Source organism: Flavobacterium sp. CG_9.1, assembly GCF_015751645.1.
Taxonomy (GTDB): domain Bacteria; phylum Bacteroidota; class Bacteroidia; order Flavobacteriales; family Flavobacteriaceae; genus Flavobacterium; species Flavobacterium xanthum.
In genome coordinates this window covers 1-54,233 of record NZ_JADOVC010000027.1, presented here as the reverse complement: position 1 = coordinate 54,233, position 54,233 = coordinate 1, and the positions used below count along the sequence as shown (strand labels likewise).

42 protein-coding genes are annotated in these 54,233 nt (G+C 34.8%); 6 read left to right on the top strand and 36 right to left on the bottom strand.

What is annotated here, in order from left to right; all coding sequences use genetic code 11:
- Nucleotides 1-1,936: 1,936 nt before the first annotated feature.
- Together IWX83_RS13550 and IWX83_RS13545 are read right to left on the bottom strand one after the other, a co-directional pair.
- The gene (locus tag IWX83_RS13550) at nt 1,937-3,058 is read right to left on the bottom strand and encodes a glycosyltransferase (RefSeq protein WP_196830381.1); all 1,122 of its coding nucleotides are present in this window, start codon (nt 3,056-3,058) and stop codon (nt 1,937-1,939) included.
- Between the two features lie 168 nt (nt 3,059-3,226).
- Entirely contained in the window at nt 3,227-3,439 is a 213-nt protein-coding gene (locus tag IWX83_RS13545) for a hypothetical protein (RefSeq protein WP_196830379.1), read from the bottom strand.
- A gap of 914 nt (nt 3,440-4,353) precedes the next feature.
- On the opposite strand from IWX83_RS13545, the gene IWX83_RS13540 reads away from it, so the two are divergent.
- Nucleotides 4,354-5,103: a hypothetical protein gene (locus tag IWX83_RS13540; protein ID WP_196830377.1), complete on the top strand. Its 750-nt coding sequence runs from the start codon at nt 4,354-4,356 to the stop codon at nt 5,101-5,103.
- Nucleotides 5,104-5,301: 198 nt separating this feature from the next.
- On the opposite strand, the gene IWX83_RS13535 is transcribed toward IWX83_RS13540, so the two are convergent.
- The 31 genes from IWX83_RS13535 to IWX83_RS13385 all read right to left on the bottom strand — a co-directional run bounded on the left by IWX83_RS13535 (nt 5,302) and on the right by IWX83_RS13385 (nt 45,747).
- Complete coding sequence (locus IWX83_RS13535; RefSeq protein WP_196830375.1) at nt 5,302-6,399, bottom strand: glycosyltransferase family 4 protein; 1,098 nt, start codon at nt 6,397-6,399, stop codon at nt 5,302-5,304.
- A gap of 415 nt (nt 6,400-6,814) precedes the next feature.
- On the bottom strand, nt 6,815-7,813 hold the full coding sequence (locus tag IWX83_RS13530; protein WP_196830373.1) for a glycosyltransferase family 2 protein: 999 nt from the start codon (nt 7,811-7,813) through the stop codon (nt 6,815-6,817).
- Nucleotides 7,814-7,816: 3 nt separating this feature from the next.
- Nucleotides 7,817-9,361, bottom strand: coding sequence for a glycosyltransferase family 2 protein (locus IWX83_RS13525; protein WP_196830371.1), 1,545 nt, complete (start codon nt 9,359-9,361; stop codon nt 7,817-7,819).
- A gap of 62 nt (nt 9,362-9,423) precedes the next feature.
- Entirely contained in the window at nt 9,424-10,653 is a 1,230-nt protein-coding gene (locus IWX83_RS13520) for a glycosyltransferase family 4 protein (protein WP_196830369.1), read from the bottom strand.
- Between the two features lie 172 nt (nt 10,654-10,825).
- Nucleotides 10,826-11,695, bottom strand: coding sequence for a hypothetical protein (locus tag IWX83_RS13515; RefSeq protein WP_196830368.1), 870 nt, complete (start codon nt 11,693-11,695; stop codon nt 10,826-10,828).
- Nucleotides 11,696-13,213: 1,518 nt separating this feature from the next.
- Nucleotides 13,214-14,647 (bottom strand): MBOAT family protein, encoded by a 1,434-nt coding sequence (locus IWX83_RS13510; protein WP_196830366.1) that lies wholly within the window; start codon nt 14,645-14,647, stop codon nt 13,214-13,216.
- A 16-nt stretch (nt 14,648-14,663) separates the two neighbouring features.
- Nucleotides 14,664-15,746 (bottom strand): glycosyltransferase family 4 protein, encoded by a 1,083-nt coding sequence (locus IWX83_RS13505; RefSeq protein ID WP_231380025.1) that lies wholly within the window; start codon nt 15,744-15,746, stop codon nt 14,664-14,666.
- On the bottom strand, nt 15,737-17,128 hold the full coding sequence (locus IWX83_RS13500; protein WP_196830364.1) for a hypothetical protein: 1,392 nt from the start codon (nt 17,126-17,128) through the stop codon (nt 15,737-15,739). The genes IWX83_RS13505 and IWX83_RS13500 overlap by 10 nt, the downstream gene beginning before the upstream one ends.
- A 196-nt stretch (nt 17,129-17,324) precedes the next feature.
- Nucleotides 17,325-18,764: a glycosyltransferase family 39 protein gene (locus IWX83_RS13495; RefSeq protein ID WP_231380024.1), complete on the bottom strand. Its 1,440-nt coding sequence runs from the start codon at nt 18,762-18,764 to the stop codon at nt 17,325-17,327.
- Between the two features lie 382 nt (nt 18,765-19,146).
- Nucleotides 19,147-20,856 carry an asparagine synthase (glutamine-hydrolyzing) gene (gene asnB, locus IWX83_RS13490; RefSeq protein ID WP_196830360.1) on the bottom strand — a complete coding sequence of 570 codons (1,710 nt, stop codon included), beginning with the start codon at nt 20,854-20,856 and terminating at the stop codon, nt 19,147-19,149.
- Nucleotides 20,856-21,557, bottom strand: a complete 702-nt coding sequence (locus IWX83_RS13485; protein ID WP_196830357.1) for a cytidylyltransferase domain-containing protein — start codon at nt 21,555-21,557, stop codon at nt 20,856-20,858. The genes asnB and IWX83_RS13485 overlap by 1 nt, the downstream gene beginning before the upstream one ends.
- Entirely contained in the window at nt 21,557-22,714 is a 1,158-nt protein-coding gene (gene neuC, locus IWX83_RS13480) for a UDP-N-acetylglucosamine 2-epimerase (protein WP_196830355.1), read from the bottom strand. The genes IWX83_RS13485 and neuC overlap by 1 nt, the downstream gene beginning before the upstream one ends.
- 795 nt (nt 22,715-23,509) lie before the next feature.
- On the bottom strand, nt 23,510-24,541 hold the full coding sequence (locus IWX83_RS13475) for an N-acetylneuraminate synthase family protein (protein WP_196830353.1): 1,032 nt from the start codon (nt 24,539-24,541) through the stop codon (nt 23,510-23,512).
- 105 nt (nt 24,542-24,646) lie between these two features.
- The gene (locus IWX83_RS13470; protein WP_196830351.1) at nt 24,647-25,531 is read right to left on the bottom strand and encodes a glycosyltransferase family 2 protein; all 885 of its coding nucleotides are present in this window, start codon (nt 25,529-25,531) and stop codon (nt 24,647-24,649) included.
- A 53-nt stretch (nt 25,532-25,584) separates the two neighbouring features.
- Complete coding sequence (locus IWX83_RS13465) at nt 25,585-26,817, bottom strand: UDP-glycosyltransferase (protein WP_231380023.1); 1,233 nt, start codon at nt 26,815-26,817, stop codon at nt 25,585-25,587.
- Between the two features lie 99 nt (nt 26,818-26,916).
- On the bottom strand, nt 26,917-27,975 hold the full coding sequence (locus IWX83_RS13460) for an acyltransferase (RefSeq protein ID WP_196830349.1): 1,059 nt from the start codon (nt 27,973-27,975) through the stop codon (nt 26,917-26,919).
- Nucleotides 27,976-28,037: 62 nt separating this feature from the next.
- On the bottom strand, nt 28,038-29,144 hold the full coding sequence (gene wecB, locus IWX83_RS13455; protein ID WP_196830347.1) for a non-hydrolyzing UDP-N-acetylglucosamine 2-epimerase: 1,107 nt from the start codon (nt 29,142-29,144) through the stop codon (nt 28,038-28,040).
- On the bottom strand, nt 29,144-30,082 hold the full coding sequence (locus IWX83_RS13450) for a glycosyltransferase family 2 protein (RefSeq protein ID WP_196830345.1): 939 nt from the start codon (nt 30,080-30,082) through the stop codon (nt 29,144-29,146). The genes wecB and IWX83_RS13450 overlap by 1 nt, the downstream gene beginning before the upstream one ends.
- Complete coding sequence (locus tag IWX83_RS13445) at nt 30,082-30,819, bottom strand: methyltransferase domain-containing protein (RefSeq protein WP_196830343.1); 738 nt, start codon at nt 30,817-30,819, stop codon at nt 30,082-30,084. Before IWX83_RS13445 ends, IWX83_RS13450 begins: the two co-directional genes overlap by 1 nt.
- 116 nt (nt 30,820-30,935) lie before the next feature.
- A complete protein-coding gene (locus IWX83_RS13440) occupies nt 30,936-31,769 on the bottom strand; it encodes a glycosyltransferase (RefSeq protein ID WP_196830341.1) in 834 nt (277 codons plus the stop codon).
- 85 nt (nt 31,770-31,854) lie between these two features.
- Complete coding sequence (locus tag IWX83_RS13435) at nt 31,855-32,928, bottom strand: hypothetical protein (protein ID WP_196830339.1); 1,074 nt, start codon at nt 32,926-32,928, stop codon at nt 31,855-31,857.
- The gene (locus tag IWX83_RS13430) at nt 32,929-33,771 is read right to left on the bottom strand and encodes a hypothetical protein (protein WP_196830337.1); all 843 of its coding nucleotides are present in this window, start codon (nt 33,769-33,771) and stop codon (nt 32,929-32,931) included.
- Between the two features lie 11 nt (nt 33,772-33,782).
- Nucleotides 33,783-34,634 carry a glycosyltransferase family 2 protein gene (locus IWX83_RS13425; RefSeq protein WP_196830336.1) on the bottom strand — a complete coding sequence of 284 codons (852 nt, stop codon included), beginning with the start codon at nt 34,632-34,634 and terminating at the stop codon, nt 33,783-33,785.
- Between the two features lie 5 nt (nt 34,635-34,639).
- The gene (locus tag IWX83_RS13420) at nt 34,640-35,374 is read right to left on the bottom strand and encodes a DUF5672 family protein (RefSeq protein ID WP_231380022.1); all 735 of its coding nucleotides are present in this window, start codon (nt 35,372-35,374) and stop codon (nt 34,640-34,642) included.
- Nucleotides 35,375-35,466: 92 nt separating this feature from the next.
- Nucleotides 35,467-36,432, bottom strand: coding sequence for a glycosyltransferase (locus IWX83_RS13415; protein WP_196830332.1), 966 nt, complete (start codon nt 36,430-36,432; stop codon nt 35,467-35,469).
- A 1-nt stretch (nt 36,433) separates the two neighbouring features.
- Entirely contained in the window at nt 36,434-37,081 is a 648-nt protein-coding gene (locus IWX83_RS13410) for an acetyltransferase (protein ID WP_196830331.1), read from the bottom strand.
- Nucleotides 37,075-38,157 carry a DegT/DnrJ/EryC1/StrS aminotransferase family protein gene (locus IWX83_RS13405; RefSeq protein ID WP_196830329.1) on the bottom strand — a complete coding sequence of 361 codons (1,083 nt, stop codon included), beginning with the start codon at nt 38,155-38,157 and terminating at the stop codon, nt 37,075-37,077. Before IWX83_RS13405 ends, IWX83_RS13410 begins: the two co-directional genes overlap by 7 nt.
- Nucleotides 38,154-39,422: an ABC transporter ATP-binding protein gene (locus IWX83_RS13400; RefSeq protein WP_196830327.1), complete on the bottom strand. Its 1,269-nt coding sequence runs from the start codon at nt 39,420-39,422 to the stop codon at nt 38,154-38,156. Before IWX83_RS13400 ends, IWX83_RS13405 begins: the two co-directional genes overlap by 4 nt.
- Before the next feature lie 220 nt (nt 39,423-39,642).
- Nucleotides 39,643-40,512, bottom strand: coding sequence for an ABC transporter permease (locus tag IWX83_RS13395; RefSeq protein WP_196830325.1), 870 nt, complete (start codon nt 40,510-40,512; stop codon nt 39,643-39,645).
- A gap of 644 nt (nt 40,513-41,156) precedes the next feature.
- Entirely contained in the window at nt 41,157-42,596 is a 1,440-nt protein-coding gene (locus IWX83_RS13390; protein ID WP_196830323.1) for a RagB/SusD family nutrient uptake outer membrane protein, read from the bottom strand.
- Nucleotides 42,597-42,612: 16 nt separating this feature from the next.
- On the bottom strand, nt 42,613-45,747 hold the full coding sequence (locus IWX83_RS13385) for a TonB-dependent receptor (protein WP_196830322.1): 3,135 nt from the start codon (nt 45,745-45,747) through the stop codon (nt 42,613-42,615).
- A gap of 274 nt (nt 45,748-46,021) precedes the next feature.
- Here IWX83_RS13385 and IWX83_RS13380 point away from each other — a divergent pair, with 274 nt between their 5' ends.
- Nucleotides 46,022-46,678 (top strand): ribonuclease HII, encoded by a 657-nt coding sequence (locus IWX83_RS13380; protein WP_196830320.1) that lies wholly within the window; start codon nt 46,022-46,024, stop codon nt 46,676-46,678.
- A gap of 513 nt (nt 46,679-47,191) precedes the next feature.
- Here IWX83_RS13380 and lipB read toward each other — a convergent pair.
- The 3 genes from lipB to IWX83_RS13365 all read right to left on the bottom strand — a co-directional run bounded on the left by lipB (nt 47,192) and on the right by IWX83_RS13365 (nt 50,189).
- Nucleotides 47,192-47,890, bottom strand: a complete 699-nt coding sequence (gene lipB, locus IWX83_RS13375; protein WP_196830318.1) for a lipoyl(octanoyl) transferase LipB — start codon at nt 47,888-47,890, stop codon at nt 47,192-47,194.
- 214 nt (nt 47,891-48,104) lie between these two features.
- A complete protein-coding gene (locus IWX83_RS13370; RefSeq protein ID WP_196830316.1) occupies nt 48,105-49,223 on the bottom strand; it encodes a glutathione-independent formaldehyde dehydrogenase in 1,119 nt (372 codons plus the stop codon).
- A gap of 234 nt (nt 49,224-49,457) precedes the next feature.
- On the bottom strand, nt 49,458-50,189 hold the full coding sequence (locus tag IWX83_RS13365; RefSeq protein ID WP_231380020.1) for a hypothetical protein: 732 nt from the start codon (nt 50,187-50,189) through the stop codon (nt 49,458-49,460).
- A 205-nt stretch (nt 50,190-50,394) separates the two neighbouring features.
- Here IWX83_RS13365 and lysS point away from each other — a divergent pair, with 205 nt between their 5' ends.
- From lysS to IWX83_RS13345, 4 genes are all read left to right on the top strand, one after another.
- Nucleotides 50,395-52,104, top strand: coding sequence for a lysine--tRNA ligase (gene lysS / locus IWX83_RS13360; protein ID WP_196830314.1), 1,710 nt, complete (start codon nt 50,395-50,397; stop codon nt 52,102-52,104).
- A 95-nt stretch (nt 52,105-52,199) separates the two neighbouring features.
- Nucleotides 52,200-52,430, top strand: coding sequence for a DUF433 domain-containing protein (locus IWX83_RS13355; RefSeq protein WP_196830312.1), 231 nt, complete (start codon nt 52,200-52,202; stop codon nt 52,428-52,430).
- Complete coding sequence (locus IWX83_RS13350; RefSeq protein ID WP_066079713.1) at nt 52,430-52,795, top strand: DUF5615 family PIN-like protein; 366 nt, start codon at nt 52,430-52,432, stop codon at nt 52,793-52,795. The genes IWX83_RS13355 and IWX83_RS13350 overlap by 1 nt, the downstream gene beginning before the upstream one ends.
- 18 nt (nt 52,796-52,813) lie before the next feature.
- Complete coding sequence (locus IWX83_RS13345; protein ID WP_370568427.1) at nt 52,814-53,191, top strand: amino acid--tRNA ligase-related protein; 378 nt, start codon at nt 52,814-52,816, stop codon at nt 53,189-53,191.
- Nucleotides 53,192-54,233 lie beyond the last annotated feature (1,042 nt).

Genomic DNA, 54,233 nt, shown 5'->3' with positions numbered 1-54,233 from the left:
CGCCTATTATACACGTCTGTTCGAGTGGTTTTTAAAGCTGAACTAAGCTTTCTTTTTAAAGTAAATGGCCTGCTTTAAAAATTGTATCGAGAACTTTTGTGACTAAACAAACTTCTCGATACATTTTTTGCTTGACGGGTTTAAGGTTATTGTGGAAAACCCATTACAAGCCAAAAACACTCGAAGAGACGTGTTTGGTGATGATTACGCACGTCTGTTTGAGAACCTTTATAACTAAACTAACTTCTCGATACATTTTTGGCTTGGTGAGTTTTCGTTTGAAATGCAAAATCCATTGCAAGCCAAAAACACTCGAAGAGACGCAGAGGAAAGTAGTAAGTAGTTGATGATGAGATAGCTTTATTAAATCAAATCGCACTCTGGCACGTCTGTTCGAGTGGTTTTTAAAGCTAAGCTAGACTTTATTTTTAAACTAAATGAATTGCTTTAAAAATTGTATCGAGAACCTTTGTAACTAAACGAACTTCTCGATACATTTTTGGCTTGAAGGGCCTACGTTTAATTTGCAAAATCCAGTACAAGCCAAAAACACTCGAAGAGACGTACTTGGTGACGAGGACGCACGTCTGTTCGAGTGGTTTTTAAAGCTAAACTAAGCTTTCTTTTTAAATTAAATGCCCTGCTTTAAAAATTGTATCGAGAACCTTTGTAACTAAACGAACTTCTCGATACATTTTTGGCTTGACGGGTTTAAGGTTATTGTGGAAAACCCATTACAAGCCAAAAACACTCGAAGAGACGTACTTGGTGACGAGGACGCACGTCTGTTCGAGTGGTTTTTAAAGCTAAACTAGACTTGCTTTTTAAATAAAATGCCCTGCTTTAAAAATTGTATCGAGAACTTTTGTGACTAAACAAACTTCTCGATACATTTTTTGCTTGACGGGTTTAAGGTTATTGTGGAAAACCCATTACAAGCCAAAAACACTCGAAGAGACGTGTTTGGTGATGATTACGCACGTCTGTTTGAGAACCTTTATAACTAAACTAACTTCTCGATACATTTTTGGCTTGGTGAGTTTTCGTTTGAAATGCAAAATCCATTGCAAGCCAAAAACACTCGAAGAGACGCAGAGGAAAGTAGTAAGTAGTTGATGATGAGATAGCTTTATTAAATCAAATCGCACTCTGGCACGTCTGTTCGAGTGGTTTTTAAAGCGGAACTAGACTTGCTTTTTAAATTAAATGCCCTGCTTTAAAAATTGTATCGAGAACCTTTGTAACTAAACGAACTTCTCGATACATTTTTGGCTTGAAGGGCCTACGTTTAATTTGCAAAATCCAGTACAAGCCAAAAACACTCGAAGAGACGTACTTGGTGACGAGGACGCACGTCTGTTCGAGTGGTTTTTAAAGCTGAACTAAACTTTCTTTTTAAAGTAAATGGCCTGCTTTAAAAATTGTATCGAGAACTGATATCGAAAAGCACTTCTCGATACATTTTTTGCTTGACGGGTTTAAGGTTATTGTGGAAAACCCATTACAAGCCAAAAACACTCGAAGAGACGTGTTTGGTGATGATTACGCACGTCTGTTTGAGAACCTTTATAACTAAACGAACTTCTCGATACATTTTTGGCTTGGTGAGTTTTCGTTTGAAATGCAAAATCCATTGCAAGCCAAAAACACTCGAAGAGACGCAGAGGAAAGTAGTAAGTAGGTGATGATGAGATAGCTTTATTAAATCAAATCGCACTCTGGCACGTCTGTTCGAGTGGTTTTTAAAGCTGAACTAAACTTTCTTTTTAAAGTAAATGGCCTGCTTTAAAAATTGTATCGAGAACTGATATCGAAAAGCACTTCTCAATGCATTTTTGGCTTGACGAGTTTGTATTTTACATGGAAAATTCATTACAAGCCAAAAACACTCGAAGAGACGTATTTGGTGATGACTATTTAAACGGGTTGGAAAACTTTAGGAATCCAATAGCAGTTTTTTAATTTCTGATTCAAAAACATCCATGGTGTAGCCTCTAGACCATGCTGCCCCTTTCATTTGCTTGCTATCAAATAGGGCTTGATCATTTAAGACACTTTCGATTACTGCACTATCCTTTTCCAGATTCATGTTCAATACGAGTCCCCGGTTTCCAAAATCCAGCATGAAAGGAACACACGATACTTTTGTTGCGATGGGAACGCAACCCCAAAACATGCCCTCGGCAATCACTTTCGGCCAGCCCTCGCTCTGGGAAGGCAAAATAACAAAATGACTGTCTTGATACGCTTTTTGAATGGTGTCTTTGGTTTGATTTCCTTTCAGTACTACACAATTTTCCAACTTGTTTACTGAACAGTAGTACTCTAATTGCTGCCGTTCTTTTCCTTCCCCAAAGAGCGTCAATCGAACGTGATGTCCTTTTTCAACCAATCGTTCTATTAGTTGAATGGCATACAACGGATTCTTTCCAGCCACTAAAGCTCCCACGAAAACAAAATGAATGGGGTCTTTTAAGTTTCTGGTGATAATAGGTACTTTATCCGCTTCCGTGTAGGTAGCGGTAAAAAAAGGTTTTATATTTTTAGTGCTTCCCTCCCATTCTCCATAAACCAAAACCTGCATGTTCCGTGTTAAAAAAGTATTAGACAAAATCCATTGCTGCAGTTTGTAGGTCCACGGCTGTTTCGATTTCGGATCCCAATTCCCGGCATACTTAGCAGTCTTCGATTTGGACGGAAAAGCGATTTGGATTACACATCCCAACAAACCTATATTTCCTGGGCACCGCAAATGAATGTGATCTGCAGAACGCATGGCTTTGTAGATTTGCCAACTAATAGTTGGAATTTTTAGGAGGGTTTTTAACAGTCCACTTGCACTCAATACGTCAAAAGAATCAACGGGTAAAAATTTAATTTTTGGACTATGGTACGCAGTATCAACTGCCGTTCTCTCCGACTTTACTAGGGGTGCAACAACAATCAATTCTGTAACGTGCTTTGCCCAGATATTCATTTCGCGAACATAAGGCGCATAAGCAAAATAGTGCGCTCCCGCTGCAGTATGGGGAACATGGGTAATGATTGCAAATGTCATTTTTAAATTTTAGTTTAAAGGATCAATTCAGCCTTCTTATAGTCCCTTTTGTATCATTCTAAAAAGAACTGTTCGTACTCCTAAAACAAATATAGTACTAAATGATCCCATCGTCAACAACATCTGAAGCTGATGTTGCTATTAATTCCCCTTTTTGCGCTAGCAATTTCAAGAAGCGTGCTTTATTTCAAATTTGGACAAAACCTCCGTCACTTCTTTGAGGTCAAAACCATAGTACTCACAATATTCTTTTATGGTCACTTTTTGACATGGTTTTTTGTCCAACTCTTTTTTAAGATTTTGAATTTCCTTACGAGCATAACTCTCACTTTTCCCAGTAAGGATCACAATGTCGCTTGGATAAATAACAATTCTATACATAAATTGTGCTGGTTAGACGCTGTTGCATTGTTTATAAATACAAATTTAGCAAACACTAGCGTACCACTAGAAGTAACTTATTAACAACCACAAGATTGTACGGTTCAATTGGTACCGAAACATCCCGATTGTACGAGGTGAAATGTCAAAAAGCACGTTAAACCACTACAATTGAACCTAAATCAACACAAAAAAAAGTAAAAAATTAATTACATTTGTTAATAAGTATTTAATTAAATCTTACAATATATACGTTTTATCTTATAAAAGAGGTGTTTCAAAATAATTATTTTTAATAGGTTGGTAGTTTACATAAGGTTGCGCAAGCACTCTTTTGTCCATCACAGGTGCTAATCAAATATTCACAGTACTATTTTTAAATATAAAGCTGCAAACTAACTAAAAAGAGCTGTTTCCGCATTTTACTGTTTGCACCGTAGCGCTTTGTTTCCTTGTATTAACTGTTTCGTATTATCTATTGTTAGCGGACTATTTTTCGATCCCTAGTAACAAGATAGCCAACGTGTGAAGAACGCCGACATTAGTAGTACAATTGGTTCCTTTCTTCCTATTATTTGGACTGCGAATTGTTGCGAGTATCTATGGGGTATCTATAGGATATCCTAGCAGCAACAAAGAAGTCCTACTAACACTCTTTGGTTTTTTCACTTTTGTATTTATAAAGATTTAGTATGATTTAGTACCAAACGAATAAAACGGTATTTATGCCCTATTTAGCTTCTTTTTGATACGTATGTGCGGTTGTGCTTATTACCGTATTATTTGCTACTTTCTTACTCTTTCTACAAAAACAACACAATAGTCCAAAAACGGTCCGAACGATACCAAGTCCTTGTACACCAAGCCAAAGCATTCTACATTTGACTATTATTAATCCCCAAAAACAAATAATCATGGGCAAATTAGCAGGAATTATCAAAATTGAAGGTACGTTAGATGGGCTAACGTTTTACAAAAGTCAAGACGGGTATATGGTGAGAACCAAAGGAGGCGTCAGTAAAAAAAGAATCATGACTGATCCAGCTTTTGCAAGAACGAGAGAAAATTTAAGCGAATTTGCGTTGAACGCCAAATCAGGAAAACTGATCCGAGATGCCACAGGCGTGATACTGAACAGAGCGAAAGACCCCAAACTATCCAGCCGCATGCTGCAACTGATGAATACCATCAAAAATTTTGATGCTGTGTCGGCCAGAGGCAAGCGAAATGTTGCAGCAGGCATTGCCAGCGAGGAGGGGAAACAACTCTTGAAAGGATTTGATTTTAATATCAAAGCTCCCTTAGCTTCGGTTTTACAAGCCAGCTTTACGGTAGCCACAGACACGGGAACTATTGCCATTACTGATTTTATTCCTCTGGAACAATTAAGCACGCCTAACAGCGCCACTCACGTTAGTTTCCGCAGTGCTTTTATCAATTTGGATTTTGCAACAGGCCTGTTTGATAAAAGCTACAGTCCCATTTCCAATGTTCTCCTGGATCAAAACTTAATTACGGTCACCTTGACCCCAGAGCAGGTTCCGGCGGGATCAGGAATACAATTGTATTTATTGCTGATTGAATTTTATCAAGACGTCAATGGAATCCAATATCCATTGCGAAGTGGCAACTACAATGCCTTGAATTTGGTTGAAATCTTTTAAAAGAGCAACCGCTTGCTGACTAGAAACCTCGTTGTATTACGAGGTTTTCTGTTTTGATTATTTTGGCTTAGCAAGCCAGATTATCGTCTGTTTTAAAAGAACTTTATGGAAGTGATTTAATTTAAAACATCTTTTACTTCACTGCTTCTATTCTTATTAAAAGCAATCAAGTTCTATTATGTGACACCTCATACTACTTTATAAAAGAATTTCGGCAAAATGTTTACAATAAATATCCATACTAAAAGTATTCAAAAAAGTAGTTCTTGCTGCAACGCTCATTTGTTCGTATGAATCAAAGTTATCTTCCACTTTTTCAAACAAGGAAACCATTGCATCAATAGTCGCGTCAAACTTAAAACATTCTACACCATCATTTAAATAGTGAGTCAACCCAGTGGTATTAGAAATTAATAAGGGAGTTTGATTCATCATTGCTTCAATTCCTACAACATTAAAAGCATCGATTTTTGATGGAATTATTGCAAAATGACTGTTGTTTAAATACGCATCAATTTGATCATAGTTGAGTCCTCCAAAATAATGAATTCCTCTATTGTTTTTAACCAGTTCTTTAATTTTAATTGCTTGACTTCCAGTTCCGGCAATATTTAAAATGATTTTTGAATGCTTAACTTTCTCCTTATATCTCAAATAAGCTTCCATTAAATCAAGCACTCCTTTAGATTGATCTAATCGGCCTAAATAAGAGATCAGAATCGAATCTTCTGTACTAATTTTTTTGTTTTTAAATCGGTCGATCATAGGGTTCAACAGAACAAATCCCTTATTTAGACCATAAAATGATTTTAAATCTGTTTTAGCCAATTCCGATGGGCAGATTATGACATCGCACAATAGTTTATAAAATATCTTTTTTCTAATAAAAAGTACTTTTTGTTTGATTGACGTTTTTTTCTGGTCCGCCATAAGTTGCGCGCTCAGCGTGTGATAATATTCATAAGTCTTAACTTTGCCTAAAGACAAAAATTTAGAGACAGAAACAGTAATGTTACTGCCGACAAAATGTCCAATTATGATGTCTGGTTTGTAGTGTAAGTGTGTTTTAGCATACCAAAAAAAATCACGCAAAGAGGTCGGCCTTTTTTTTGTTGGCCAAGAACAAATAGTGATTTTACCTTGCTTTTTTATTACGGACACTTTCTCTGCAAAATAGGGATCATGAGAGATAAAAACCACTTCATTTCCTAAGTTGGCAAGATGCTGTGCCAAATGATAACTCATAGCAGAAAACGAGATTTCACTGTAATTGTGGGCTATAAGTATTGTTTTCATTGTTGTTATTTGATTCTAACCAACCGTTTTTTGGCTACTAAATAAAGAGTGGAACCATTGTAGCTTTTCAAAAGAGATTTTAAAAAATCCAAATAGAATCGTTTTCTTTTCATTTCGACTTATGAAAATTTCTTAACAACCACCTTACAATTCTTAAACTGATTCATTTCAAAAATAAAGCTACTGTTTTCTTTAGTAAAAAAAATTAAGTGCAACACTATTTATCTTGATAATTCGCATGTTACAACGTCCTTAGTTCCGTTTTACATTTAGTAGTTTCACTGTGTTTTCAACAACCTTGCATTCTTTATATTGCATCATATCAATCCGATTAGGTTCTTATTTGTATCAAAATCTATTTCTAGTATCCCTGTTTACGCTCTAGATGATCGTTACAGAATAAAAGATTGCTACTTTATTTCACTTTTGGCTTAGTAACCCACAAACTCCACCAACCTACCGTTCTTCCCATGGCCTCCGAAAAGGCTTCCATTCGTTTACTGGTTGTAAAGGTATTGCTAAATCGAATCAATGTCAAAAGTATCGTAATCGCATGCCATTTTAATTGTGCCTCTAGCGATGGTTTTGGATTTTTCGTTCTCCAAACATACCAACCGTTTCGCACGACCATTTTACCATATTGGTATTGATTGGGTCGGCCCGACGCATCGTGATAATGATACAATTGTAAGTTGGTATTTATTATATTTTTACCAAACGCTAAGGCTCTGATACTAAAATCAGCATCTTCATATAAACCATAGCCTTCAAAATAAGTGGAAAATCGAATTGAATCAAAGACTTTTTTATGAAAAGCAAAAGACATTCCTATCAATAAATCGACCTCGTTTATTTTTCCGTTCAAAGGAAATCCACACGTTTTACCATGGGAATACTTTGGCATTCTCCCAGGGCCTAGATTGGATTGCAAGCCGAGATAATTGCGAAATACATTGCGTTGCCCTTCTTTATAAACATATCCTTCCAATTGAAAATAACGGTACTTGTCGTATTTTACATTTGGATTACTGACACTCCAACCATTCTCATTTAAAGCGATTCCGCCCACTCCAGTAACCGTAGGGTCATTCGTAAACGTTTTTACCAATTCTTCAAAATAATTAGGCGTTAATTCGGTATCATCGTCTAAAAAAGCAATAATTTCACTCGTTGTACTCACTTTAGTTATTCCATAATTCCTTTGTTTCGTTAGTCCACGATGCGATTCAGGAACCAGATAATAATGAAGATTATTAAACTTATTTTTATCTAAAAGCTGCTCAGTCGCAGTTGTAGTTGACCCATCAATAATTAAAATCTCCTCTGGATGTACTGTTTGCTCCGTCACAGACTTTAATAAATTCATTAAAGATTTGGGACGCATGTAAGTACAAATTATTAACGATACTTTCATACTTTATTGATGTCTGGTTCCTAAATTAATTAATTTTCTAGCATAAAAAACAGACTTCTTAAATTGTATGTTTTTATACGGAATTCGTAATAAACGATACAAAATTCCCAATTTAGAGCCGCTAAACAAGTAATACGTAAAATGCTTGTACTTGTATTCTATGAGCTGTTGTGGGGTATAATGTTTTAGAATCCCGTACATTACTGTCGGACTCGGAACCGGCCTTATTCCTCGTACCGGTGTATCCAGTTCCCATGGTTGCTTTTTTCTTTTCTTTCCGATTATTTTAGCCTGATTTCCCCAAAAACGATACCCTCCTGAAGGCGGTTTTAAGTGCAAATTAGCAGAAAACGGATTAAACAACACCGTAACTCCAATTTTAGAAAGTGACATACCAAAATCACTGTCCTCACCATATCCTCCATCAAAATTGACATCATTCCCAATTAACTGTAATACGTATTCTCTTTTCACACAAGAATTCGCATTGCTAAATGAAGGTGTGCAACCGACTATTTTTCTATAAAGATTTGAATTTTCTAATTTTCGTTTTAAATCATCCAAATCTTGAGTATGAACATCAGCGCGAATATCTAATCCATTGCAGGCTCCCACATCATACGTCTGCAACAATCGAATGTGATTTTCTATAAAATCCGTTGGTATCCGAATATCATCGTCCCCAAAAACGATATAATCGCCAGCGCATAAAGCTATAGCCTCATTTCTGGCCTTACAACTACCTTTTGATTGTTGCCAAATTACTTGCAGGTGAAATGGATATTTATTTTGCTGATACAGCGATTCGTCCCTGTGATCTTCGGGGGTTGCATCCACTACAACCACTTGTTGTAATTTATATTTTTGGGCAGCAAGATCTTCTAATAATTGCAATGTATATTCCTGTCGAAACATCGTAGGAATGATGTAACTAACAGAAGGATTGCCTTGTATTGCATTTAATTTACGAGGAGGAACTACGGAAGCCTCTTTTCGTTTTTTAAAATTGCTATTAATTTTAAAAAAAGTCATCCATTCTGAAATTTTCCAAGCCCCCAATCTATAAATCATAAAAAGAGCGTGACTGATTTTATAATTTTTTCTATAAAAAAGATGTCGATCCCTTTGAGAAATAAAAATAATTTCTTTTTCTGATTCAGAAAACAAATGTTGCACATACAGTGGAACAACGCCTAAGAAACGGATGCATCGAAAACCATAATCCAACCCCTGCATTTGAAGATTCTCATAGTCCAAATCAAACCCTTTTGTAATCTCCCATACCGATTTTCGAATGACAAACGCATTGGGATTAACCCTCCAACTAACACACTGGTCTAAGCCATCAAAATCATTTAGATACCAGAAAAAAACAGCCGTTTGATACACTAATTCTGGGAATGCATTTTTATATCCTTGTTCAAAAGAACTATGCCAAATATCTCCTGCCCCTTTTGATAATACATCTAATCTTTTGAAATTTGGAGATCCTGCGTACAAAAGTATTTCCCCTGTTTCTGTTGTATACTCTTTTAATTTAAATTTCATTTCTATATTAATTTCTAGTCTAAACAATTTCTTTTATACAGATTTTGTTCGTAATAATTTTATTAGCTTTTTATTAGCTTTTCGTAAAAAGCAATGCTCCGACTGGCTACCACCTCTATACTAAATTTTTCAATTACTGTTTTGCGTGCAAAGGAACCAAATTCCTTTCGTAAAGTAGCGTTTTCAAGCAATGCGACAATCTTATTGGCATATTCGAGATGATTCGCAGGATGTACTAAAAAACCATTCTTACCCTCATCAATAACCTCTGTTGCCCAACCAATGTTAGCCGCGACAATTGCTTTTTCCATCGCCATGGCCTCAATCCAAGAAACCGGTAAGGCTTCTGCAAATGTTGGAAAAACACAAACCGTTGCTTGCGCTATGTGTTCTTTTATCTCTTGATACGGAACACTCCCTAAATAAGTAACCTTAGCCAAGGCCTCCTTTGTAAACAATTCCTGCATCATTTTCCAAGTCGAAGGATTTCCCGAAATAATATCTGGAACATCTTTACCGACCAAAATTAAGGTAGCGGTCGGACTTTGCCGAACTACTTCATTAAAAATAAAAGGCAGCTCTAGCAACCCTTTCTTCCGGATTAGACTCCCAAAATACAGAAGCCCCCTAGCTCCCATCGGGGGAATACAAGAACTACTACCCGCAAAGTTATTCTTAAATTTTTCGGTATCGATTCCATTAGGGATAATTGTAAATTCTTTTTTTAAATCAAAAACCTCATTCGTCAAATCAGCAGTAAACTGACTCACGGACAGCAAGGCGTCTGCTTTTTGAAGGGCTCTTTTTTCGTGAAATTTATTTATCCACTTTACGGGGCGCTCGTCTAAATGACAGAAATAAGTATCAGAGCCATGTAGGCGAATGACAATGGGGCATTTTTTTGGCGTAATAAAAGAGGTAATTCCGGTCCAATCCGGTGCTTCTACCAAATCGATTTCTTTATTTTGGTACAGTGAATTAATAATGCGCTCCAATTTTTTTCGGGTCAAATACCAAGACAATCCTTTGAATTTTATATTTTTTATCTGCTGCACAACAATACCATTATCGTCGAAGCTATTTTCTTCTTTTTGTCCATAGACCAAAACACGAACCGAACACCCCTCTTGGATTAATCCCATTGCGAGGTTTTTGATACTCGTACCAATCCCGCCCGAATTACCGGTGATCGCATGAGGGTATTCAGGGGTTAGAAAGGCTATTTTCCTCACCCCCGGCCCCTTTCCAAAGGAGAGGGGATCCAAAGCGGAAACATTTTTATCTTTTATCATGCTGTTTTATTGTTGAGATGGAATGCTGTGTTTTCCTCACCCCCGGCCCCTCTCCTAAAGGAGAGGGGAGCCGAAACGGAAACATTTGTATCTTTCTCCATGGTATTGTATTTGTATAACTCTTTCAGAGTTCAAAACTCAGAAAGGGTGAAAAAACGGTAGCGATAAAAACTCAAAAAAAATCTTTTAAAATGCGTCTCGTGAACAACCTTGCTCCCGCGTCATTCAGGTGTCCACAGGAAGAGAAGTACTGGTCGCCTTCCACTGCATTTTCATAATTATGAATTTCAGGGTAGATCTTATTTGCTTTTTCAAAATAATCCAATCCCTTTGTATTGCTGCACATTGGCGTCATCACTGCAATCAAATTGATATTATTGGTAGCACAAATTTGTTTAATTTCTTCATAGTATTTATTATGGATGGGCTTTAAAGCTCTAATGTCATTTTTCATGTTTCCTTTTTTATTCCCCAATGCATAAAAACCTCCTTTTTTCAGTGTATTCGTTGGTTTACTCATAAAGCTATTATACATTTCTCGAAAACCTATTGAAGCATCAAATTTCACGTAGCGATAGAAGGGAATACAAAACAATTGCCAAAAATCATCTTCTTCTGAAAAATGATTTTTTATAATCGTAGACTGATGTAAATACGGTAAAAACTTGGATGCAACGGCATCGGATCGGTCTTCATTAGATAGATTTAAATCGGTTTCAATGATTATATTTTGGATTGAATAATTTCGCGCGACCATTAATTTCAATAACAAAGAAGCCTCAAATAAATGACCGCCACTCATTCCATAATTAAAAGATTTCAATCCTTTTTCTTCAAATAATTGCGTCACAAAATGATTATTAGCTCTGGAAGACCCTAAAATTACCACATCGTAATTTCTTGGCTTCGAGTTGTAAACATAATCAATTTTTCCTCGATTGGAGGCCTGTAGGTAAACAGTCGTATACATAAAATCCAATACCACTAATAGTAAAAATAGTAACACGAGGGTTTTGACCGTAAAAATTAAAAACTGCTTCATTGTTGTTTTATTCTATATTCTATTTATAGTTTCTTTCTAAATAATCGTTTTTTTTTCATTCCTCATCCCTATCTTTAAAGGTAGGGAAAAGAAACGTCCCATTAATTATTTCAGGTTCATTCTCAATTTTCGGCTCCCTTTAGGGTCGGGGTAAAACGGAAATTAAACTCCAAACGTTCTCAATTTTCGGCTCCCTTTAGGGTCGGGGTAAAACGAAAACCTCCGCTACTTCCTTTTTCCTTCCCCATACCTAAAAGGTGGGAAAAAGAAAGACTACACACTACCATTCAAGAGCACCTGTATTTACGTCTCCATTTAGAGCAGGGTTAAAACGAAAATCTCCGCTACTTCCTTTTTCCTTCCCCATCCCTCAAGGGTCGGAAAAAGAAAGACTACACACTACCATTCAAGAGCACCTATATTTACGTTCCCCTTTAGGGCAGGGTTAAAACGGAAATTAAACTCCAAACGTTCTCAATTTTCGGCTCCCTTTAGGGTCGGGATAAAACGGAAATTCGGATCCCCTACTTCCTTTTTCCTTCCCCATCCCTAAAGGGTGGGAAAAAGAAAGACTGCACACTACTATTCAAGAGCGCCTACATTAACGTCTCCCTTTAGGGTCGGGGTAAAACGGAAATTAAACTCCAAACGTTCTCAATTTCAGTCTCCCTTTAGGGTCGGGGTAAAACGGAAATTCGAATCCCCTACTTCCTTTTTCCTTCCCCATCCCTAAAGGGTGAGAAAAAGAAAGACTACACACTCCCATTCAAGAGCGCCTATATTTACGTCTCCCTTTCGGACAGGGTTAAAACGAAAATTAACCTCCAAACGTTCTCAATTTTCGGCTCCCTTTAGGGTCGGGGTTAAACGGAAATTCGAATCCCCTACTTTCTTTTTCCTTCCCCATCCCTAAAGGGTGGGAAAAAGAAAGACTACACACTCCCATTCAAGAGTACCAGTATTTACGTCTCCCCTTAGAGGAGGATTAAAACGAAAATTAAACTCCAAACGTTCTAGATTTTCGGCTCCCTTTAGGGTCGGGGCAAAACGAAAAGCTCCCCTACTTCCTCTTTCCTTCGCCATCCCTAAAGGGTGAGAAAAAGAAAGACTACACACTCCTATTCAAGAGTACCAGTATTTACGTCTCCCCTTAGAGCAGGATTAAAACGAAAATTAAACTCCAAACGTTCTCAATTTTCGACTCCCTTTAGGGTCGGGGTAAAACGGAAATTCGAATCCCCTACTTTCTTTTTCCTTCCCCATCCCTAAAGGGTGGGAAAAAGAAAGACTACACACTACTATTCAAAAGCACCTATATTTACGTCTCCCTTTAGGGTCGGGGTAAAACGGAAATTCGAATCCCCTACTTCCTTTTTCCTTCCCCATCCCTAAAGGGTGGGAAAAAGAAAGACTACACATTCCTATTTAAGAACACCTATATTTACGTCTCCCTTTAGGGTCGGGGCAAAACGGAAATTCGGATCCCTTTGACGCAAGAGGTGAAACGAAAATCTTTTCCTAAAACTGAAAATAAATAAATTCTTTGTAATCGGAATAGGTTCCTAATGCGATGATGGCTATTAAACACAGCCCTAATTTCAGCCAAGAATACTTCCCAGAAATGGGTTCTACATGCGTTCTACTATTCCATTCAACTACTATAAAAACAGCAACCATTAGGAGTAATTCATAATTGTACCTTTCATTTTCCAGATATTGGGAGAGAAATCGACCATCCGTATACATCCGCTTTATATATTCAAAAGCATCTTCAATCGTTTTTGCCCTAAAAAATATCCAAGCCAAGCACGTTAATGCAAAAGTGCTCAGCATACTGAAAAACACTCGTACTGAGGCAAAATCCCAGTATAATGATACCGTTTCCATATTAGACCGATTCCTTTTCAAAAGCAACAACGGTAAAAAATAGAGGGCATTTATAAATCCCCAAGCAATAAAAGTCCAATTGGCACCATGCCAGAAACCACTCACCAGAAAAATCACGAAAGTATTGCGAATTTTCCTCGCCATGCCTCCACTACTTCCCCCTAATGGAATGTATAAATAATCCTTGAACCAAGAAGACAGCGAAATATGCCACCGCCGCCAGAATTCTGCTATGTCTCTGGAGAAATACGGATAATTAAAATTGCGCAACAAATCGATCCCAAACAGTTTAGACATCCCCAGCGCCATATCCGAGTATCCAGAGAAATCCCCGTAAATCTGGAAAGCAAAATACACTGCACCCAGCAACAAGGATAGCGAATTCATTGCTTCATAATTATCAAAAATGGCATTGGCATACGTAGCACAGGTATCTGCAATGACCACTTTTTTAACTAGTCCCCAAACAAACTGATAAACGCCTTCCTTGGCTTTTTGAAAGTCAAAACTGCGCTTTACTTTTACCTGTGGCAATAAATGCGTGGCCCGTTCTATAGGACCCGCGACCAGTAATGGAAAATAACTCACAAACAACGAATAATCTATAAAGTTATATTCGGCTTTAATTCTTTTTAAATAGATATCGATTACGTAGGACAATCCATGAAACGTGTAGAAGGAAATCCCTACCGGAAGAATCACGTTTAACAGCAAAGGACTCGTTTGCAATCCAAACCCATTTAGTAGGTTGGAAAATGAATCCGCGAAAAAATTATAATATTTAAATAGGCCTAGGAAACCGAGATTGATGCTTATACTCAACCAAAACCAAAATTTACGAAGGCTTGTTTTCTTTGCTTTTTCAATTTGAATTCCGGTATAATAATCTAAAAAAGTGGAGAAAACCAGCAGAAACAAAAAGCGCCAATCCCAGCAGGAATAGAAGTAATAACTGGCAACAATTAGCAGTAAATTTTGGGTGCTTTTATTTTTATTAAAAACAAACCAGTAAAGGATAAATACGATAGGCAGAAACAGGGCAAAAGCAAAGGAATTGAAAAACATCTAATATTATTGAACTTTAGTAAATTATTTTTAAGTGATTTTCTACCATTTTTTCTAATGAAAAAGAATCAACGATTAAAGTCCTCGTATTTTTAGTGATTTTAGACTCGCCCAAATATACTTTTTTTAATACGTCTTGCAATAAATTGATTTCCTTTACAGTAGTTATGAAACCATTTTCTCCAGTTGTAATGACTTCCTCATTACCGCCAACATTGGTAGTAATCACCGGAACATTAGCGGCTAAACTTTCTAAAATAGAAAGACTAAAACACTCCATGTGGGTAGGCTGTAACATATAATCGTATTGGCATAGTAATTCATTGAGATTGGATTTACTACCCATTAATTGAAAATTTCCTGTCAATCCCTTATCTTTAATTAGTTGTATTAAAACATCTTTGTACGGGCCATCTCCAAAAACAGCTATTTTAATTTCACTTTTAATAGGCTCCTCTAATTGAGAAACGGCTTGAATTAGATCTTGAATCCCTTTTGATTCTCTAAGATGTGATACCACAATAAATGTTGGTTTGACAGCATTTCGGTTTACTCTCACTTTTATATCCTTAATCAACACCCCATTATAAATTGTAATCGTTTTGTTTTTTAAATGGGATCCAAAATCTTTTAGGATTTCATCTACCGTATAATTAGATACTCCGACAAACAAATCGATATATCTTGAGAACAAAATTCCTTTTACTTTTTTTTCTAGTCTCTTTTTTAACGGATAGCCAGCAATGGGTCTAGGATTGTGATCTATGACTATAATTTTGGCCGACGATAGCTGTTTCAATTTATAAAAAAAAGGGGTACACAATTCGACAAAATGAGTAATAATATGAGAATACACGGCCTGCTTACTGCTGTACGTCTCTAGAAAAAAATTTTCTAAATTTTGACCGTTGCTCTCCAGGATGGTCAAATTAGAATAGTCCCCATGATGCGAACGATTTGGAAAAAACCAATCTACTTCGAAACCATTCTCTTTGCATTTTGCATCAAACTGCCAGAAGAAATAGTCCATTCCTCCTACCCGTTCTGGTACTAATTCATAGTTGCAAAGGATCGCTATTTTTTTTTCGCTTATGACCATTGTAAAAGCGTTTCGGCGATTCGCTTCCCAGTTCCTTTCAATGGTTTTGAAACCTGCATTTCTAAAAGTTCTTCTCTGTTTGCTTCATCCAAAATAGGATTTTGGAGATAATCATTTATAAAAGTCACAAGTTCTTCCTCATTTTTAGCAATTTTTGTTGCCTTAGTATTCACCACATTGATCAGATGAGCATACTTTAAAAACCGTTGGTCGTCATATAGACCATTTTGACTATTTCCAAAAACAGTATTAATAACAGGCTTTCCAAATTGCATAAAATCCAAACTCATTGTAGACAACATATTGATATTTAAATCCGAATAATTCAATAGCCCTCTCAAATCTTTTACGTCTTCAACTGTCGGAACCCGTTGTGACCATTCTTCCTGATGTCCTTTGCGGGACAAACTCCATTTAGGGAAATTCCATTTGACGAAAGGGAATTTTTGGGCTACCAAAGCAAATCGAATCGGGTCTTCTGCAGGAGAAGTTCGAACCAATAAATTAACATGAGGAATCTTTTTTTCTAAAATAGCAGTGGCAATGGTTTCAATATACAATTCATCATTTTTACTGGTAGAACTATCGCCACAACTGAAACAAATTGTTTTTTTTAGAGGTTCTAATTCAAACTTCGAAAGAAAATCTTGTTTCGTAACGTGGTACCTCTCCAAAACATAAGGCTCAAATTGTGGGGTTCCCACCACTTCGATAGCGGACCCTTTTAGAGATGAATAAAAATGCAACAATTCCCTTTTCATTAAATCACTCCAAACCAAGAAAGAATCAAATTCAGCTGCCATTCGGCCTTTGGAAGCTAAATTATCCCAACTAAAAATAAAAGAAGCTGTTTTTAATTTCATTTTTTGAGCTAGATATGCCAAAGGAGCGATAAACGGTGGGCGTTGGTGTGTGAAAAACAACAGATCCAATTGTTCTTCATGAAGCAGCTTTTTATACGCTTTAGTAACGTTATAGTTTTTAAAAGTAAACTGTTGCAATTTACTGTATCCTTGTATGCACTTTTCAGAATAAAACAGCGCCGTAAGTTTGAAGATAAACCGAGTGGCAATTCCTCTAGGATTTTTCGCTGCCGTTTTATTGGTAGTGTAATTATCTACCATTCCAAAATTATTGTTTTTATGCACTTTTAAATGTGCTACTTCTTTTGCTTTTCTAAAAAACCACGTGGGGAATTTTTCTATAAAAACCGGTAATTCGATAATTCTTGATTTTATAATATGATCCGCATAAATTTCAGCTGGCAAACAAGAAAAAATAACGACTTCATCAAATGTCTTTTCTGCCTCTAACAAAAAATCACTTAATATAAAATTTCTAAAACCTACACCATCTGTAATTACAACTCCTAATTTTTTCATTGTTTCCCTTAATTTTTTTTATCTTTTAATTCTTCAAATATGAATTTATATTATTGGATTCTGGGGCGGTTACTAATTTTAATAATTGATAATTAAAGTATAAATTACAAACTGATTTATTGCTAGAGACAAAAGTGTAAGATTTCAAATTTAAGCTCATTCTTTTTATGCTATAACCGTATAAACATTTAAAATATCACCTCCTTTTGACAACTAAGTAAACTTTATTAAAGTTTATGATTTTATATGGTGTAGAAATATTATAATTATTAAGGGTTTTACGAATTTCTATTTCATTTGTATGACCATCAATATAAATTAAATCGCAATCATTTTGTACTGACGGGCCATTCGCTATATACGAATATTCAGATCCTAAATAATAGGAAACAAACATTAATCGATCAAATGAACCATCCTTTAATGCTCTAATTGGAACTTTACAATTTGATACATTAAAATTATTTTTAATGTATTTTGCGGCATCTCGCCAATTTTGTTTTTCATAGTTGTAATTCCCATAAAAAGATATAATTAACAACCCTATTACGTAAAATAATATATTGTGTTTTTTACTGTAATATAGTTCGTTAAAAAGAAAAGAAAGAAAAAGAAGTATGAATGGTATTGTCACAATTAAATACCTTTCAGATATCACAAATATCTTTAAAGCAACAAAATAAGCTAAAAAAAACAATAATAAAACAGGAAGTAATAGTATAATATATCCTTTTAAGAATTTGTAGAAGAAAGAAAACTTCATTAAAAACGGAAAGAGTAAAATTAAAAGAACTGCGACGCCGAATTTGTTTAAAGCTAAAAGAGTAGAGAAATTTAGTAAAATACTTTTTATATTGTTTTTAAGCCAGGAAACCTCTTTAATGTGAACTCCCATATCTACGTAATAGAACTGAAATACAAGCCAACTACTCCCTATAATTCCAATAAAAATTGAAATTACAAATATTTCAATTGCGATGGTATTTCTTTTTAAGAATAATGAATATAAAATTGTAACTAACGAAATTAGAACTATAATTAAAGACCCGAAATGATGAGTATAACAGATAAGGGATGCAATACAAAAATAATAAACAATCAACTTCCTCTCAATTTTTTTATTATCCCTAATTCTAATTATAAAAACAAAAAAAATTATACTTGCAATACAAGTCAACCCATAAAGTAGTGCATACATTCTTGCCTCTTGGGCGAAAAACAATACACACGGCGTAAAAGTGCTTAATGATAAAAATAAAATTGCAATCCTTCTTGTGAAATATTTTTGTAAAAGTAGATAAGAAGATATAAAACCTAACAAAGTGAATAAATAGCTTAATAATCTTAGATTAACATCACTTGCACCTACAATTTTTTCCCAATAAAATAATAAAACGTAATACAAAGGAGGGTTTCCATCATTCGAAATATATTCAGAAAACATTAATTTCAACGAAGAAGTTTTTAATGTAACAGTTGCTGAAAAAATTTCGTCTAGCCATAATGATTCACGACCAATATTTGGCAATACGATTAATGCACTAATGACTAAAAGTATATAAATACTTTTTTCAGAATGAAAGAAAAAATCTATAACAATACTGGAACGCATTTTAACTTTATTAATTTGTATCAATAAGAGCTTTGAATTCTTTATTTCCGAATAACTTTTCTTCATCTTTTATGAAATTAAACTTGATAAGATAAATCTTTAACCACATTTATTAGAAATAACGTAAATATTTTTTTAATTAATTTTTACTACTTTTGAATGTAAAATGGCACAAATACTAAATACAAACTAATTTTAACGTTACTTAATAAATCAAAACCTGTATTACTTTCTAGATTTCTCATTTTGAATTTGGAATATGCCTTTTTAAATCAGGGTATTGGTAATAAAGTTCTATCTTTACTATCATTTTTTTTCTATAGTTTTATAGACTTTATGTTGTTGTATCTTTTATGAAAGGCCTTCAGTAGTAAACTAATACTACACAGACGAACAAATATATCCATCACTCCAATTCTACCGCATTAATCCACTGCCAAATATAAAAACTATTATCTTGATTTCCGTCACAATACTCTTTCCATATTGCTTGCACTTGCTTTTCATCAATACCCTCTAAAGCTGAAAACAGAGCTATACTCTTGATAAAATAAGGCGCCAATTCCTTTGCAATCCATTCTCTCTGCGGGGTTTGCAACGCTCTTTTTGGAGCTAAAGCAATCGTGTCTCCCAACTGTTTTTTGACTAAATCGCGCAACAGCCATTTTGTTTGTCCGTTTTGAATTTTCATATTTTCACTTTGTGCAAAAGCCAATTCTACCAATCGATAATCTAAAAATGGCTCGCGTAGCTCTGTACTGTGCATCATACTGATGCGATCATTAAAACGCAAAGCTCTAGGGATTTTAGTATAAAACAAATCTCGATACTGCAGATTTTGTAAATCTGTTTCGAAAGGACGATCGTATACTTCTTTTTGAGCCCAATCGCTATACCTTTCTACCAACACTTCCGGACGTACCGGGCTCGAATTCAATCCCTGAATTAGACTGTCGCTTTGGTTGTGGTAATAATCATAACCCGCCCAAGCTTCGTCCATACCTTGTCCGTCTAGAATCACTTTAATCCCTTTTTTCTTGGCTTCTGCAAATAATAAACTATAAGCTAAAGTAGGGAAACCGCCAAAGGGTTCATCCTGAAACCAACTTATCGTCTCTATTAATTGTGGAATTTGTTTGTAGTCCAACAGTACTTTGTGCAACGGATACGGCGTGGTTTGCAGCAACGCTTCTACCCACGGTAATTCATCGTATTTTTCATTATCCGAGTAAAAAGTAAACGCTTCTATGGGTTGTTGGGAAGGCAGGTGCTGGTGTACTAAATTAATTAATGTAGAAGAATCCAATCCTCCACTCACATTCATTCCCAAGGGCACATCGGCTCTGAACCGCAATTGTACCGCGTCTTTTAGCAAGGCTTCATATTCTATTTTCAATTCTGCTAGTGACAAAGGAACCGTATTTTTAATCCGTTTAGGGAAATCATACCATTTTTTCAATTTTATACGGTCCTGATTCTGATTTTCAGTATAACGCCATTCAAAAAAATGACCAGCCGGAATTTGATTAATATTCTCCCAAAAAGTTTCAGTAGGCATACCGTAAGTACCATATACAAAATAATTGGCCCACACTTTTTTATGTTGCACTTTTGGAATTCCCGCAGCAAACAATGTTTTTATTTCACTGCCAAAATACAACTGATTTTCATATATTGCGTAATAAAACGGCTTGACACCAAAACGATCCCGAACCGCAACTAATTTTCGGTCTAGATTGTCCCAAATAGCAAAACTAAACATCCCATTAAGCTTGTCTAAAGCAGGAATTCCCCATTGGATGTATGCAGCCAGCAAAACTTCGGTATCGGATTGTGTTCGGAAATTATAAAATGCCTTCAGTTGCTCTTTTAACTCCGTATAATTATAAATCTCCCCATTAAACACGATGGTATATCGGCCGCAAGTACTGATCATGGGCTGGTTCGCTGTTTCCGATAAATCAATAATACTTAATCGGTTGTGCCCTAAAACAATACAATTATCATCCCAAATCGTCATAGCATCAGGCCCGCGATGCTTTTGAACTTCCAGCATTTTGTATATCGTGATGCGATTATTTAGCTTATTCCCTAAAATCCCTACTATACCACACATCAGATTAGCCTTAAAATAGTTGGTAATTTTTTGACTGCTTTCTCCCAATCGGTCATTGTGTCTATATTCACATATAGATCGGGATTACTTTCCATATAACTAATCGAACTACCATAAAACGAACCGCTTTTAATCGCTTCAATTTTGGTTAGATACAGTGATCCGTCTCTAAAAAAAGCTTTTGGCAAGTCTTGTCTTCGCTTGATAATTTCTTTTTCACCGGTGGCAATCGCTAAACATCCGTTTTCATCTGCCTCAAAAACCCAATGCGGATTGTATTCAAGAGGGACTTGGAGTACGGTAACTAAGGAGTCCGCTTTTTTTTCTTTAAAAACAGCAATGGCTTTATCTATAGATCCTCTTTCTCGAAAAGGAGCAGTAGGTTGTAACAAACACACGGCATCAAAAAACTCCCCTTTTGCTTCCAAAAAAGCGATCGCGTGTTGCACCACCGAAATACTGGATGCAGTATCGTCTGATAATTTTTCTGGACGTAAAAAAGGAACGTCAACCCCATAATTCAGAGCAACCGCTGCAATCGATGAATCATCTGTAGAAACTAGTATTTTAGACAACAATGTACTTTCCAAGGCTTGTTGAATGGTATAACCAATTAAGGGCGTGTCGCCCAATATTTTTATATTCTTTCCAGAAACTCCTTTAGAACCTCCTCTGGCTGGAATTATCGCAAGGATTTTCATTAATAAGAAATGGTTTTATGAAATTGCAACGGAAGCGTTGCTAATAAATGGGCTATGGTATTTCCAGATTTACCACCTCCATATACTGAGGAAACATCTGCTTTTCCGTTTTGCACGATAGTTGCTACCGCATTTATAATTTCAGTTTTATTATAGGGAACGTCCAGTACATTTTCGCCTCGATCGCGACGATTTTGTCTGGTTCCAATATTAATTACAGGAACGCCCAAATACGCGCATTCTCGAATTCCCACACTTGAATTCCCAATTAATCCAATTGCATTATGGAGTAACACCAGAAAATCATCACCTTCCATATTCTTAAAAAAATGTACATTTTCGAGCTTGTTTTTTTCTCTAAAGCTACGAATTCCAGTGGATGTTCCATCTGCCCCTGCATCTACATTCGGCCAAAACCATAAAGTAGGCAAATTCAATTCACTTACCGCCAAAAGCGTTTCTTCAATGTGTTTTCGGGAATCCTGGTATTCTGTAGTGACAGGATGCTGCATTACCACCAAGTAACCTTTGGACAAATCGGGTTCAGCCCCAACACCGCCGTACTTTTGATACGGATTAAAGTTTAATGTTTTTATTTTTAAAATTTCTGCAGCAATATCTATCGAAGGACAACCGGTATTAAATACAAAATCAGGATTTTCACCCAATTTGAGCACACGTTCTTTTGCATTTTCTGAAGCCACAAAATGGTAATCCGCTAGTTTTGTTATAGAATGACGCACTTTTTCGTCAATATTCCCAGTGACTTCACCTCCTTGTATGTGTCCCAGCGGAATATTCATATACGAAGCCGAAATCGCCGTGGCCATCGTTTCAAATCGATCAGCAACCGTTACAACAATATCTGGTTTTAAGTTATCAAAAACTGTCGAAAGTTCCAGAATTCCAATTCCGGTGGTTTTTGCTGCAGCCGTGAGATTTTCTCCTTCCAAAACGTTAAAGACTTTGGCCGCAATAGCAAATCCGTCTTTTTCAATAAAATTCACTGCAGAACCATAGCGTTCTAATAAAGCTGAGGCAGCGACAACTAGTTGCAATTCTAAATCGGGGTGGTCTTGTATTGCTTGTAAAACCGTTTTTACACGGCTATAAGAGGGTCTGGCAGTGATGACGACTGCTATTTTTCTTTTTGGCATTTTAATGTATTATTCTTGGGTTTAAAAGTAAACAAAAAATGAAAGCTAAAAAAAATATTTAAGGAACTTCGACAGGCTCAGTGTGACAAGTGCAGAATAGAAACAATTAGGAACACTACTGTCAGTCTGAGCTTGTCGAAGACCTTTCTTTTTCAGGACAAAAGCACTTCGACAGGCTCAGCGTGACAACTGCTAAAAAATTATAAATAGGAATACTAATGCCGTATCAACTCAATATAATAATTAAAAACAAGATATAATCAGGAACATTACTGTCTGTCTGAGCTTGTCGAAGACCTTATCTTTTCAGGACAAAAGCGCTTCGACAGGCTCAGTGTGACAACTGCTAAAAAATTATAAATAGGAATTCTAATCCCAAATGAAGTCAATGTAATAATTAAAAACAAGAAACAATTAGGAACACTACTGTCAGTCTGAGCTTGTCAAAGACCTTTTCTTTTTCAGGACATGAGCACTTCGACAGGCTCAGTGTGACAAGTGCAGAATAGAAACAATTAGGAACAGTACTGTCAGTCTGAGCTTGTCGAAGACCTTTTCTTTTTCAGCACAAGAGCACTTCGACAGGCTCAGTGTGACAACTGCTAAAAAATTATAAATAGGAATTCTAATGCTGAATGAAGTCAACATAATAATTAAAAACAAGAAACAATTAGGAACATTACTGTTTGTCTGAGCTTGTCGAAGACTTCTTATTTTCAGGACAAAAGCACTTCGACAGGCTCAGTGTGACAACTGCTTACAAGTAACAAGCAGTAACAATCAGAAACAATACTATCATTCTGAGGTTGTTGAAGAGTAATCCTCCTCATTCAAAAATTCCCATTGCTTCAAATCTCGATTTAACACCATTCCTATTGCCTCTTGAAAACGGGATGCCTCGAGTCCATAACCTTTCGGTTTTTTAGCTTCTAAATCATTGAATGTGAGAATGTGATTTTTAGGCAAATTTTTATTTACTGCTAATGATTTTTCGAAAATTTGCTTGATTTCTGAGAACTCCTTATTGTTGTTTTTAATTACAGGATTTGCTAAAGCAGTTGCTATATTACGAACCGATACCACTAAATCTTTTGTTTCTTGAATGGTTAAAGAAGCTTTGGCATCGGGTCCAAAAAGCTGCCGGTCAAAAACAACATGAAATTCTAAAATACTGGCTCCCAAGGCGGTTGCGGCAATACACGTCTCCGTTCTAGCCGAATGATCTGAAAAACCAACAGAAACATTATATCGTTCCTTTACTTCTTGAATAACATTTAATCCGTAGTGTTCTGGAGTAGTGGGATACGCTGTGGTGCATTGCAAAATAGAAAATTCGACCTTTCTTTCTCTAAGAAAAGAAACAGCCTTATCTAGCTCGTCATACGAGCTCATTCCCGAGGACAAGATAACTGGCTTCCCTGTTTGTGCAATCTTTTCTAAAATCAGGAAATTAGTGACCTCTCCCGATCCTATTTTATACTGTTTCACACCGATTTCCTCCAGCCAATCTACCGCCAAATTGCTAAAAGGAGAGCAGATAAAATCAAGTCCTAGGTTATCGCAATGTTGTTTAATTCCTTTCCATTGTTCCAAAGAAAAACTCATTCTTTGCCAATACCCATATCTGGTTTCATCCTCCAGAGAGAATTTCACGCGAAAAGGCTCGTATTCGCTACTTTCGGCTTCAGCAATATGCATTTGAAACTTAAGGGCATCCACACCCGTTTGTTCAAGAGCATCCATATAAGAATATAAAATACCCAAACTACCTTCGTGTGCTTGGCCAATTTCGGCAATGATATAAGGTGGCGGGTTTTTTGATGACATATTTTCTATAATAGTTTAGTTGATTTGGTAAAATATCTATTTAATTCCGAAAAAACTTATATTAAAAAAATTATATTTTTTCATAATTTTTTTAATATAAGTTTTTTAATACTCAATAGCTGATAAATGTTTCGTCTTTTCTAAAAGTGAATTTTTAATCGGCTTTCTATATTTTAAAACTTTAGGGATATTCAAACAAACCTCAACAATTATTTTGAAAAAAATTTTAAAGCAATTGACATCTGTTAACGCATATTTTATGAAGTTATGTCTATACAATTTTAAAATTTTTATTAAAGGAAATGGATAGTATACTAAATAATAATAGGTGGTGTTTTTTAATTGCTTGCCAAATCTAAAATAATTCTTACCCGCTAGTTTACGAGCTTCTTTGTCTACCCTGTGATTTACCATTATTTTATTCGAGTAAATGATATCAAATCCTTTGGACAGTACCTCAATAGCAACACAAGACTCCTCCCCATAAATATCTATCCATACGGGAAAGCCATTGGTAGCATCATATACTTCTTTTTTTATGGCAAAACCACAACCAATAAAATCACTACAATAATATTCTTCCTCTTTAAAATCAAAACTACCCAAAGCTTCTTCATCTGAATTAAAAATTCCTTTAATTTCCTTAAAGGCAATAATTCCTACGTTGGGATGTTTTTGAAAAATAGAAATAGTTTGACTGATAAAATCAGCATTTATAGGATGCGCATCATCATCTAAACCAATCAAATATTTTCCTTTAGCTCTTGAGTAAAGTACATTTCTTGCAGGTGAAGCACCAATTGATTTTGTAGTAAATTCCCAGTTGACCCAACTAAATTGGTTACTCAATTCTTCAGAATCGTCGGTACAACCATCGAGAAAAATTAGCACTTCATGACTTGAAAAATCAATTAATTTTTCTAGTACTAATAATGTTCTCTCAAGCTCCTCTTTTCTATTTTTAGAGACAATTAAAATGGAAATTTGCATACATGCATTTATTTATTAAACCATAACTCAAATATTTAAATTATTGTTATCTGCTATAATTTGTTAATTGTATCTCTTAAATAATCAGCAGACACATACTGCTGTAAATCATTTCTATTCAACAGTAAACTATCAGGATTTAGTTTCCATAATTGATATAATTTTTCAATAAGAGCGGCTATTTTCTCAACGTCATCTACTTCTGACCAATAAGGATAGGCATCACCTAAAAGTCTTTTAGTTTCACTATAATAAGGAGCTAGGGAAAGAATTATTTTATTAGCTTCAACACAATGCGGAAACTTAGCGGGAAGAAAAGGACTTATTTCAGCTTTTGCTTCAAGTATAATATTAACCGATACGTTTCGCTGCAGTTTATACACAGCTGCAAACGGAACATTCCCATTAAAAATATAAATTTGAGGACTGTTCTTTTCATAGTCTTCCAACATCTTTTTATGATAGGACGCTGCACCTAGCAATAGTAACTTTGAATCTTTTGCGGCATCGGGATTTTGCTGTATAAACACTTTAAAGCCTTCAATCAAACCTGCGGGGGAACGCTGCTTCATTAAATTGCCTGCATGAAGCAAATTGAATTTTGACGCATCAAAATAATCAGGAAAAATAGCATCTTCGAGCGAGTAATTCGCATTTTGATGGGGTATTACTGTTCCTGTTTTTATAAAATCAGGAAAATAACTTCCCATCCAATCCATTAACAATTGACTGGGAAACCCACTATATTTCGATTTTTCTGAAACAGCTCTAAAAAAAATTTCTTTTATCGCATATCCTGGCTGAACCCAGTTGTAAGGTCGCGGATAATAATGAAAGGGATAGGGGTCATGTACGTAAGCCATCCATTTATCATGCAATTGAGGTAATTTTAAAACAGCATAATGAGGTCTAAAACTAGCGCCTTTACTCAAAGTAAGGACTAAATCAGGTTGAAATGTTCGTTTTTTTAACGCACTCACAATACTGTTAGTGTCATTAAAAAAAGTAAACGAGAATCCGAACTTTTTTTCTAAGAATGGCATCAAATTCCAATTCAAATTTCTAGCTAATATCCTTTGTATTCTGCTTAAAAAATACAGGGGACTGTATTTTATTTCTTGAATAGCGTAACAAGTAACTCCCGCTAACTGTATGTTTTTAAGCGTATAATGATAGACCAACAATTCAAAACCGGCCGCCGCAAGATTTTGGATCAGTGCGACATTAGCTTTAGAACCGCTGCTGTCTTCTATATTAATGGAATCTACTACCACGAGTATTTTCATTTTAGTTCTGATTTAATAAATAAGCAACAATTTGTCACAACGTACACTAAAAAAATTAGCAACAAAAACTTTTTTATCCATTAGACATAACATAATTATTTAAAAGTATTTAATCTTTTCTTTTAGTTGTAACATTGGCTTCTCCACGATTATCCAAGAGAGGTAACTTACTCCAATAATAAATGAAGTTTGAATAAAAAATTCCACGTATGAAAAATCTCCAATAGAAGCTGGCGTCATCGTCCCTGTTTTTTGAATCACCCAAACCCAATACTTCGGTATTATATTATGATACAAATATATTCCATAACTTATAATTCCAATAAAATTTAAAATTTTATTCTCTAGAACAGCATTAACCAAGGTACTTTTAGGACTATATCGACATTGTACTATTACCGCAATTGCTACTATCGAAATCGCCAAGCGTTCTGAAAAATAAGGAATTATAATCAACGTATTATGAAAACAAATCAATAAAAGAGTTGGAAAGAAAATAATCTTTAATGTTTTTACTAAAAGCACTTCATAATCGGGTCTAATAATTTCGACATAAGCAAGCAATGCCCCAATTCCAAAAGCATTAATGCACGCTAAAGTCAGAATACTTGACATTTCTGAATAAAAAAAAGGATAACAGGTTCCAACAAATATGAGCAAACAAATTAAAGAAAAAATTCTATTTTTAAAAAACAGCAGTAGAATCAATGGCCAAAATATATAGAACTGTTCTTCGACTGAAAGTGACCAAAGATGAGCTAATGCACCAAACCATCTGTTCTCTTTATAGTTTAAGTAGTTAGCTCCATAAAAAACATACCAATATATATTTGCTCTAAATTGATTTCCAATAATTCCACCAGTCATATACATGAAAAACAACAATAAATAATAAATAGGAAATATTCTTAAAGATCTACGAATAAAAAAATTTTTAATAATTTTTAAATTTGATAGAGGGATATTTTTATCGTTGTTAATTTGAAAAAATAGAGATCGAGAAATCAAAAACCCACTTAATACGAAAAAAACATCTACACCGTATTTACCAAGAGGAAAAACATGTACAAAATGACCGCGTGGAAATCGATGTGAGAAAATGACGAAAAAAACAGCAATGGCACGAATCCCATTTAATCCAGGTATATATCTAACCATACAATAATCCTATATAATTTATTCACAAAATAATATTAAACAATAAAAAAAGCAGATAAATTTTAAATAAAATCATTTAAGTATTCTATTATTCTATTAGACGCGTCCCCGCATCCATAAGGATTTTTAGTGTTTTCAAATCCCGTAAAGTGGTCTAAAATCTCTTCAATACTATATTTTATTTTTTTCCGGTCTGTTCCTACCAAAGTAGAAAATCCAGCAGCGACCCCTTCCGGCCTTTCTGAAACAGTCCGGGTCACCAAAACAGGTTTCCCAAGAGTAGGTGCTTCTTCCTGTATTCCTCCTGAGTCTGTTACAATCAAAAAGGACTTTTGCATCAACCACACGAAGGCAGGATAGGAAACGGGCGGTACTAAATAAATATTTTTCTTACCTGCTAATTTATCATAAACTATATCTTTTACATTGGGATTTAAATGTACAGGATACACTATTGTTACATCTTCTCTTTCGGATACCGACAAAAGGGCTTCACAAAGGTTTACAAATCCACCTCCAAAATTTTCTCTGCGGTGTCCAGTAACTAAAACTATTTTTTTATTTGTGGGAAGATTTTTTTTCAGTGTCTCTATTTCTGGGTTTGAATAATTTGCACATCCAATTTTATCAACTGTCCACAGTAAAGCATCAATAACGGTATTACCAGTTTCGATTATATTCTTTTGTAAAATCCCTTCTTGTAATAAATTTTGGGCAGCTGCTGTTGTAGGCGTAAAATGAATATCGGCAATTCTGCTTGTAATCTGACGGTTTATTTCCTCAGGAAAAGGAGCTTGCTTGTTGAAGGTTCGCAATCCTGCTTCGACATGACCTACTTTTATCCCTAAATGAAAAGCAGCCAAAGCCACCATCGCCGAAGTGGTAGTATCTCCATGAACCAAAACCATATCTGGTTCTGCCTCATTTAGCACGCCATCTATTTTAAAAAGAATATTTGCACTCAAACTATTCAAAGTTTGATTTGGTTTCATTAAATCTAAATCATAATCAGGAACGATTTCAAAAAAATCCAATACCTGATCTAACATTTCACGATGTTGTGCCGTAACACAGACTTTTACATCAAAATTATTATTTTTCAATTGATGGTATAGAGGAGACATTTTTATAGCTTCTGGACGTGTCCCAAAACAAAGTAAAATTTTCATTAATTCTTTTTTATAATTCTTTTTTTCAATTTAGTAATTTTAAATCGCAACGGTAAAATAAAATAAAATAGGCGCCATTTTAAATAATTATATCCGCTAAATTCTAATTCCCTCATTATCTTACCAAATAAATCATATTCAGTATATCCATGAGACATCGCAATAAAATAACGAATTATTGGATCATTTATTAAGCTTTTTTCTTTAAGATTTTTAAGGACTAATACAATCGCATCAATGTTAGAAAGTGTTCTAATGGGATCTAATCTAAAATACTGACCCGTCATCGAGTCACTATGTTTTCTGGCAAAGAACAAAGACTTTTCAATGGAAATCCCCGTGATTCCTGTAGATAAAATTCTGGAATATAATTCCCATTCTTCTGCATGGAGTAAATGTTCCGTATATCTATTTTCAAAGAAACATTCTTTTTTCCACAGAACTGCGCAAGAATTAAAGGGAAGTTCTTGATTCAATAATCTAAAAACATCCTTTTCGTTAATATAGAAGCTAGTGTATTCTTTTGAATAATCAAAATTATAATCAAAGGTATCATAGAAAACTTCTCGAATGTATCTACAAAAAGAGACTTCATTATGAGATAATTCTAAAACAGACAATTCTAAATTTTGTGGATGTACAATATCATCATCATCAAAAAAAATAATATAGTCCCCTTTGGCTACATCTAAACCGTAATTACGTGCCCCAGGCAATCCTTTGCGATAGGTGTCAGGGCGATGCAAATACTTAAATCTATTATCCTGAGCTAAAATTGGTGCAATAACTACTGCAGTGGCATCAGTACCTCCATCATCAATAATCAAACATTCCCAATCCTTGAAAATTTGATTTTGTATGGATTGTAATGTTTCAACAACATAGCGTGCTCTGTTATAGGTCGCCATGATGATGGTAACCTTAGGTAAATGATTCATTATTTTATAATTTCTACAACCATGGTTTCAATAAGATTAATTCTCTCCGGAATTATAGTTCCATGTTTTTCAATATTTTGTAAAAAAGGGACTTCGCTTTCTCCTACTTTACATTGTCTTATACTCGTATAACTACATTGCATTGCTAACTTTTTTATACTTGAAAAATCATGTATCACTTGATGTCCCCATGCTTTAAAAAAATTATTAATTACATAAATATGATGCTGGTCCTTTTTAATACCTAAAATTTTTACAGATTTTAAATAAGGTGAAGCATTTATATAATAATCAACATAATCAAGATTTTCTCTAGAATGTGGATCGGAATATATTTTAAATAAAAAATCTAAATTAGGAGTTGCGATTCTCATAACGCCTCCTTTTTTTAAAATACGATGCCCTTCACGTAACATGTTAACTTGTTGTTCTACTTTCAAATGTTCAAAAAGATGCTCAGAATAAATAAAATCAAAAGAATCAGAAATAATGGGAAACGTAATTCCCGCATCTAGAAACGCAATACTTTCACTATAATTTAAATCCGTATTCAACCAACCTTCCAGCACATTAGAACCGCTACCAATTTGCATTTTTTTTATTTGATTGGTTTCAATATATGCATCAATAATCGTCTTTTGCTCTTTTATACTTATAGCACGAGCTTTTCTATCTCTATAAACCTCATAAACACCAAATGGAGATAGACTTAAAACCTTTTTTAAGATCTTTTTCATTTTTAAAATTTCTATTAATTTACTTTTTAAATAAATTGAGTAATTATTCTCAAAATAATTGAATGTCTTAAACAAATAAAACGGACATAAAACTACTATCTGAAACTTAAAGACAGCTATTTTAAAATAGATTTAAACCATCTAAAAGGCTGTAAAACAGAGTGTCCAATCATAAATTCTAATCGTTTTGTGTTTTTATTTTTTTCTGCTTCCTCTCTTTTGATTCGATCAAACAGATTTTCTACTAAATTTTCAAAGTTAATTTTGTAAACATCATCATGTTTTCTGATAATAAGCTTGAACTTATCTAATTTTAAATCGCGAATTCGATTTGTAGTAGAGTTCTCTCGTATTTGATAATTAAACAGAATTTCATTAATTACATAAGCATATCCACCTATTTTTAAAATCTGAATGTAAAACTCCCAATCCTCAAGGCCTAAAATTGGTAATTTTTCTTCATAACCACCACAGAGTTCCCAATCCTGTCTTTTAAACATTAAGCTTCCCAAAGCTGCATTAGCAAATAAAAAATTATTTAAATTACCTCCCTTGGGAGTAAAAACATTAATAATCCCGTGACTATTAAAAAGATTGGCTTGACAAGTAACCATAGTAATAGAATCTTCCTCTAGAAATTTCAAAACAGCTTTTTCGCAAAAAGAGGGTTCAAAAAAGTCATCCGCATCAAGATTAACAATATACGTACCTTTAGCTGCCTTTATACCATTATTTCGGGCTACACTTTGCCCTTGATTTTTTTGAGTTATTATTTTTGTAATTTGAGGCTCTAATCTTGTTAAAACATTTTTCGTTTCTACATCAGACCCATCATCAACTACAATTATTTCAATATTAGGATAAGATTGATTTAAGGCTGAAAACACTGCTTTCTCAATGTACTCAACATCATTATAGCAGGGAATAATAATGGATACTAGATTATTCATAATAAATTTATAGGTAATTATTTTTTTTATACTTTGTACAAACTATTTAGTAAATAAACTCAAGATCTTACATTTTATATTTTTTTTACTTTTCTTTTATATGTAATCTAACACCACTCATAAATAAATCATTTATTAAATCATCCATTTGTTTAGCAACGATTTTTGGCATATATCTCTTCATTAACTTGGCCGGAAAACTTTTATGACACATTGAAAGTTGTACTCCTTTTTTCAACGCATTTGAAACAGAAAGATTTTGTTTTGGATTAAAAATAGGCAATCCCATTCCCTTTAATTGTTCTTTGATATTTCCGACAGCGGGCCCCACAACAATTTTATTAAATGTTAGCCCCAAGAAAAACATTCCTGAATTCAAAGATTCAATTCTTGGTATAAAAACTAGATCTGCTGCTGACATTTTAAGCTCCAAATCTTTATGTGACTGGAATCCGTATGTAAATAAAAAATGTGGCTTACCATGATTTTTTTTAAAATGAGAAATCATTATGTTTTTAATATCAATTATCCTTTTCAGCATCGTTCTCCCAGGAAAATCATATCTGAGTTCCGCATGCATATTTATGCAAACAAGTACTTTATTAGTGATATCAAGAGATTTAAATGCCTTTAACATCATGTCTCTTTCTGCATAATTCCTTATGTTACCCGGTACAATAATAACAAATTTTTCTTGCTCAATTTGAAGCTCTTTCCGTGCAAATTTTTTATCTAATATGCAGTAAGACATGGAATACAAGGGATGATAAATTATTTCGTGCCGTGCTGTAGGATACTTTTCTTCATATAAATTTTTACTGTATTTTCCTAAATGAATAAAAACATCAGTACTGCGTTCTATAAGATCAAATAATTTAGTAAAATTAATAGTTGTTCCTTTATTAGGCAGATAATCGTGTTTCGTATAAATAAGTATTGATTTTCGTTTCCACTTATTTATAATTCTTTCCAATATATTCAATTCTTCCTCGGAGGGCTCTTTCCAATCAAAAATTGCTTCAGGCCAATGAATATGGACAAAATTATAGGAAGGGTCGTAATTTAGATAATTATCATACACATAAGTATGCACTGAGTTATTGGTTATTTCATCTAGGTATGGATTTGGATCTTTTTTAAAAGGAAGAAATATTTTCATTTACAGAATATTTGCGTCTTGATTATTTAAAGTTATTAATTCAATCTGTCCTATTCGGGCTGCAATTTCTGAATAAGAGCTCCAGTACGAGCCGTAAATATAATTAGTTTTCGCTAAACAATATAAATCAACAACAGCGTCTTTGATTCCCTGTGGTGTATTCCTATCAATTTCTTTTTTATAAGTTAAAATTTTTTCTCCAAATAATTCCTTGAGGTTTTTTTCTGTATTTATATCATCCGTTGCTAAAAAAAAATTACTATCCTTGTTTATTTTCAACTCATAATTTATTTTATCAATAAATAGTTCTAAAGGGCTTTGCTCTATGGCTATAATATTATCACTTCGTCTAATATGTAGCCCAATTGTAAGATTATTAAATTTTATTGTTTGACAATCTATTATCTTTTGAATTTGTAGTACCGGCTTAAATTTTAATAATTGTTTTTGATTATCCCCAAATTCATGACATGTTTGAATATATAAACATTTGTTTTTTTTTGAAATTTCTAGAATATTTATTTTATTATTCCATATTAAGTTTTTAAAATCTGAATTCACAATGCAATAATCTACACGCACTATTTTATTTTTAATCCAAGCCTTTATCCTTTTTTTAAGTTCTACTTGGTTTGTTGCCCTGACTCTTAAAAATTCTGGTCTATTACTTTCGATAGTCATATTTTTGATTGGGTCAAAAAGATCTTCAAATTTGCAATTTAAATCACTGTTTAAAGCCCAAATTATCCCTGTCTTTTTATTAGATTCATTACTTAACCACAAGCCAGAAGCAATCACTCTCATCCTATTTGCTAACCCACCTAAAGGCTCTAATACTACCATAATCTGTTTTTTTAACTTACTGTATCCTTTAATTTACTTTTTGAAAAGATTATTATATAAATCCTAAAAAAAATGGAAACTATTTTTTTTCCCACAATTGTCTTCTCTATTTCAGATAACATTTTAAATCTATTCGAGTCTAAAATTTTATTATTCTCCTTTAATTTCTTTATGTTTTTTTGCATCTCAATATAATCTAAAAAATACATACCGAAATGCTCCTCAAGCACCATTTTTTTCTCTTCAGAAAAATCTGCATTCCAACTTATTCCGTCTGTATTAAACACTGCAAGTATTTCATTAACTTTTAAATAAGTAGAATTGAATTTGAATAATGCTAAAATAAAAAATTTCCAATCCGATATAATTTTCAAATTTTCATCATACAATCCTATCCTATCAAATAAATCTTTTTTGACATAAGTAGATTGATGTGGAAGTGTTCCATAAAACATATCTGAAAAACGTAATTTAGATGGACTTGAGTCTATAAAAATTTTGTTTACACCTACAATTTTTATATCAAAACAAACCAAATCATATTCATCTAAATAAAAACAACTTTTTTCAACAGATATATTTTTATATAAATAATCCCCACTATTTAAAAACAACAAATACTCACCAGTAGCTACTCGTATCCCCTTATTCATCGCATTGTAAATACCAGAATCTTTCTCACTTACCCAATACTCAAAATTATCACATTGCTCTTCAATAAAAGCAGCACTGCCATCTGTTGAGCCACCATCGATAATGATATATTCAAACTCTTGCCACGTTTGATTTACAACACTAGCAACAGTTTGTTTCAACCCTTCGAGATTGTTGTAGTTGATGGTGATGATGGATAATTTTAACATATAACTTAAATCTTTACTCTTGAATTGATTTTATAACCGAAATTTTCAATATATGGTCTCCAGAATTCAAGATCATATCTCCACCAAGCATGACAACCCATAGGTAATTGATTTTGATTTATCTTAAACAAGTATTTTGGTTTAACTTCAAAAGCAAAAGATATGGCCTCTTCTACAGATGCAATTTTAAAACCTCGAACATCGTTTCCTATCACTTGAGCGATAAATCCATCTTCATTAAAATGAATTGACCGCTGAATTGACATATTTTCTCCAAAATAAATAAATATTTTATTGAGAAAAATAGCCAATTTAATCTGCACTCTATTTTTTTTACCAAAATAATAACACATGCCGTCTTGTACATATACTCGTTTTAAGGCACGCTTCATTGCACTAATATTTCTCAACGAAAATCCAGAATTACCCACACCTAAAAATTCATGTGTAGGATTATCATACCCTACAAACCATGGAGAACCTATATAATCGTATCCTTTATCACACCATAATAACAATTCATCTTTAAACACGAAGGCATCTAATTCGTACGTTAATAGATACTGGTAATCATCAAATAATTTATAAAAAAATTGACTTAATTTCAATTTATTATATTTTTTAATAGAGGACTGCCAAATCGGGTCTATAAAAACCACTTCAAAGCATGAAATTATAGCATAATATTTTTCAAGATTTAAGCCTTCTGGAGCAACTATAAATATAGGATGTTCTCCCAATATTTTAAAACATTGTTGAAAGGAAATCAACTCTAATTCACTTGGTTTATCTGAATGTACGGGAATAACAACGACACATATTTTTTTAATTTTCATTTATGTATTTCGTAATTTTTTCTTGTTGATTGCGGTACATAAGTACTCCACAGTTTAATCAAATACCATTTTAAAAATCTCATCTTAGTAGCTGTTGGAAGATTTGTTAAAACAGGAAAAAAAATATCATTAAAAACATTTACACTAACAAGCTTACAATTTTCATGTCCAATTATACAAAGAACGATGTCTTTTAAATTTCTTTTTATAATATAATTCAAAGAAGGTGTATCAACAATCTTCTTTTTTATTTCATTATAATTGTTAAAATCGGCTAAATACTTATTAAGGTTTGTAGCTGAACTCCATATACCCGTATCATGAATTCTGTAACATGCACTGTTAAAATTTAAAATCTTCCCTTTTGAATCATGTATCGCTGCAAAAAACAATGTATTATCCTTTGAATGCTTAAATTTAGACAAATCGTATCTCTTAAGAACTGAAGCTTTAAAAACAGTAGTAAGTGTCCATGTTCTATAATTTTCGAAAAAATTATTTACAGTAATATCTCCTAACGATTGATCGAAGCTAGGTATATTTTCATCTAATAAATTTCCAGATTGATTAACTTTATCAAATCTTGTCCAACAAATCGAATATTCCTCATTTGCCTGCAAAAAATCTACTTGTTTTTGAAGCTTTAATGGATCGGTCCAATAATCATCCCCATCACAAAGAGCAATATATTTACCATGACATTGTTGAATTGCAAAAATAAAATTAGACATCATTCCGATATTTTGCTCGTGTTTTATATAATTGATTATCGAACCTCTTGGATTAGTTCTTATTATATTTTTTATAATTGCATCCGATTTATCAGGTGAACAATCATTTGCCACAATTAATTCAATTTCAAAATCACATTCCTGCATCAAAACCCCTTCTATGGCTTCACGGATATAATCTTCGTGGCCATAGGTTATCATACACACACTAACTATTGGTAATTGTTCCATTTTAAAACTCTAATGGTGCTACGTTTTTAATAATTTTGGCAGGAATACCTATTACAACACAATTATCAGGAACATCCTTTGTAACGACAGAACCTGCTCCTACAACAACATTCTTACCAATATTTATATTTGGTAATACTGTGGCATTAGTTCCTAATACAGAAAAACCACCTATAAAACAATTGCCAGATACATGAACACCAGGACATAGTTCAACAAATTCGTTAATAATGCTATCGTGCCCAACGGTACAATTTAAATTAATTAAGGTACCTGTTTTAATTACAATATCATTTGTAATAACCACACCTGTCATTATGTTACAGCCTTCACCAACCGCGTTTCCAAAACTCCCTATTGTAGCTAAAGGACTTATTGTACTTGTGAATTCTCCACCTAAATCATTAAATTTTTTAGCTAACTTTTTTCTCAATATAGGATTTCCTATCCCTATTGTAAATCTATTGTCTACCATTTTAAAATAGGTTGACGCTTCTTTACTGTTTTTTAGAATTTTAAATTGACCATACAAATACTCTGGTGCATCATCGTTCACATCATCATAAAAAACTAAATTTTCAGTTTCATTATTCTGATGTAAAACTTCTAAAACTTCTTTAGCAAAACCCTTGGCTCCAACAATTAACATAATTCCGCACTTATAAGTGAAATAATATTTTGTAAATCAATTAGTGACAATCTAACATACAAAGGCAAACATAAAACTCTAGAAGCTATATTTTCTGCAATTGGCATTTTATTTCCTTTACTAAATCCAACCGTATTTAAGGATGGATAAAAATATCGTCTAGAAAAAATTTGATTGGTATTTAAAACTTTCTCCACTTTCAGAAGTTGTTCTTCACTTTCTAATACTATTGGATAATAGCTGTAATTCCAATTGGTATTTTCTCTTATTTTTATAGATTTCACTTGTGGAAAATCTAAATGAGCATTGTAATAATCGACAATATTTTTTCTTTCCTTGATGATTTCATCCATAAATGGTAAAACTGCCAGCCCCATTGCTGCTTGCAATTCAGACATTTTTCCGTTAATACCCAATCCATGAAAAGCTAAAGGACCATCGTGTCCAAAATTATGACTGTAAAACATTTTATGTTGCAACGATAGATCTTTACAAAACATCGCACCACCTTCTCCTGTGTGAAACAATTTAGTGGCGTGAAAACTACAAGTACTAACATCTCCATATTCAAAAATTGATTTGCCGTTGTATTGCACTCCAAAACAATGAGCCGCATCATAAATCACTTTTAAATTGTGTTTTCGCGCAATGGCTTCAATTGCTTCAACGTGACAGGGATTCCCAAAAACGTGCGTAGCTAAAATAGCCGTGGTTTTATTAGTTATTGCTGCTTCAATCTTGGTTTCATCAATAGTGAGGTACTCTGGATGAATATCTACAAAAATCGGCGTACAATTTTCCCAAACGATTGCCGCTGTAGTAGCCACATAAGAAAAGGGAGTTGTAATAATTTCACCTCCTTTACCTAGCAACTTTAAAGCTATTTGCAAGGGAATCGTACCGTTAGTAGTGACAACGATATTAGAAACTGATAAATACTCTTTCAACTTATCTTCTAGTTCCAATACTAGTTCTCCGCGATTGGTCAACCATTGATTAGCCCAAATACGTTCTAGCTGCACTTGATATTCTTCCAGAGGTGGGAAAAAAGTTTTAGTTACATTAATTTGATTCATAATTTATTTTCCCACATAAAAATTGGTTTTATATACCCTGGCTCTCTACCCATATAAACTCCCATTTCCCGTATGCGATCAACAACAGTAAACGAAATGATATCTTCATCTACAAAAATAGCTTCTCTTTTATCTTTAATCACAAATAAAGATAAAAAGTATTGACCAGATTGAAAAAAATCTTTCGGAAAAAAACATTTCAGTTGATTGTTGCCTTGTTTAAGATTTGTCCCATCTGTTGCATTTGAAAAAGAAAACATGGCTTCTCCCATTTCATTTTGTATGTGATAAGTAATGTGATATCTCAAATGTTCAGTATCTTTTATATCAATATCAGTAAGTAATTCTATAATATCATTTTCGGCTAAAGGATCAATTATTGTTTTGGATTTGTTTTTTAAAGATATGGAATTTAGTTTAAAAACTTCTTTGTCAAAATCATCATTAAAATTTTTACTATTCATTGCATCTCCTCTACCTTTAAGATAATGACTAATTGCATTTTCTATAGTATCTTCTAAAACTACTTTCCCATACTCTAATACAATTCCCCTCGTACACAAACTCTTCACTGCCGCCATATTATGACTCACAAACAAAACTGTTCTTCCGCCACCACGAGATATATCCTGCATTTTGCCAATGGCTTTCTTCTGAAACTCGGCATCGCCTACTGCCAAAACCTCATCGATAACTAATATTTCAGGTTCCAAAAAAGCAGCTACTGCAAAAGCCAAACGAACGGTCATACCCGAGCTGTAGCGTTTCACAGGAGTATCAATATAGCGCTCGCAACCAGAGAAGTCAATAATTTCATCCAACTTGGCGGTAATTTCTTTTTTGGTCATTCCTAAAATAGCGCCGTTTAGAAAGATGTTTTCTCTACCAGTCATTTCGCCATTAAAACCTGTTCCTACCTCGAGTAACGAAGCTACTCGACCTCCAAACTGAATACTACCAGTAGTAGGTGCAGTAACACGTGATAATATTTTAAGAAGCGTCGATTTTCCGGCTCCGTTCTTGCCTATAATCCCCAGCACTTCACCACGCTCTACTTCAAAATTAATATCCTGCAAGGCCCATACATAATCACTGGAACCTTTGGTACTTCGATCATTAACATCGCCAATTTTTAAATAAGGATTGTCCTTTCCTCGCACTTGATGCCACCAGCGGTTCAAGTCATGACTGAGCGTACCTGTTCCTACCTGACCGAGGCGGTATTGCTTAGAGATGTTTTCGGCTTTGAGAATTATGTCTTTCATTTTTTTTTCATGTTCTACTTTTACGGATCAGTACTACAAAAAGGCTACTACTATGTTCGAAATTCTCTCTTGTTTACTACAAAGACAAAATTTCTTATACTGCTTCGCACTCTGAGTCCCAACAATTATTGAAAACAGATGTAATTTTATTTTCCTGCACACGGATCCATACGTATTAATTTTATAGAATATAGCCCACTAATGACTACAACGTATAACGCTATACCGTATCTATAAAACTCTTCTCCGTCTTATTAAAAATCAATATTCCTACCAAAAGCAAAGCAATTGTCACTCCTGCGGTGTAAGCCAATCCTACAATAGAAATAGAACCTACATTCAATAACATATAACGGGTTGTTTCTATAATATACGCCAGTGGATTGTATTGTACCATCCAGGCATACTGCGGTATTTTCTCTTTGATTAAGGCCAAAGGATACATCACTGCCGAGACATACATCAGCAACTGTACTCCAAACGCTATTAAATAACTAAAATCCCTGTATTTAGTGACCAAAGACGAAATGAACATCCCCAATCCCAATCCTAAAATACCCATTAGGACAATTAGCAAAGGAAAAAACACTACTGCAGCATTTAGGCTCACTGCTGCACCTTGTGCATAGTAATACAGGTAAAAAACGATAAAAATAAAAAATTGGATTCCAAATTTAATCAAATTGGAGATCACTATGGAAATAGGTACAATCAGTCTAGGGAAATACACCTTTCCAAAAATTCCGGCATTCGCACCAAAAGTATTGGAGGTTCCTGTCAGGCAGGCGGTAAAATAATTCCAAACCGTGATTCCCGCTAAATTAAACAAAAAGGGAGGAACCGTTCCTGTGCTAATACCCGCTAAATTATTAAAAATAATAGTAAACGTTATCGAAGTAAATAAAGGTTGGATCAGGTACCACAGCGGCCCTAAAACCGTTTGTTTGTACATTGTCACCACATCTCTTTTCACAAAAAGAAGCAACAAATCTCTATACTGCCAGACTTCCTTGAGATTGAGGGTGAAAAATTTATTTTTGGGTGTTATTTCAAACAGCCAAGTGGTATTTGTATGTTCTGAATGGTTCATTGATTGATGCTAAAATCCTACTGTTCCTTGCCTGCGTATCCGCTCATTCTGGACCTGTTCCGCTTTATGGGCTAAAGACAGTCGTTACGAAGCAAATATATATAATTTGGACTCAGTATCCCATTAAAAACAAAGGGTTAGCGTATTTCTTTTTTGGAATTCCCTTTTAGGGCTTGGAAAAAATTAAAATTGTGTCCGGCCAACCTGCTTAGCGCATAAAAAAATAGCTACAAGAATACCATCTTACAGCGGTTTAGGACTAAAGCGGTAAGAGACCTTTCTAAAAGCGTACTAACTGAAACTGTATTCTTTGGTACTACTATGAAGTCTAGAACATCCTTTAGCAACCCGGGTTTTGTTGTGTTCTTAGTGTTAGATTGAAATCCAATTCTACTTGTGGGATTGGCTAGGAACACTGCAAGTTATGGTGCGGTACGACACTTATTCCTAAAGCGCTACAGTAGGATGTCTCTTCTACAGGGAGTCAAAAGTGTTGCTGCACTAGTAAAGCCTCCATTACTCTCATTAAAAAAATACGCTTAGAGCAAATTAGAGGGAAGCGGCGATGCGCATATGTACATTATTACAAAAAAAACCTTCTGTGACGCATCACAGAAGGTTTTCGATAGGGTTATAAGTATTACTTAATGTCCTGGATTTTGAACCGCTAATTTATTATACAATAATTCATTTAAGGGTATTGGCCATAAATACTGCGTATCTGCGGTAGTCACAGCTGGAGCAAGTCCTTTAGCAGGAAAGTTTTGCTTTAACCTCATAATATCAGGAGAACTAAACCCTTCACCTAATAACTCAATTCTTCTTTCTATTGCAATTTGATTTAATAATGCTTGAACATCTGTGAAAGAGGAACTTGTGAAAACTGTTGTAGCATCCGATCTCCCTCGAACTGCATTTAACAGCTGGATGGCACGTGCATCCAAAGAATTTGAACTTCTAACTAATGCCTCGGACAGGTTTAAAAGTATTTCTGAGTAGCGAATAACGGGAACAAAATCCGGATCCGCTTGTGGACTAGTCCATTTGTGAACCCAAGTTTTACCTCCAGTCACCACATTAAAACTCCTTCTTGCATCTGTAGTTTTCCAACCTGTATTTGAAACTATACCTGTAGGGGCTAATGAATATTCACTACCACCGTTTGAAGTAGAATTATAATAAAACACTAAACTGTTTTGCGTACCCGGCGTATCATTGGAGCTGTATGCAAATGAAAATACATTTTCAGCTGTAGTGGCTCTCGCAAAAACAGTTCCAATAGCGGGCGCTAAAGCGTTAGGAACTCCACTCGTTGCTGTAAAAGGTGCTGTGGCAGAAACAATTTTATTCCCTTCTGTAACAACTTCAGGATATTTGCCCATGCTTAGATAAACTCTTGTTTTGAGGGCGATTGCCGTGTTTCTATGTGCTCTTGAAGTATTGTTTATTGCTAATCCATTAGTTAATGGCAAATTTAGCTCAGCAAAATTTAAGTCGTCAATCACTTGATTGTAAACATCCGCAACCGAAGATCGAACTAAATTGCTATTTCCGCTGCTTGTTTCCGGTATTAATCGTAAAGGAAGACCCAAGGAAGCACCATTATCTTGCGTATACGGTTTTGCATATAGTGTTACTAGTGAATAATACGACAAAGCTCTTAAAAAACGAGCCTCAGCAGTATATCTCGTTTTTAAAGCTGCTGATATAGTAGCTGTTTCTAAACCACTAATAACAATATTTGACCTATTAATTGCGATATAAGCAGCTCCCCATAAATTCTGAACCTCATTTGTAGCGGATTGTACCCCAAAACTCCATGTAAATAAATTAGTAACGCCGTTGTTGCGTTCATTTATAAATTCTGGCCCACGAACATCTTGGTAATTATAAAAACGACCGCCATAGAAATTTCCAACCTTTACGCCGCCGTAAATTCCTAAGACTAGTTGTTCTATTCTTTGAGGTGTAGCAAATGCATTCGCATCGCTAATTCTAGTTTGATTGACTGGATTTAATGCCTCCGTATCGCTACAGGAAACAATTAGCATTGCTGCAATCAGTATTAAATATAAATTTTTCATACGTGTATTTTTAAAATTATAAACCTAAATTAAAACCAAATGAAAATGTTCTAGCCATAGGCGCAGAGTTTCTGTCTACACTTGGTGAACCATTTGCATTACCATTACTAGATATTTCGGGATCAAATCCTGAATAATTAGTGAATGTGAATGCGTTTTGAGCACTTACATAAAATCTAAAACTGGTCAATTTCATCCTATCTAAGAAACTTTTAGGCAGGTTATAACCAAGTGCAATGTTTCTTACTTTCATGAAATCCCCTTTTTCTAAATTGGCAGAAATTGGCATCGATGAACCATTAGATACGTTATCCCCAAAAACTATTCTTGGTATGTCCGTCACGTCGCCAGGATTTTGCCAACGATTTAGAACGTCTACACTATTGTTCCAAACTCTTTGATCGCGAAGTCCAGCTTGTGTTCCGTTGTATACATAATTCCCTCCTGAAAAATAGATTGATACATTCAAATCAAATCCTTTGTAGGCGAATGTGTTATTAAAACCACCAAAGAATGTTGGCAAAGCAGGTCCCATCACTTTAGCATCTAAAGCTTGATTCGCTGCGCGTGTTACACTGCCGTCACTCACTTTAGTCCATCGAGTTGCAACTGGAGCCGAATGATCGTATTGTACAGCTGTTCCATCTCCATGAAAGAAAATTCGTCTCCCGTTAGCCGGATTTACGCCACCTGTTTGAACAATATAAAAATTACCAATCGATTGTCCTACTCTAATTATATTCGTATTCTCTAATTGCGTTGCTACAATAATATCAGAATTATTTGCATCTAATGCGGTGACAAGATTTTTTTGACTGGTTATATTAAAACTTGCGTTCCATTTAAAATTCCCTTTATCCAATATTTTACCACTTAAGGTCGCTTCATAACCGGTATTTCTCATACTTCCCACATTGGCCAAAATTGAATTCCCAGGAATTCCAGCAGAAGCTGCCTGTGGCACGCTCAAAATTAGTCCATCAATATCATTTTTATAATACCCCAATTCTCCAGAAATACGATCATTAAATAAACTGAAATTTAATCCTAAATCTGTTTTATTACTGGTCTCCCATTTTAATTTCTCATTTCCAGCACGATTGTAAAATAGAGTAGTATTGGAACCATTTACACCTGCGTCATAAAAACTACTTGAAGCAAAATCATTTAATCCTTGGTTGTTACCCACAACTCCATAACTTGCTCTTAATTTCAATTGATTTACAATATCAGAACTTACGATATTTTTAAAGAAGCTTTCTTCTGTTAAATTCCAACCTAAGGATCCTCCCCAGAAATTACCCCATTTATTATCAGGAGCAAAAGCAGAATATCCATCGCGTCTCGCATTTAAAGAAACAAAATATTTTTTATTATAATCATAATTGACACGACCAAAATAGGACTCAAGATAATTTTCTGTCAGTAAGTTTCCTGAAACCACAATAGTGTTAAATCCACCCTGATATTCATTAAAAAATGGATCTGAAACCCCTCTTCTTGATGCTCCCCATGCGTCTATTTTTGAATATTGTCGCTCAGACCCAACTAAAGCACTTAGATTGTGATTGTCAGACAAACTAACGTTGTAATCTAAAATATTCTGAATTGACTTTCTAGAATACCTGTTCATCGTGTTAGTGGCTACACCAATAAATTGCTGTCCATTACCATTCAAAGGCCCGAGGAAATCTTTATTCTCCACTAGCAGGTTATCGATTCCGTATAAAGATTTAAAGTTAAGTCCTTTGGCTAACTTAAGTCCCACGTAAAAATTAGAAATAAAATGATCATTTTGATTCGAAATTTTATTGTTATCTAAGATGTACTTAACGTTTGGCCACTGAAGAGGCGTCAAGTTATTTCCTTGACCGATTTGAGTAGGTGCTAAATTATAAGTACCATCATTATTAAATGGACCCACATTTGGCGCCTGAGCGAAAGCCAACCTTGCTGCACCAGAGGAATCGAAAGTAGACCCAGCAACGGAACCTGTACTGATTCCATTATTTCTTGAATTGGTATAATTAAATGTTCCCCCTAAAGTCAACCAGCTCGTTACTTTTTGATCTAAAGTAAAACGACCGGTTTGTCTTCTAAAGTCGTTGTTTACAAACATCCCTTCTTGCTCTAATTGTCCTGCAGAAAGAAAATATTTTGTATTCTCATTTCCACCAGAAATACTAACACTGTGGTTCGTCGCAACACCTGTTCTATAAATTAGATCATACCAATTTGTATCTACTAGTTTACCGTTAGCATCATTCATCGTGTAAAAACCTCTAGTAGTTCCATTGGCTGGAATACCTGCGTTTCTTAATCCTTCATTCTTAATATCGGTAAATTGCTGCGCATCTAATACGTCAATTAAGTTAAATGGTTTTGTAAAACTTACTGAGGAATCAAAATTCACCGTAAACTTACCCGCTTTCCCTTTTTTAGTCGTTATTAAAATTACACCAGCAGCAGCACGAGAACCGTAAATTGCAGCAGAAGACGCATCTTTCAATACCTCAATACTTTCAATATCCGCTTGATTGATGTTGGCTAAAGGATTATTCGCCGCTTGATTTTGATTTAAGTTATCTCCATTCCATGAAGGAACACCATCAATTACAATTAATGGATACGAACTCAAAGTAATCGAGTTAACACCTCTAATTCTAATTACTGCCTGATTTCCCAAAACACCATTAGGCTGCGATACATTAACTCCTGATGCCGCTCCAGAAAGTGCTTGATCAAAACTTTGAACTGGAATATCCTTGATTCTATCCCCCGCAATTTTAGCGATAGCACCATTGACATCTCTTCTTTTTTGAGTACCGTATCCAACGACAACTACTTCTTCTAATACGCTACCATCTTGTAACTTAATGTTAACTGTATTAGAAATCCCAACTTTAACGGCAACGTCTTGCATGCCCACAAAAGAAGCAACTAATACATCGCCCACTTTTGCTTTAATGGAGTACTTCCCATCAAAATCAGTTTGAACTCCGTTTCTACTCCCTTTAACAACTACATTGGCTCCTGGGACTGGTCCAGAGGCATCTGAAACAACTCCCGAAACAGTTCGCTCTTGCGCAAAAGAAAACTGCATAGATAACGCTAATACTAGCGAAAAAACCCATTTGAATTTTAATCTCATATTAAATTATTTGAATTAGTGATGTTGCAAAAATGATAATAAAATGTTAATATATTTTACTGTGATTCATTAATTTTTTTAATGAATATTATTAATTATTGTCGTATGATAATAGCATTAATTGTTAAAAATGAAGGTAATATTCATTTAAAGCTTTAAAATTTTGATTTTAGCATAAAGATTAATTTTGATTTTTTTTTGCACAAACTGGAATTGTGATGCGGACTTTGGACCCATACATTTTAAAGTACTTTCTTTGTATCAAAATACAACTATGCTACGCCCCTTCTTTTCTGCACCCAATTTAGAAACCGGAACCGATGAAGCCGGTCGAGGTTGTCTCGCTGGACCTGTTACCGCAGCAGCAGTTATTTTGCCTGCTAATTTTGTCAATGACCTGTTAAATGACAGTAAAAGACTATCCGAAAAAGTTAGAGAAAGATTGCGTCCCATTATTGAGCAGGAAAGTATTTCGTATGCGGTGACGCACCTCGAACCGCTAGAAATAGACCAAATCAATATCTTGAATGCGTCTATAAAAGCGATGCAACACTCCATTTTGAAACTGCATCCGCAACCTAATTATATTATTGTGGATGGAAACAGTTCGATAGCCCAAACTCCATTGCTTTTCACAGGCGAAGTCCTGGTCAAAAATACGGTCAAACGATTTTCTGAAAATGATTGCAATACATTTAACGACATTCCCTTTAGCTGCATTGTTAAGGGAGACTCGAAATTTACGACTATTGCTGCAGCTTCTGTTTTAGCAAAAACCTACCGCGATGAATATATGAATCGGATTCATGATGAATTCCCCATGTACAATTGGAAACAGAATAAAGGCTATCCCACCAAAGAACATCGGGAAGCGATTCGAAAATACGGCGTCACAAAATACCACCGATTGACGTTTCGATTGATCCCATAACTTGCAAAAGGGGAGCTAAACCGTTAAAGACTTTAAGGTCAAAGAATTGGATTAGCTACCTACCGGTTTGCAGGATCTGAAAATCAACTTTTACCGCAAATTCGCAAATTTCATAAATTATCAATCTGTGATTTAAGAGCCACGTTCGAACAGAAGAAATACTATTCGGTACGAACAAAAAAAGCAGCTATCACAAAATGATTTAAAGTGCTGGTGTTTCCAATTACTTTGAGACTACTAAAATGAAAAATTAGTGGTAGGGAATTGATTTTTGATTTTTGATTAACGATTTTTGATTGCAGATTTAGGTCTAGATATGGAAACGGGAAATGATTTTAGATTTAAAGGATTTTTACGGATTTATCCCGTAAATCTAATGCACTTTTCTTTACTCTGTCTGAATCTGTGCACGCTGTGGCAAAAAATAATATAGATGCTAGTTATAGATAGTCCTCTATTTTAGTTAAGCAACTCAGGATTAATACTTTTAAGCGCTATCGCAAGTGATTTTTGCTATTGAAATTCACAAACAAATAACGCCGTGAAATGCGTCAGTATTTTTGCTTTGACTTCTTCTTCGTTAACTTTTTCAACACCAAGTTCCACGTTTAATGCGGTAACGGCTTTTCCACGAATGCCACAAGGAATGATATTGTCAAAATACCCCAAATCGGCATTTACGTTTAAGGCGAATCCATGCATGGTCACCCAACGGGAAGCACGAACACCGAGCGCACAAATTTTTCTGGCAAAAGGTGTTCCAGCGCCCAGCCAAACTCCTGTTTCACCAACACTCCTCCCCGATTGTATTCCGTATTCAGCCAACGTCAGAATAATGGCTTCCTCCAGAAAACGCAGGTATTTATGGATATCCGTAAAAAAATTTTCCAAGTCTAAAATAGGATACCCTACAATTTGCCCGGGTCCGTGATAGGTTATATCACCGCCACGATTGATTTTGTAGAATGTCGCTCCTTTGGCCTCCAGTTGTTTTTCAGACAACAGTAAATTAGATAAATCACCGCTTTTTCCTAAGGTGTAGACATGTGGATGCTCGACGAACAAAAAATAATTGGGCGTTGCTAAGTCGAGTTCTTCTCTGCGATTTCGAATTTTTAAATCGACGATTCCCTTAAACAGTTCTTCCTGGTATTCCCAAGTCGCTTTGTAATCTTTATTTCCTAAATCTTGAAGTTGGATTATTTTGTTCATTTTTATGAATTGCAAAGTTTCAGCGTGGCAAAGATACGAAGTTTGAAACATGAATGTAGAATATTGGAAATTAGACTACGCAAAAAAAGGGATGATATAATCTATTTACATAGCATTACATCACCCCATTTAATTACTGAATCCGGTTCACAAAGCAGGGTACTGCACCTTTCGTTTCCCTTTGTGTTAAATGCCTCCTCTAATTATACGTTTTTTATTTACTTTTAACCATCTCTGGTTTCAGTATTACTTTTGTCCATCCTTCATCACGAGCATCAAAATGTTTGTATGCATTAGGAGCCTCGTCCAGTGAAAGTTCATGTGAAATAATTAATGATGGTGTAGCTTTACCAGCAGAAATTAATGTGCAAAGCTGACGATCATAGGATTTTACATTTGCCTGTCCAGTTGCTATTCGCTGTCCTTTCATCCAGAATTGGCCAAAATCAAAATCCATGTGCCCTTCTTTTTGTAAATCTTCTTTTGATTTCGGGTCCTTGGGAACAAAAACCCCCACTACCCCTATTGAACCTGTAGCTTTTACTGCTTGTACGAGTTCATTCATCGTTATATTAGAATGTTCGGTACCATGTTTATCACAACATTGGTAGCCTACACATTCGCAACCTGTATCGGCGCCTATTCCTTTGGTAAGTTCCAAAACCTGCTCTACTGCTGACCCTTTTGAAAAATCAATAGGAATCGCCCCTAGTTTTTCAGCAAGCTTCAATCGATCAGGATGATTGTCAACAACCATAATCTTACTGGCTCCTTTAATACTCGCTGAATGTGCTGCCATAAGTCCAACCGGACCTGCGCCATAAATCACCACAGAGTCTCCTGGCTTTACACCAGCCAATTCCGTGGCATGATATCCAGTAGGAAAAATATCCGATAACATCACATAATCGTTTTCCTTCTCGATGGCGTCTTCGGGTAATTTTAGGCAATTAAAGTCGCCATGAGGTACACGCAGGTACTCAGCCTGACCCCCGCTGTAAGGTCCCATTCCCGCAAAACCATAAGCAGCACCGGCAGTTCCCGGATTCATTGTGAGACAAAAACCAGTTAAGCCGCGTTCACAATTTTGACAATGACCGCATCCAATGTTAAACGGAAGACAAACCATATCTCCTACTTTTATCTGAGTTACAGCTTTGCCAACTTCAACCACCTTACCCATGTTTTCGTGACCCAAAATTCTTCCAGATTCCATATCTGTTCTCCCTTCGTACATGTGAAGATCTGATCCACAAATATTAGTTGTGGTTACTTTAACCAATACATCCGTCGGTTGCTCAATTTTGGCATCCGGCATTTGTACCACCCTCACGTCTCGAGGACCGAAATAAACAAGTGCTTTCATACTATCTTTATTTAAATTGTTTACTTATTTCTTAAAATCACCTCCGTTTAAACTTGGAATAAGGGATGCAATTTTAAATGAATTTTAAAGAACTTAAAGTTAGCGATAATTTTACATATATTTAATTTTCAGACATTTAAAAAAATTGTTAATTTTTGGCAGCTCAATTCAGCTCTGAAAAACAACACTCAGTTCTGTTAGTTATTCTAAGAAAACCTCTAGATTGGTACTCTCAGGATTTACCAAACAATCGGTTATAAGAAATTGCAATTCCAATGCTTTTTTATCTTCACTTATTTTTGCATTTTGATTTGAAACCGATTTTATTTTTCGAGGAAAATGATATTTTAAAACATAAGTTTGGTTAATTTTAAGACTGGCTACTTGAGTTTTCAATTCTGAAATTTTATCTTGTTGTTTTTTTAGTTCGACAGCGTCCGTGATTTTGACTATTCTTTTAAAAATTTTTCCATCAAAAGTAAAATTCACACTGTAATAATGCTCTTCGGCAACCAAAGCATAATTATTTTCTATGTCGTCCGCATACTCTTCGGTTTTGTACAAGTCGGCAACTTCCTCTATTTTAGTAAACTTTTGACGGATTGTGGTGCGAAATTCTTTCTCGAAAGAGCTTTTCTTGCTGTGTACTTCCACCGTATTAAATTTTTCGAAAATAGCTTTCTCAAAGGCAGGTAGTCTAGAAAATGTTTCTGCATGCTGTACTATTAAATCCTTAAAAATATAGATGGTATCCTTGAATACTTCTTCTTTGGAGTAGTTTTCACCCATCAATTGCATGTAACTTTGCTCGTCTCGCAACTTATTTATTTCAATTTTTCCGGTTCCATTTTCGTTTAAATGAAGGGTTTCTGTGACTTGGCAGCTTGTTAAAAACACTACTAAAAGCAGTAAGACGTAAATTTTATTTTTCAATTTTTATGATTTTGAATCGTTATTTTTTCCAAATGTAAATTAATAACTACAATTCCTAGCCCAGATTAGAGTGAAAATCCTTTTTATTTTTTCTTTAAAAATAAAAAGATTGCAACGGAAAGCTGGAAATAGCTCCAAAAAACCTTTAGCACTTTGCTACTTTGGTACTTATACAGTATCTTTGCGCTCTTAAAATCAGCACAAAATGGCATTATCCGAACAAGAAATATTACGCAGAGAAGCACTGACCGATTTACGCAATTTAGGCATTGAACCTTATCCTGCAGCCGAATTTATTACCACCGCCTATTCTAGCGAAATCCTTGCTGATTTCGAGAAGTACGACGGTAAAGAAGTGGTTTTGGCCGGTCGTTTGATGGGAAAACGCATCATGGGGAAAGCTTCCTTTGCGGAATTGAAAGATGCGGAAGGGCGTATTCAAATCTATGTATCGCGAGATGATATTTCGACGGATGAAGAGAAAACGATGTACAATGTGGTTTTCAAAAAGTTATTGGATATTGGTGATTTTATTGGGGTTCGCGGGACTGTTTTTAAAACGCAAGTAGGCGAAATCTCCGTTCATGTTTATGGATTAACGGTTTTGGCGAAAGCCTTGAAACCACTTCCAGTAGTAAAAACGGATGCGGACGGCAAAACGCACGATGCTTTTGCAGATCCAGAACAAAGATACCGCCGTCGTTATGTGGATTTAACGGTGAACGACCATGTGAAAGAAACGTTTATCAAGAGAACCAAATTGTTTAATGCAATGCGTACGTTCTTTAATGATAAAGGCTATCTCGAAGTGGAAACCCCAGTGTTACAACCGATTCCCGGTGGTGCTGCAGCGCGTCCCTTTATCACACACCACAATTCCCTTGACATGCCATTATACATGCGTATTGCCAATGAATTGTATTTAAAAAGATTGATTGTTGGTGGTTTTGAAGGGGTTTATGAGTTCTCGAAAAATTTCCGTAATGAGGGAATGGATCGTACGCACAACCCGGAATTCACCGCCATGGAAATATATGTAGCCTACAAAGACTACAACTGGATGATGAAATTTGCCGAAGACCTTTTAGAATATTGTGCCATTGCCGTAAATGGAACTAGTGACGTTACCTTTGGAGAACACAAAATCAGCTTTAAAGCACCTTATGCTCGGGTTACAATGACGGATTCTATCAAACATTTTACTGGTTTTGATATCTCTGGAAAAAGTGAAACGGAACTTTTTGATGCTGCAAGAGGCATGGGAATTGACGTGGATGCTACAATGGGTAAAGGAAAATTGATTGATGAGATTTTTGGTGCCAAATGTGAAGGAAACTATATTCAACCTACTTATATCACGGATTATCCAAAAGAGATGTCACCCTTGTGTAAGCAACACCGTGACAATCCAGCATTGACGGAACGTTTTGAATTGATGGTTTGTGGTAAAGAAGTGGCCAATGCGTATTCAGAATTGAATGATCCAATTGACCAAAGAGCTCGTTTTGAAGACCAAATGCGTTTGGCTGAAAAAGGAGATGATGAGGCTACCGGAATTATCGATGAAGATTTCTTGAGAGCGCTTGAATACGGAATGCCTCCAACCTCTGGAATGGGAATAGGAATGGATCGTTTGATTATGTACTTGACCAATAATGCTTCGATTCAAGAAGTGTTGTTGTTTCCACAAATGCGACAAGAGAAAAAACAAGTTCAAATCGAGTTGGAAGACGATGAGAAATTGATTGTTGCGCTATTGAAAACCAATGACAACCAAATGGAGTTTGGTGCACTAAAAATGACCTCTGGATTAAGCGGTAAAAAATGGGATAAAGCCATGAAAAACTTATCTTCTCTGGGATTGACAGAAGTTGTCGTAAATGGTGATACTAAAGCGTGTAGATTGAAAGAGTAATTTATACTAATTTAAAGATATAAAAAACGGAGCTTCAATTGAAGCTCCGTTTTTTATATCTAACAATTCATTATATTTGATATAAAATTAATGCGATGGAAAATTTACTTAAACGAATTACAATCAACCCTGAAGTTTGCCATGGCAAGCCAACCGTTAGAAATATGAGATGGCCGATCGAAGTAATATTAGATATGTTAGGTTCTGGCATGGAAACTAGTGAAATCCTAGAAGATCATCCTGAATTAGAGAAAGAAGATATTTTAGCTACGTTGTATTATGCCAAATTATCAATCTCAGGTGATATTCTAAAGGAAGTAAGTTAATGAAATTTCTTTGTGATGTTCATATTCCAATAAAACTTTCAAAACATATCAGTAATAAAGGATTTGAATGCATTCACATTAATACTATCCTTGAAAAATGGTTAACAACTGATGATGCTATTGCAAAATTTTCAGACTTAAACGATTTCCTCCTCATCACAAAAGATTTTGATTTTAAAAATTCATTTCTTATTAATAAATCTCCAAAAAAACTATTAAAGATAAACTTAGGCAATATTTCAAACACGCAACTAATTGAAATTTTTGACCAATATATCTCTGAAATTGAAACAGTCAATAAAAACCATAATCTATTTATGATTGAAATTGATAGCCATTTCATTAGAGTGACGAGTTATCCGTAACCTACAGTTAATCCTAAGATTTATTTAACGAATGATACTATTAAATCTTTATGGTTTACAGTAGTTCCATACGTAATTCCACCGACATCTGGATTAGGAATGGGAATAGACCTTTTGGTGATGTTCCTTACGAATAATGCTTCGATTCAAGAAGTGTTGTTGTTTCCACAAATGCGACAAGAGAAAAAACAAGTTCAAATCGAGTTGGAAGACGATGAGAAACTGATTGTTGCGCTACTGAAAACCAATGACAACCAAATGGAGTTTGGCGCACTAAAAATGACCTCTGGATTAAGCGGTAAAAAATGGGATAAAGCCATGAAAAACTTATCTTCTCTGCGATTGACTGAAGTTGTCGTAAATGGTGTTACTAAAGCGTGTAGATTGAAAGAGTAATTTATTTTATAATAGAATATTAAAAGGAACTTCGTAATGGAGTTCCTTTTTTTTTTAATTCAAATAATTATTTATGTACTTGAAAAAACGAGATGCAAAATCTAATTATCTACTCCTTCTACCTAGCTATTTACGCACGTCTGTTCGAGTGGTTTTTAAAGCTAAAATCGAGCTTACTTTTTAAACTAAATGAACTGCTTTAAAAATTGTATCGAGAACTGATTACGAAAAGAACTTCTCGATACATTTTTGGCTTGACAGGTCTGAGGTTAGTCCGCGAAATTCTAAACAAGCCAAAAACACTCGAAGAGACGTTAAGGACAGGAATAGTATCTAATGAGGAGAACTTTATCAAGTTAAAAGCTTCTCGATAATTTTTTGGCTTTGCGGGTTTTAGGCTAGTATGAAAAACCCATTACAAGCCAAAAACACTTCCCGAAACAAGTTCGGGATAAACGGAAGAGACGTCAAGGAAAGGAAAAGCATACAATACTAAATACTATTTGTTAAACTAAAACGCCTGTTACGCGCGTCTGTTCGAGTGGTTTTTAAAGCTAAAGTCGAGCTCGCTTTTTAAACTAACTGAACTGCTTTAAAAATTGTATCGAGAACTTTATAACGTTAAGCGCTTCTCGATACATTTTTGGCTTGACGATTTTGCGGATAAAATGGAAAATCCATTACAATCCAAAAACACTTCCCGAAACAAGTTCGGGATAAACGGAAGAGACGTGTTTGGTGATGATGTCGAAAGTATCTTCGAGAACTGATTACGAAAAGCGCTTCTCGATACTTTTTTGGCTTGACAGGTTTGAGGTTACTATGAAAAACCTATTACAAGCCAAAACACTTCCCGAAACAAGTTTGGGATAAACGAAAGAGACATAGAGGAAAGGAAAAGTATACAATACTAAATACTATTTGTTAAACTAAAACGCCTGTTACGAACGTCTGTTCGAGTGGTTTTTAAAGCTAAAGTAGAGCTCGCTTTTTAAACTAAATGAACTGCTTTAAAAATTGTATCGAGAACTGATTACGAAAA

Coding starts and splice junctions, on each gene's coding strand:
- IWX83_RS13510 (WP_196830366.1), bottom strand. CDS start 14,647: ATGTTTTTCAATTCCTTTGCTTTTGCCCTGTTTCTGCCTATCGTATTT.
- IWX83_RS13445 (WP_196830343.1), bottom strand. CDS start 30,819: ATGAAAAAGATCTTAAAAAAGGTTTTAAGTCTATCTCCATTTGGTGTT.
- IWX83_RS13550 (WP_196830381.1), bottom strand. CDS start 3,058: ATGACATTTGCAATCATTACCCATGTTCCCCATACTGCAGCGGGAGCG.
- IWX83_RS13380 (WP_196830320.1), top strand. CDS start 46,022: ATGCTACGCCCCTTCTTTTCTGCACCCAATTTAGAAACCGGAACCGAT.
- neuC (WP_196830355.1), bottom strand. CDS start 22,714: ATGCCAAAAAGAAAAATAGCAGTCGTCATCACTGCCAGACCCTCTTAT.
- IWX83_RS13415 (WP_196830332.1), bottom strand. CDS start 36,432: ATGGAACAATTACCAATAGTTAGTGTGTGTATGATAACCTATGGCCAC.
- IWX83_RS13470 (WP_196830351.1), bottom strand. CDS start 25,531: ATGCAAATTTCCATTTTAATTGTCTCTAAAAATAGAAAAGAGGAGCTT.
- IWX83_RS13535 (WP_196830375.1), bottom strand. CDS start 6,399: ATGAAAACAATACTTATAGCCCACAATTACAGTGAAATCTCGTTTTCT.
- IWX83_RS13395 (WP_196830325.1), bottom strand. CDS start 40,512: ATGAACCATTCAGAACATACAAATACCACTTGGCTGTTTGAAATAACA.
- IWX83_RS13405 (WP_196830329.1), bottom strand. CDS start 38,157: ATGAATCAAATTAATGTAACTAAAACTTTTTTCCCACCTCTGGAAGAA.
- wecB (WP_196830347.1), bottom strand. CDS start 29,144: ATGAAAATTTTACTTTGTTTTGGGACACGTCCAGAAGCTATAAAAATG.
- IWX83_RS13505 (WP_231380025.1), bottom strand. CDS start 15,746: ATGGTCATAAGCGAAAAAAAAATAGCGATCCTTTGCAACTATGAATTA.
- lysS (WP_196830314.1), top strand. CDS start 50,395: ATGGCATTATCCGAACAAGAAATATTACGCAGAGAAGCACTGACCGAT.
- IWX83_RS13500 (WP_196830364.1), bottom strand. CDS start 17,128: ATGAAAAAATTAGGAGTTGTAATTACAGATGGTGTAGGTTTTAGAAAT.
- IWX83_RS13350 (WP_066079713.1), top strand. CDS start 52,430: ATGAAATTTCTTTGTGATGTTCATATTCCAATAAAACTTTCAAAACAT.
- IWX83_RS13440 (WP_196830341.1), bottom strand. CDS start 31,769: ATGAATAATCTAGTATCCATTATTATTCCCTGCTATAATGATGTTGAG.
- IWX83_RS13465 (WP_231380023.1), bottom strand. CDS start 26,817: ATGAAAATACTCGTGGTAGTAGATTCCATTAATATAGAAGACAGCAGC.
- IWX83_RS13435 (WP_196830339.1), bottom strand. CDS start 32,928: ATGAAAATATTTCTTCCTTTTAAAAAAGATCCAAATCCATACCTAGAT.
- IWX83_RS13545 (WP_196830379.1), bottom strand. CDS start 3,439: ATGTATAGAATTGTTATTTATCCAAGCGACATTGTGATCCTTACTGGG.
- IWX83_RS13485 (WP_196830357.1), bottom strand. CDS start 21,557: ATGAAAATCCTTGCGATAATTCCAGCCAGAGGAGGTTCTAAAGGAGTT.
- IWX83_RS13475 (WP_196830353.1), bottom strand. CDS start 24,541: ATGTCATCAAAAAACCCGCCACCTTATATCATTGCCGAAATTGGCCAA.
- IWX83_RS13525 (WP_196830371.1), bottom strand. CDS start 9,361: ATGAAATTTAAATTAAAAGAGTATACAACAGAAACAGGGGAAATACTT.
- IWX83_RS13430 (WP_196830337.1), bottom strand. CDS start 33,771: ATGGTAGTATTAGAGCCTTTAGGTGGGTTAGCAAATAGGATGAGAGTG.
- IWX83_RS13540 (WP_196830377.1), top strand. CDS start 4,354: ATGGGCAAATTAGCAGGAATTATCAAAATTGAAGGTACGTTAGATGGG.
- IWX83_RS13425 (WP_196830336.1), bottom strand. CDS start 34,634: ATGTTAAAATTATCCATCATCACCATCAACTACAACAATCTCGAAGGG.
- IWX83_RS13530 (WP_196830373.1), bottom strand. CDS start 7,813: ATGAAAGTATCGTTAATAATTTGTACTTACATGCGTCCCAAATCTTTA.
- IWX83_RS13410 (WP_196830331.1), bottom strand. CDS start 37,081: ATGTTAATTGTTGGAGCCAAGGGTTTTGCTAAAGAAGTTTTAGAAGTT.
- IWX83_RS13400 (WP_196830327.1), bottom strand. CDS start 39,422: ATGAAAGACATAATTCTCAAAGCCGAAAACATCTCTAAGCAATACCGC.
- IWX83_RS13520 (WP_196830369.1), bottom strand. CDS start 10,653: ATGATAAAAGATAAAAATGTTTCCGCTTTGGATCCCCTCTCCTTTGGA.
- IWX83_RS13450 (WP_196830345.1), bottom strand. CDS start 30,082: ATGAATCATTTACCTAAGGTTACCATCATCATGGCGACCTATAACAGA.
- lipB (WP_196830318.1), bottom strand. CDS start 47,890: ATGAACAAAATAATCCAACTTCAAGATTTAGGAAATAAAGATTACAAA.
- IWX83_RS13515 (WP_196830368.1), bottom strand. CDS start 11,695: ATGAAGCAGTTTTTAATTTTTACGGTCAAAACCCTCGTGTTACTATTT.
- IWX83_RS13355 (WP_196830312.1), top strand. CDS start 52,200: ATGGAAAATTTACTTAAACGAATTACAATCAACCCTGAAGTTTGCCAT.
- asnB (WP_196830360.1), bottom strand. CDS start 20,856: ATGTGTGGTATAGTAGGGATTTTAGGGAATAAGCTAAATAATCGCATC.
- IWX83_RS13390 (WP_196830323.1), bottom strand. CDS start 42,596: ATGAAAAATTTATATTTAATACTGATTGCAGCAATGCTAATTGTTTCC.
- IWX83_RS13385 (WP_196830322.1), bottom strand. CDS start 45,747: ATGAGATTAAAATTCAAATGGGTTTTTTCGCTAGTATTAGCGTTATCT.
- IWX83_RS13460 (WP_196830349.1), bottom strand. CDS start 27,975: ATGGTTAGATATATACCTGGATTAAATGGGATTCGTGCCATTGCTGTT.